Source organism: Pseudomonas parafulva (assembly GCF_000800255.1).
GTDB lineage: Bacteria > Pseudomonadota > Gammaproteobacteria > Pseudomonadales > Pseudomonadaceae > Aquipseudomonas > Aquipseudomonas boreofloridensis.
On sequence record NZ_CP009747.1, the window covers coordinates 4,164,841 to 4,221,737 of the forward strand.

53 protein-coding genes and 2 pseudogenes (2 of these 55 only partly in view) are annotated in these 56,897 nt (G+C 64.5%); 29 read left to right on the forward strand and 26 right to left on the reverse strand.

The features are described from left to right. On the reverse strand, positions 1–548 hold the 5' end (the start) of the coding sequence (gene amaB, locus NJ69_RS18205) for an L-piperidine-6-carboxylate dehydrogenase (protein ID WP_039581893.1). 943 nt of this gene lie to the left of the window's left edge; 548 of the gene's 1,491 nt are visible here — the first part of the coding sequence; the start codon lies at positions 546–548; its stop codon lies beyond the left edge, outside the window. 137 nt (positions 549–685) lie between these two features. On the opposite strand from amaB, the gene NJ69_RS18210 reads away from it, so the two are divergent. Then, a complete protein-coding gene (locus NJ69_RS18210; RefSeq protein ID WP_039581895.1) occupies positions 686–1,570 on the forward strand; it encodes a LysR family transcriptional regulator in 885 nt (294 codons plus the stop codon). A gap of 3 nt (positions 1,571–1,573) precedes the next feature. On the opposite strand, the gene NJ69_RS18215 is transcribed toward NJ69_RS18210, so the two are convergent. The 5 genes from NJ69_RS18215 to trxA form a co-directional block, all read right to left on the reverse strand. Then, the gene (locus tag NJ69_RS18215; protein WP_029614735.1) at positions 1,574–2,224 is read right to left on the reverse strand and encodes a gamma-glutamylcyclotransferase; all 651 of its coding nucleotides are present in this window, start codon (positions 2,222–2,224) and stop codon (positions 1,574–1,576) included. Between the two features lie 354 nt (positions 2,225–2,578). Continuing rightward, complete coding sequence (locus NJ69_RS18220; RefSeq protein WP_039581898.1) at positions 2,579–3,547, reverse strand: CDP-6-deoxy-delta-3,4-glucoseen reductase; 969 nt, start codon at positions 3,545–3,547, stop codon at positions 2,579–2,581. Positions 3,548–3,551: 4 nt separating this feature from the next. Further along, entirely contained in the window at positions 3,552–5,015 is a 1,464-nt protein-coding gene (ubiD, locus tag NJ69_RS18225; protein ID WP_039581901.1) for a 4-hydroxy-3-polyprenylbenzoate decarboxylase, read from the reverse strand. Positions 5,016–5,182: 167 nt separating this feature from the next. Then, positions 5,183–6,442, reverse strand: coding sequence for a transcription termination factor Rho (gene rho, locus NJ69_RS18230; RefSeq protein ID WP_039581904.1), 1,260 nt, complete (start codon positions 6,440–6,442; stop codon positions 5,183–5,185). A gap of 305 nt (positions 6,443–6,747) precedes the next feature. After that, the gene (gene trxA, locus NJ69_RS18235) at positions 6,748–7,077 is read right to left on the reverse strand and encodes a thioredoxin TrxA (protein WP_029614733.1); all 330 of its coding nucleotides are present in this window, start codon (positions 7,075–7,077) and stop codon (positions 6,748–6,750) included. 273 nt (positions 7,078–7,350) lie between these two features. Here trxA and ppx point away from each other — a divergent pair, with 273 nt between their 5' ends. Next, the gene (ppx, locus tag NJ69_RS18240) at positions 7,351–8,853 is read left to right on the forward strand and encodes an exopolyphosphatase (protein WP_039581907.1); all 1,503 of its coding nucleotides are present in this window, start codon (positions 7,351–7,353) and stop codon (positions 8,851–8,853) included. 122 nt (positions 8,854–8,975) lie between these two features. Here the strand turns inward: ppx and ppk1 are convergent. Next, positions 8,976–11,218 (reverse strand): annotated as a pseudogene (gene ppk1, locus NJ69_RS18245) (polyphosphate kinase 1). Between the two features lie 19 nt (positions 11,219–11,237). Continuing rightward, entirely contained in the window at positions 11,238–12,248 is a 1,011-nt protein-coding gene (hemB, locus tag NJ69_RS18250) for a porphobilinogen synthase (protein WP_039581910.1), read from the reverse strand. A gap of 209 nt (positions 12,249–12,457) precedes the next feature. On the opposite strand from hemB, the gene NJ69_RS18255 reads away from it, so the two are divergent. Both NJ69_RS18255 and elbB read left to right on the forward strand, forming a co-directional pair. Continuing rightward, complete coding sequence (locus tag NJ69_RS18255; RefSeq protein ID WP_029614729.1) at positions 12,458–13,078, forward strand: DedA family protein; 621 nt, start codon at positions 12,458–12,460, stop codon at positions 13,076–13,078. Between the two features lie 126 nt (positions 13,079–13,204). Then, a complete protein-coding gene (gene elbB / locus NJ69_RS18260; protein WP_039581913.1) occupies positions 13,205–13,873 on the forward strand; it encodes an isoprenoid biosynthesis glyoxalase ElbB in 669 nt (222 codons plus the stop codon). 30 nt (positions 13,874–13,903) lie between these two features. Here the strand turns inward: elbB and NJ69_RS18265 are convergent, their stop codons facing one another. The 3 genes from NJ69_RS18265 to NJ69_RS18275 all read right to left on the reverse strand — a co-directional run bounded on the left by NJ69_RS18265 (position 13,904) and on the right by NJ69_RS18275 (position 17,374). After that, positions 13,904–14,356, reverse strand: a complete 453-nt coding sequence (locus tag NJ69_RS18265) for a YaiI/YqxD family protein (RefSeq protein ID WP_029614727.1) — start codon at positions 14,354–14,356, stop codon at positions 13,904–13,906. Positions 14,357–14,422: 66 nt separating this feature from the next. Beyond that, on the reverse strand, positions 14,423–16,354 hold the full coding sequence (locus NJ69_RS18270) for an FTR1 family protein (RefSeq protein ID WP_039581916.1): 1,932 nt from the start codon (positions 16,352–16,354) through the stop codon (positions 14,423–14,425). Positions 16,355–16,447: 93 nt separating this feature from the next. Next, positions 16,448–17,374, reverse strand: a complete 927-nt coding sequence (locus tag NJ69_RS18275; RefSeq protein WP_039581918.1) for a LysR substrate-binding domain-containing protein — start codon at positions 17,372–17,374, stop codon at positions 16,448–16,450. 158 nt (positions 17,375–17,532) lie between these two features. Here NJ69_RS18275 and NJ69_RS18280 point away from each other — a divergent pair, with 158 nt between their 5' ends. Then, complete coding sequence (locus tag NJ69_RS18280) at positions 17,533–18,930, forward strand: NorM family multidrug efflux MATE transporter (RefSeq protein ID WP_039581923.1); 1,398 nt, start codon at positions 17,533–17,535, stop codon at positions 18,928–18,930. 30 nt (positions 18,931–18,960) lie between these two features. On the opposite strand, the gene NJ69_RS18285 is transcribed toward NJ69_RS18280, so the two are convergent. Next, positions 18,961–20,634, reverse strand: a complete 1,674-nt coding sequence (locus NJ69_RS18285) for a putative bifunctional diguanylate cyclase/phosphodiesterase (RefSeq protein ID WP_039581927.1) — start codon at positions 20,632–20,634, stop codon at positions 18,961–18,963. Between the two features lie 253 nt (positions 20,635–20,887). Here NJ69_RS18285 and rep point away from each other — a divergent pair, with 253 nt between their 5' ends. After that, complete coding sequence (gene rep, locus NJ69_RS18290) at positions 20,888–22,897, forward strand: DNA helicase Rep (protein WP_039581930.1); 2,010 nt, start codon at positions 20,888–20,890, stop codon at positions 22,895–22,897. Between the two features lie 72 nt (positions 22,898–22,969). Next, the gene (locus NJ69_RS18295) at positions 22,970–23,542 is read left to right on the forward strand and encodes a xanthine phosphoribosyltransferase (protein WP_029614720.1); all 573 of its coding nucleotides are present in this window, start codon (positions 22,970–22,972) and stop codon (positions 23,540–23,542) included. Between the two features lie 6 nt (positions 23,543–23,548). Here NJ69_RS18295 and NJ69_RS18300 read toward each other — a convergent pair whose 3' ends face one another. From NJ69_RS18300 to dadA, 5 genes are all read right to left on the reverse strand, one after another. Next, positions 23,549–25,417, reverse strand: coding sequence for an acetyl-CoA hydrolase/transferase C-terminal domain-containing protein (locus NJ69_RS18300; RefSeq protein WP_039581933.1), 1,869 nt, complete (start codon positions 25,415–25,417; stop codon positions 23,549–23,551). Between the two features lie 155 nt (positions 25,418–25,572). Next, positions 25,573–25,995 (reverse strand): c-type cytochrome, encoded by a 423-nt coding sequence (locus NJ69_RS18305; protein WP_240326934.1) that lies wholly within the window; start codon positions 25,993–25,995, stop codon positions 25,573–25,575. Positions 25,996–26,130: 135 nt separating this feature from the next. Continuing rightward, positions 26,131–26,679, reverse strand: coding sequence for a cupin domain-containing protein (locus NJ69_RS18310; RefSeq protein WP_039581939.1), 549 nt, complete (start codon positions 26,677–26,679; stop codon positions 26,131–26,133). A 106-nt stretch (positions 26,680–26,785) separates the two neighbouring features. Continuing rightward, the gene (gene alr / locus NJ69_RS18315) at positions 26,786–27,859 is read right to left on the reverse strand and encodes an alanine racemase (RefSeq protein WP_039581950.1); all 1,074 of its coding nucleotides are present in this window, start codon (positions 27,857–27,859) and stop codon (positions 26,786–26,788) included. A 96-nt stretch (positions 27,860–27,955) separates the two neighbouring features. Next, complete coding sequence (gene dadA / locus NJ69_RS18320; protein WP_039581951.1) at positions 27,956–29,257, reverse strand: D-amino acid dehydrogenase; 1,302 nt, start codon at positions 29,255–29,257, stop codon at positions 27,956–27,958. A gap of 154 nt (positions 29,258–29,411) precedes the next feature. On the opposite strand from dadA, the gene dadR reads away from it, so the two are divergent. Further along, on the forward strand, positions 29,412–29,900 hold the full coding sequence (dadR, locus tag NJ69_RS18325) for a transcriptional regulator DadR (RefSeq protein WP_039581953.1): 489 nt from the start codon (positions 29,412–29,414) through the stop codon (positions 29,898–29,900). A 3-nt stretch (positions 29,901–29,903) separates the two neighbouring features. Here dadR and NJ69_RS18330 read toward each other — a convergent pair whose 3' ends face one another. Further along, entirely contained in the window at positions 29,904–30,254 is a 351-nt protein-coding gene (locus NJ69_RS18330; protein WP_029614714.1) for a YkgJ family cysteine cluster protein, read from the reverse strand. Positions 30,255–30,355: 101 nt separating this feature from the next. Between NJ69_RS18330 and NJ69_RS18335 the strand changes: the two genes are divergently transcribed. Continuing rightward, entirely contained in the window at positions 30,356–31,648 is a 1,293-nt protein-coding gene (locus tag NJ69_RS18335; RefSeq protein ID WP_039581956.1) for an NAD(P)/FAD-dependent oxidoreductase, read from the forward strand. Here NJ69_RS18335 and NJ69_RS23270 read toward each other — a convergent pair whose 3' ends face one another. Continuing rightward, entirely contained in the window at positions 31,649–31,771 is a 123-nt protein-coding gene (locus tag NJ69_RS23270; protein WP_369811409.1) for a DUF1127 domain-containing protein, read from the reverse strand. A 283-nt stretch (positions 31,772–32,054) separates the two neighbouring features. Here NJ69_RS23270 and NJ69_RS18345 point away from each other — a divergent pair, with 283 nt between their 5' ends. After that, entirely contained in the window at positions 32,055–33,485 is a 1,431-nt protein-coding gene (locus tag NJ69_RS18345; RefSeq protein ID WP_155290549.1) for a PLP-dependent aminotransferase family protein, read from the forward strand. A 60-nt stretch (positions 33,486–33,545) separates the two neighbouring features. After that, positions 33,546–35,105, forward strand: coding sequence for a phospholipase D family protein (locus tag NJ69_RS18350; protein WP_039581964.1), 1,560 nt, complete (start codon positions 33,546–33,548; stop codon positions 35,103–35,105). A 4-nt stretch (positions 35,106–35,109) separates the two neighbouring features. On the opposite strand, the gene NJ69_RS18355 is transcribed toward NJ69_RS18350, so the two are convergent. Together NJ69_RS18355 and NJ69_RS18360 are read right to left on the reverse strand one after the other, a co-directional pair. Then, the gene (locus tag NJ69_RS18355) at positions 35,110–36,249 is read right to left on the reverse strand and encodes an MFS transporter (protein ID WP_039581966.1); all 1,140 of its coding nucleotides are present in this window, start codon (positions 36,247–36,249) and stop codon (positions 35,110–35,112) included. Between the two features lie 85 nt (positions 36,250–36,334). After that, a complete protein-coding gene (locus tag NJ69_RS18360) occupies positions 36,335–37,828 on the reverse strand; it encodes an aldehyde dehydrogenase (protein ID WP_039581969.1) in 1,494 nt (497 codons plus the stop codon). Positions 37,829–38,040: 212 nt separating this feature from the next. Between NJ69_RS18360 and NJ69_RS18365 the strand changes: the two genes are divergently transcribed. The 4 genes from NJ69_RS18365 to NJ69_RS18380 all read left to right on the forward strand — a co-directional run bounded on the left by NJ69_RS18365 (position 38,041) and on the right by NJ69_RS18380 (position 39,454). Continuing rightward, positions 38,041–38,400: a cupin domain-containing protein gene (locus NJ69_RS18365; protein ID WP_029613170.1), complete on the forward strand. Its 360-nt coding sequence runs from the start codon at positions 38,041–38,043 to the stop codon at positions 38,398–38,400. Between the two features lie 89 nt (positions 38,401–38,489). Continuing rightward, positions 38,490–38,741 carry an I78 family peptidase inhibitor gene (locus NJ69_RS18370; RefSeq protein ID WP_052192148.1) on the forward strand — a complete coding sequence of 84 codons (252 nt, stop codon included), beginning with the start codon at positions 38,490–38,492 and terminating at the stop codon, positions 38,739–38,741. A 171-nt stretch (positions 38,742–38,912) separates the two neighbouring features. Further along, the gene (locus NJ69_RS18375) at positions 38,913–39,116 is read left to right on the forward strand and encodes a hypothetical protein (RefSeq protein ID WP_039581971.1); all 204 of its coding nucleotides are present in this window, start codon (positions 38,913–38,915) and stop codon (positions 39,114–39,116) included. A gap of 134 nt (positions 39,117–39,250) precedes the next feature. Beyond that, entirely contained in the window at positions 39,251–39,454 is a 204-nt protein-coding gene (locus NJ69_RS18380) for a hypothetical protein (protein WP_029613173.1), read from the forward strand. Positions 39,455–39,528: 74 nt separating this feature from the next. Here NJ69_RS18380 and rpmG read toward each other — a convergent pair whose 3' ends face one another. Together rpmG and rpmB are read right to left on the reverse strand one after the other, a co-directional pair. Then, positions 39,529–39,684, reverse strand: coding sequence for a 50S ribosomal protein L33 (gene rpmG, locus NJ69_RS18385; RefSeq protein ID WP_003253507.1), 156 nt, complete (start codon positions 39,682–39,684; stop codon positions 39,529–39,531). 10 nt (positions 39,685–39,694) lie between these two features. Further along, on the reverse strand, positions 39,695–39,931 hold the full coding sequence (gene rpmB, locus NJ69_RS22495; RefSeq protein WP_003258972.1) for a 50S ribosomal protein L28: 237 nt from the start codon (positions 39,929–39,931) through the stop codon (positions 39,695–39,697). Positions 39,932–40,299: 368 nt separating this feature from the next. On the opposite strand from rpmB, the gene NJ69_RS18395 reads away from it, so the two are divergent. Continuing rightward, positions 40,300–41,889, forward strand: a complete 1,590-nt coding sequence (locus NJ69_RS18395; RefSeq protein ID WP_039581991.1) for an ABC transporter substrate-binding protein — start codon at positions 40,300–40,302, stop codon at positions 41,887–41,889. 65 nt (positions 41,890–41,954) lie between these two features. Here the strand turns inward: NJ69_RS18395 and radC are convergent, their stop codons facing one another. Next, complete coding sequence (gene radC / locus NJ69_RS18400; RefSeq protein WP_039581994.1) at positions 41,955–42,635, reverse strand: RadC family protein; 681 nt, start codon at positions 42,633–42,635, stop codon at positions 41,955–41,957. A gap of 129 nt (positions 42,636–42,764) precedes the next feature. Here radC and coaBC point away from each other — a divergent pair, with 129 nt between their 5' ends. The 7 genes and pseudogenes from coaBC (at position 42,765) to NJ69_RS18435 (ending at position 48,781) form a co-directional block, all read left to right on the forward strand. Further along, positions 42,765–43,976: a bifunctional phosphopantothenoylcysteine decarboxylase/phosphopantothenate--cysteine ligase CoaBC gene (coaBC, locus tag NJ69_RS18405; protein WP_039581997.1), complete on the forward strand. Its 1,212-nt coding sequence runs from the start codon at positions 42,765–42,767 to the stop codon at positions 43,974–43,976. Positions 43,977–43,981: 5 nt separating this feature from the next. Further along, positions 43,982–44,437 carry a dUTP diphosphatase gene (dut, locus tag NJ69_RS18410; RefSeq protein WP_029613175.1) on the forward strand — a complete coding sequence of 152 codons (456 nt, stop codon included), beginning with the start codon at positions 43,982–43,984 and terminating at the stop codon, positions 44,435–44,437. Between the two features lie 128 nt (positions 44,438–44,565). After that, a pseudogene (locus NJ69_RS18415) lies at positions 44,566–45,939 on the forward strand (phosphomannomutase/phosphoglucomutase); the annotation flags it as partial. Positions 45,940–45,961: 22 nt separating this feature from the next. Continuing rightward, complete coding sequence (gene argB / locus NJ69_RS18420; RefSeq protein ID WP_029613177.1) at positions 45,962–46,867, forward strand: acetylglutamate kinase; 906 nt, start codon at positions 45,962–45,964, stop codon at positions 46,865–46,867. A 159-nt stretch (positions 46,868–47,026) separates the two neighbouring features. Then, a complete protein-coding gene (locus tag NJ69_RS18425) occupies positions 47,027–47,707 on the forward strand; it encodes a CsgG/HfaB family protein (protein WP_029613178.1) in 681 nt (226 codons plus the stop codon). Between the two features lie 49 nt (positions 47,708–47,756). After that, positions 47,757–48,125 (forward strand): DUF4810 domain-containing protein, encoded by a 369-nt coding sequence (locus NJ69_RS18430; protein WP_039582001.1) that lies wholly within the window; start codon positions 47,757–47,759, stop codon positions 48,123–48,125. Between the two features lie 20 nt (positions 48,126–48,145). After that, positions 48,146–48,781 (forward strand): DUF799 domain-containing protein, encoded by a 636-nt coding sequence (locus tag NJ69_RS18435; protein WP_039583310.1) that lies wholly within the window; start codon positions 48,146–48,148, stop codon positions 48,779–48,781. A gap of 72 nt (positions 48,782–48,853) precedes the next feature. On the opposite strand, the gene pyrE is transcribed toward NJ69_RS18435, so the two are convergent. Beyond that, positions 48,854–49,495 (reverse strand): orotate phosphoribosyltransferase, encoded by a 642-nt coding sequence (gene pyrE / locus NJ69_RS18440; protein ID WP_029613181.1) that lies wholly within the window; start codon positions 49,493–49,495, stop codon positions 48,854–48,856. Between the two features lie 80 nt (positions 49,496–49,575). On the opposite strand from pyrE, the gene NJ69_RS18445 reads away from it, so the two are divergent. Then, the gene (locus tag NJ69_RS18445) at positions 49,576–50,355 is read left to right on the forward strand and encodes an exodeoxyribonuclease III (protein WP_039582003.1); all 780 of its coding nucleotides are present in this window, start codon (positions 49,576–49,578) and stop codon (positions 50,353–50,355) included. Between the two features lie 36 nt (positions 50,356–50,391). On the opposite strand, the gene NJ69_RS18450 is transcribed toward NJ69_RS18445, so the two are convergent. After that, positions 50,392–50,793 carry a GFA family protein gene (locus NJ69_RS18450; RefSeq protein ID WP_029613182.1) on the reverse strand — a complete coding sequence of 134 codons (402 nt, stop codon included), beginning with the start codon at positions 50,791–50,793 and terminating at the stop codon, positions 50,392–50,394. 261 nt (positions 50,794–51,054) lie between these two features. Here NJ69_RS18450 and NJ69_RS18455 point away from each other — a divergent pair, with 261 nt between their 5' ends. The 5 genes from NJ69_RS18455 to NJ69_RS18475 form a co-directional block, all read left to right on the forward strand. Further along, positions 51,055–52,362 (forward strand): CitMHS family transporter, encoded by a 1,308-nt coding sequence (locus NJ69_RS18455; protein ID WP_039582006.1) that lies wholly within the window; start codon positions 51,055–51,057, stop codon positions 52,360–52,362. A gap of 67 nt (positions 52,363–52,429) precedes the next feature. Continuing rightward, positions 52,430–53,200 (forward strand): TerC family protein, encoded by a 771-nt coding sequence (locus NJ69_RS18460; RefSeq protein WP_029613183.1) that lies wholly within the window; start codon positions 52,430–52,432, stop codon positions 53,198–53,200. Positions 53,201–53,422: 222 nt separating this feature from the next. Next, on the forward strand, positions 53,423–55,081 hold the full coding sequence (locus NJ69_RS18465; RefSeq protein ID WP_039582008.1) for a Na/Pi cotransporter family protein: 1,659 nt from the start codon (positions 53,423–53,425) through the stop codon (positions 55,079–55,081). 37 nt (positions 55,082–55,118) lie between these two features. After that, positions 55,119–56,525, forward strand: a complete 1,407-nt coding sequence (locus NJ69_RS18470; RefSeq protein ID WP_039582010.1) for a M16 family metallopeptidase — start codon at positions 55,119–55,121, stop codon at positions 56,523–56,525. Between the two features lie 83 nt (positions 56,526–56,608). After that, positions 56,609–56,897, forward strand: the 5' end (the start) of a protein-coding gene (locus tag NJ69_RS18475) for a DUF5924 family protein (protein ID WP_039582013.1). Its footprint extends 734 nt past the window's final position; 289 of the gene's 1,023 nt are visible here — the first part of the coding sequence; it begins with the start codon at positions 56,609–56,611; its stop codon lies off the right edge, out of view.

Here is a 56,897-nt window from a genome sequence, read left to right on the forward strand (position 1 = left end):
AAGGCAGTCAGCGGGGTCTTTTCCGAAGGCTTCCATACCACGGCGTTGCCCGCCACCAGCGCCAGCGTGGTGTTCCACGCCCAGACCGCCACCGGGAAGTTGAACGCGCTGATCACGCCCACCACACCCAGTGGGTGCCAGGATTCACGCATGTGGTGGCCGGGGCGCTCCGAGGCGATGGTCAGGCCGTACAGTTGACGCGACAGGCCGACGGCGAAATCGCAGATGTCGATCATCTCCTGCACTTCGCCCAAGCCTTCCTGGGTGATCTTGCCCGCCTCGATACTCACCAGTTCGCCCAATTCGGCCTTGTGCGCCCGCAGCACCTCGCCGAACAGGCGCACCAACTCGCCACGGCGCGGGGCCGGCACATCGCGCCAGCGCTCGAAGGCTTGCTGCGCACGGTCGATGCAGGCCACGGTCTGGTCCTTGCCCAGCAGTGTCACCGAAGCGATGCGGCTGCCGTCGATCGGCGTGTGGACAGGGTGTTCGCCCTGGGTGTAATCCGCAGCGGCAACGCCGAGACGCTCGAGCAATCCAGCAACCATGGTGCTTCTCCTGGAATCGTTTGGACAGTTGAAAAGTGACTGGCAATCAGTATTAATCCGATTGCTTCGCTGCCACAAATGACCTTTATTCCTCTAATCATTCCCCTCGGGAATGGTTGACTGCCTCGAGAAAACCCATGTCCAAGCGCCTGGTCCCGTCGATGACGGCCCTGCAGTGTTTCGAGGCGGCGGCTCGCCACCTGAACTTCACCCGTGCCGCGCAGGAGTTGCACCTGACCCAGAGCGCGGTGAGCAAACAGGTGGCGCAGCTCGAAGAGCTGCTGCGCCATCACCTGTTCCTGCGCATCCGCCGGCGCCTGCAGCTTACCCCGGCCGGCGCGTTGTACCTGGCCGAGGTGAACAAGATCCTCACTCAGCTGGACATGTCCAGCCGCTACGTCCTGACCTACGGCGAGCAGACCGAAGTGCTCAAGGTCGCCACCCAGCCGAGTTTCGGCGTGCGCTGGCTGATCCCCCGGCTCAAGGGCTTCGGCAAGCGCCACCCGAACATTCACCTGGACATCCGCAACGAGATGGAGCCCTTCGCCTTGCTGCAAGGCTCGGCCGACGTGGTGTTCTTCTATGGACGAGGGACTTGGCCCGGCGCGACCTGCATCGAGTTGTTCGGCGAGGAGGTGGTGCCGGTGTGCGCGCCGGAACTGATCAGTGACGGCGAGCTGAAGGGTCCGGCCGATGTGGCGGCGAGGGTGTTGCTGCAAAGCACGTCGCGGCCCGAGGCCTGGCATGAATGGTTCCTGGAACAGGGCCTGCACACCGACAACAGCTACCAGGGGCCGCGCTTCGATACCTTCTACATGGCGCTCAGTGCCGCTCAGTCGGGCTGCGGCGTCGCGCTGGTGCCGCGCTACCTGGCCAGCCGCGAATTGGCCGAAGGCAGCCTGGTGATCGCCTGGGAGCATGCGATGCAAAGCCCGGGCAAGCACTATCTGGCCTACGCCGAGCATGCGGCAGAAGTGCCCAAGGTCCGGGCACTGGTGGAGTGGATCGGCGTCGGCCAGTGAGCTTCAGGCGTGGCGGGCGTCGTGGCAGCGTTGAAAACGCGCCTCCAGGCCACGGTCGGGCATCTGGTGCGTGCGCAGGGCCTTGAGCGTCTGTTCCACATAGTCGCGCGTGGTGCCGAAGCGGCCCTTGGCATTGGCGAGGATCTGGCTGAGCAGGCTGTCGGGCAGGTTGCCGGCGTAGCACGGCAGGTGGCGCTCGAGTACGAAGCCCAGCGCCTGTACCTTGCTGCCGTCGTCCAGGCGGCAAGTCAGCCAGTGCGGACGATACGCCGGGAACGGCATCTCGCGTTGCCACAAGGCGCGCAAGGAGTCTTCCAGGCAGCGCTCTTCCAGGCGATAGGCGAAGCCGCTGCACGAGCCGCCGCGGTCGAGCCCGAACACCAGGCCTGGGCATTCCGGCGTGCCGCGGTGCTCGTGGGACCAGAGGTACAAACCGCGATGATAGCCATGCACGCGCGCGCGGCGGCGCTCCACCGAATCGCATTCCGGACGCCAGATCAGCGAGCCATAGGCGAACAGCCACACCGGCCCGCCTTCATGACGGGACATGGTCGCCTGCATCGAAAGATGCAGTTGATCGGGAGTCAGTTGCTGGCCGAAATCCAGCGAAGGGGGATAGGACACTTGCCACTTAGAACTTTCAAGTACCGACATAGGCTGCCGCCGTTGTTTCCTGTGCAAATCATGGACCAGGGGCTGTTTGAACGCAGTATGGGCAAGTGCAGATACAGTTCGGACAGAGCCCACGAACTTGCACCGCCAGCGTCCGCTGGCCGTCTGGGGCAGCGTATACGACGCGGGGTGAAGTCCATGCGCTTAACTTAAGGCAATCGCGCAGAGTATCTCAAGCCCCGAGAACACAGTTTTATGCACAATACCGACAGCCGGAGCGACGGTTATGAATAGATTAAAAGTTATTCATGCATTCAGTAATAATGGCGACCTTATAATCGACGCCTGCAACTTTGGTTATTACTGCGGACGTGTCATTGCGACACGTCCGTCGCTTCAATTGCGCGGGGCGTAGGCGAAGACGTCGGCGCGCATGCGGTGTGCATCCATGCCCGCTTCCACCAGGGCATCGAGCGTGGCATAGACCATGTTCGGCGAGCCGCTGGCATACACATGCACGCTGTTGAGGTCGGCGATGTCTTCGCGCACCGCCTCGTGCAACAGCCCGCAACGCCCCTCCCAGCCACACAGGTCGCTGACCACCTTGTGCAGGAACAGATTGGGCAGGCGCTGCCACTGCGCCCAGTGCTCGATGGCGTAGAACTCGTCCGGGCGCCGCACGCCCCAGTAAAGGTGGACCGGGTGCTCGAAGCCGTGGGCACGGCAATGCTCGATCAGGCTGTGCATCTGGCCCATGCCGGTGCCGGCGGCGATCAGCACCAACGGACCGTCGGGCAGCTCGGCCAGATGGGCATCGCCGAACGGCAGCTCGACGCGCGCCATGCCCGTGCGTTGCAACTGCTCGATCAGTTGCACGGCGCTGCGCTCGCGAGCCAGCACGTGCAGTTCCAGATCGCGTCCGGCGTGGGGCGCCGAGGCCAGGGAAAACGCGGCCTTGTCCGCACCGTCGCGCTCGATCAGCAGGTACTGCCCGGCGTGATAGCGCGGCAGCTTGCCAGCCGGCGCGCGCAGGCGCACGCGCCAGACATCGCCGCCGACCTCGACGCATTCGCTGACGCTGCAGGCCAGCGCGCGCACGGGCAGTTCACCGAGGGCCAACACCCCATCCCACAACAGCACGCAGTCTTCCAGCGGCTCGGCGATGCAGGTGAACAGCTCACCCTGATCGCGGACCTCGCCGTCCTGGCGTACCCGCCCTTCCACCAGCAATGCCGCGCACACATGGCAGTTGCCGTTGCGGCAACTGCTCGGGCACTCGTAACCCAAGCGCCGCGCTGCTTCCAGAATCCTTTCGCCCGGCTGCACGGACAGTACCGCGCCGGACGGCTGCAAGGTCACCTGCATCACTCTATATTCCCAACTGGTCCCACAGCTCATCGATGCGGCGGGTGACGGCCTCGTCCTTGACGATGACCCGGCCCCATTCGCGTGTCGTCTCGCCCGGCCACTTGTGGGTGGCATCCAGGCCCATCTTCGACCCCAGGCCCGATACCGGCGACGCGAAGTCGAGGTAGTCGATCGGCGTGTTGTCGATCATCACCGTATCACGCTTGGGATCCATGCGCGTGGTGATGGCCCAGATCACGTCGTTCCAGTCGCGGGCGTTGATGTCGTCGTCGGTGACGATAACGAACTTGGTGTACATGAACTGTCGCAGGAACGACCACACGCCCAGCATGACGCGCTTGGCGTGCCCCGGATACTGCTTCTTCATGGTCACGACGGCCATGCGGTACGAGCAGCCTTCGGGCGGCAGGTAGAAGTCGACGATCTCGGGGAACTGCTTCTGCAGGATCGGTACGAACACCTCGTTCAGCGCCACGCCGAGAATCGCCGGTTCATCCGGCGGACGGCCGGTGTAGGTGCTGTGGTAGATCGGCTTGTGCCGATGAGTGATGCGCTCGACGGTGAACACCGGGAAGCTGTCCACTTCGTTGTAGTAGCCGGTGTGGTCGCCGTATGGGCCTTCGGGGGCCATTTCGCCCGGATGGATCACGCCCTCGAGAATGATCTCGGCGGTGGCCGGCACCTGCAAGTCGTTGCCACGGCACTTGACCAGTTCGGTACGGTTGCCGCGCAGCAGGCCGGCGAAGGCGTATTCCGACAAGGTATCGGGCACCGGTGTCACCGCGCCGAGGATGGTCGCCGGGTCCGCACCCAGCGCCACGGCGACCGGGAACGGCTGGCCCGGATGCTTTTCGCACCATTCGCGGTAGTCCAGCGCACCGCCACGGTGGCTCAGCCAGCGCATGATGACCTTGTTGCGACCGATCACCTGCTGGCGGTAGATACCCAGGTTCTGCCGGTCCTTGTTCGGACCACGGGTGACGGTCAGCCCCCAGGTGATCAGCGGCGCGACGTCACCCGGCCAGCAGTGCTGGATCGGCAGTTGCGACAGGTCGACGTCTTCACCCTCGACCACCACCTCCTGGCACACCGCGTCCTTGATCACCTTCGGCGCCATGGACACGACCTTCTTGAAGATCGGCAGCTTCGACCAGGCATCCTTCAGGCCTTTCGGCGGCTCGGGCTCCTTGAGGAAGGCCAGCAACTTGCCGATCTCACGCAGCTCGCTCACCGACTCGGCGCCCATGCCCATGGCCACACGCTCGGGCGTGCCGAACAGGTTGCCGAGCACCGGCATGTCGAAGCCGGTGGGCTTTTCGAACAGCAGCGCCGGGCCCTTGGCCCGCAGCGTGCGGTCGCAGACTTCGGTCATTTCCAGAATGGGCGAGATCGGAACCTGGATGCGCTTGAGTTCGCCGCGCTGCTCCAGGCCGCGAATGAAGTCGCGTAGATCGCGATACTGCATGCGTGAGCCTCATGTTGGCCGTATCGGTCGGGGTGCAGAGTGTAACGTGTTTGGCTGAAATGAGTGGGGGCCGCTACCTGCTTCGTCGCCGGTGAAACGCCCCGTCAGGAGCAGGTTCACCGGCGATGAAGCAGGTAGCGGCCCCCACTTTTGCCGCGGTGAAACGCTTACTTGCGCTTCATCGACAGGAAGAACTCATCGTTGGTCTTGGTCTGCTTGAGCTTGTCGATGAGGAACTCGATGGCCGCCACTTCGTCCATCGGGTGCAGCAACTTGCGCAGGATCCACATGCGCTGCAGCTCGTCGTCGGCAGTCAGCAGTTCTTCGCGGCGGGTACCGGACTTGTTGATGTTGATGGCCGGGAACACACGCTTCTCGGCGATGCGACGGTCCAGCGGCAGTTCCATGTTGCCGGTACCCTTGAACTCTTCGTAGATGACCTCGTCCATCTTCGAGCCGGTCTCGACCAGCGCGGTGGCGATGATGGTCAGCGAGCCGCCTTCCTCGATGTTACGGGCGGCGCCGAAGAAGCGCTTGGGCTTTTCCAGGGCATGGGCGTCGACACCACCGGTGAGCACCTTGCCGGAGCTCGGAATCACGGTGTTGTAGGCACGGGCCAGACGGGTGATGGAGTCCAGCAGGATGACCACGTCCTTCTTGTGCTCGACCAGGCGCTTGGCCTTCTCGATGACCATTTCGGCGACCTGCACGTGGCGGGTCGGCGGCTCGTCGAAGGTCGAGGCGACCACTTCGCCGCGCACGGTGCGCTGCATCTCGGTCACTTCTTCCGGGCGCTCGTCGATCAGCAGGACGATCAGGTGGCACTCGGGATTGTTGCGGGTGATGTTGGCCGCGATGTTCTGCAACATGATGGTCTTGCCCGCTTTCGGCGGGGCGACGATCAAGCCGCGCTGACCTTTGCCGATGGGCGCGCACAGATCGATGACTCGACCGGTGAGGTCTTCGGTGGAGCCGTTACCCGCTTCCATCTTCAGGCGATGGTTGGGGAACAGCGGCGTCAGGTTTTCGAAGAGGATCTTGTTCTTCGCGTTTTCCGGACGGTCGAAGTTGATGGTATCGACCTTCAGCAGCGCGAAGTAACGCTCCCCTTCCTTCGGCGGACGGATCTTGCCGACGATGGTATCGCCGGTGCGCAGGTTGAAGCGGCGGATCTGGCTAGGCGAGACGTAGATATCGTCAGGGCCGGCCAGGTACGAGGCGTCTGCCGAACGCAGGAAACCGAATCCATCCTGGAGAATCTCCAGCACGCCGTCACCCGAGATTTCTTCGCCGCTCTTGGCGTGTTTTTTCAACAGGGCGAAAATCACGTCCTGCTTGCGCGAACGGGCCATGTTTTCGATGCCCATCTGTTCGGCCATTTCCAGCAGATCGGTAATCGGCTTTTGCTTGAGTTCTGTCAGGTTCATAAGGGGAGTGACGTAATCATGTAAGAAGGGGGGGAATTAAGCTTCTGGCTTAATGAAGCCGCGCCGCTAGATTGGCGACAGGATCGCGTACTGATTCGAATTGGGAGTGCGTCGGCGACGGCATGTAGAGGGCACTGGAGAAACAGTGCGAGGCCGAATGTAACACTTGCTTTTTTGGGCGTCTAGTGGTTTTGACGGTGGAAACCGGACCCAGGGGACGGGAGACGCGGTTCACCCAAGACTGCCACGAAGCAGCCCCGACACGCTCATGCGCACAGCATCAAGCGTCGGCGGGGCGCCTCACATCACAGGTGGGCGTCGATGAACGCGGTCAGTTGCGACTTGGACAGCGCGCCTACCTTGGTCGCTTCGACGTTGCCGTTCTTGAACAGCATCAGCGTCGGGATACCACGCACGCCGTGCTTGGCGGGTGTTTCCTGGTTATCGTCGATATTCAGCTTGGCGACGGTCAGCTTGCCTTTGTAGTCCTCGGAAACCGCGTCCAGCACCGGGGCGATCATCTTGCAGGGGCCGCACCATTCAGCCCAGTAATCCACCAGTACAGGGCCTTCGGCCTTGAGCACTTCGGCCTCGAAAGTGGCGTCGGTGACGTGTTTGATCAGATCGCTGCTCATGGCGTTCTCCAGGTCGAAAGCGAAAAAAGTGGCCCATCATAGCCGTACCCACGGCCTATCGGAAGTCGCGAGCGATTGAGTGTCACTATAGTTGAGCAAGACGCTGTGAATGAAACTGTCATACAAGCGTCATAGGATCCGTTCCAGGCCTTCATCGAGCAGTCATGCAGGCCATCCGCACATTGCCTTGCGTCAACCCTTGCCATGCCGCGCGTTGGCGTCAGCCTGCGATCATGTCAGGATTGCCGGGTTATCGACCGAGAACAACCAGATATGCCGCATACCACCGCGAAGAACCTGTCCCTGATCGCCGCCATCGACCTTGGCTCCAACAGCTTCCACATGGTCGTGGCCAAAGCCCACCATACCGAGATCCGCATTCTCGAACGGTTGGGGGAGAAGGTTCAGTTGGCCGCCGGCATCGGCGAAGACCGCCTGCTCAGCGAAGAAGCCATGCAGCGCGGCCTCGAGTGCCTCAAGCGCTTTGCCCAGTTGATCAACGGCATGCCCGCCGGTGCCGTGCGCATCGTCGGCACCAACGCCCTGCGTGAAGCGCGCAACCGCAACGCGTTCATCCAGCGCGCCGAGGCCATCCTTGGCCATCCGGTGGAAGTCATCTCCGGTCGTGAAGAGGCCCGCCTGATCTACCTGGGTGTGTCGCACACCCTGGCCGACACGCCAGGCAAACGCCTGGTGGCCGACATCGGCGGCGGCAGCACCGAGTTCATCATCGGCCAGCGCTTCGAACCCTTGCTGCGCGAGAGCCTGCAGATGGGCTGCGTGAGCTTCACCCAGCGCTATTTCCGCGACGGCAAGGTCACTCCGGCACGCTATGCCCAGGCCTACACCGCTGCGCGCCTGGAACTGATGAGCATTGAAAACGCCTTGCACCGCCTGACCTGGGACGAGGCCATCGGCTCTTCCGGCACCATTCGGGCCATCGGTGCGGCGATCAAGGCGAACGGCCAGGGCAGCGGCGAAGTCAACGCCGAAGGGCTGGCCTCGCTCAAGCGCAAGCTGTTCAAGCTCGGCGAGGCCGACAAGATCGACTTCGAAGGGGTCAAGCCTGACCGCCGCGCGATCTTCCCGGCGGGCCTGGCGATTCTCGAAGCGATCTTCGACGCCCTGGAACTGCAGCGCATGGACCACTGCGACGGCGCCCTGCGCGAAGGCGTGCTGTTCGACCTGTTGGGGCGCCATCACCACGAGGACGTGCGCGAGCGCACCCTGAACTCGCTGATGGAGCGCTACCACGTCGATCAGGGTCAGGCCGCGCGCGTGGAGCGCAAAGCTGTGCACGCCTTCGACCAAGTGGCCAAGGCCTGGGACCTGGAAGACGGCAACTGGCGCGACTTGCTGGGCTGGGCGGCGAAGGTGCATGAAATCGGTCTGGACATCGCCCATTACCACTACCACAAGCACGGCGCCTACCTGATCGAGCACTCCGATCTGTCAGGCTTCTCCCGCGAAGACCAGCAGATGCTGGCGCTGTTGGTGCGTGGCCACCGCCGCAACATTCCCAAGGACAAGTTCGCTGAATTCGGTGACGACGGCGTGAAGCTGATCCGCCTGTGCGTGCTGCTGCGCTTCGCCATTCTCTTCCACCATATTCGCGGCACCCAGCAGATGCCCAAGGTGGAACTCAAGGCTGACGACGACAGCCTGGAAGTGGTCTTCCCCGAAGGCTGGCTGGAACAGAATCAACTGACCCAGGCCGACTTCGCCAACGAAGCCGAGTGGCTGGCGCGGGTGGGGTTCATTCTCAGCGTTCGCTGAACCTGTGCAAGCGGCCGGGTGCCGCGAACACCGGCCTGGCCGGTGTCAGGCCCCGCGACGCGCTTTGCTGGATATCAGTCGCAGCGGCGAAGCGCCGCTGCCACCGCCCTACCGCTGCGCGGCTAGCGTACGTTCAACACCGGATTGCTCAGGCGCTCCAGCAATGTCGCCTGGGCGCTGCGCGGGTTCTGGTTGCCGGTCGGCGTGCTACGGACATAGCGCCCGTCGGACTGCAGCGTCCAGGCCTGGGTGTTGTCGGTCAGGTAGCTTTCCAACTCCTTCTTCACCCGCAGCAGCAGCTTCTTGCCCTCGACCGGGAAGCAGGTCTCGACGCGCTTGTCGAGGTTGCGCTCCATCCAGTCGGCGCTGGACAGGTAGATCTGCTCGTCACCGCCATTGAGGAAGTAGAACACCCGGGTGTGCTCCAGGAAGCGACCGATGATCGAGCGCACCGTAATGTTGTGCGACACCCCGGCGATGCCTGGCCGCAGGCAGCACATGCCGCGCACCACCAGGTCGATCTTCACACCCGACTGGCTGGCCTTGTACAAGGCCTTGATCACCTTGGCATCGGTCAGCGAGTTGAACTTGGCGATGATGTGCGCCGGCTTGCCGTCGAGGGCGAACTGCGTCTCGCGGGCGATCATGTCGAGCATGCCCTTCTTCAGGGTGAACGGCGCATGCAACAGCTTCTTCATGCGCAACGTCTTGCCCATGCCGATCAGCTGACTGAACAGCTTGCCGACGTCCTCGGTGAGGGCGTCGTCGGAGGTCAGCAGGCTGTAGTCGGTGTACAGACGCGCGTTGCCCGCGTGGTAGTTGCCCGTACCCAAGTGCGCATAGCGAACGATCTCGCCCTGCTCGCGGCGCAGGATCAGCATCATCTTGGCGTGGGTCTTGAACCCGACCACGCCGTAGATCACCACGGCGCCCGCGGCCTGCAAGCGGCTGGCCATCTGCAGGTTGGACTCTTCGTCGAAGCGCGCGCGCAGCTCGATCACCGCCGTGACCTCCTTGCCGTTACGCGCTGCGTCGACCAGCGCATCGACGATCTCGGAGTTGGCGCCGGAGCGATACAGCGTCTGGCGCACGGCGAGCACATGCGGATCCTTGGCGGCCTGGCGCAGCAGGTCGACCACCGGGGTGAAGGACTCGAACGGGTGCATCAGCAGCATGTCCTGCTTGCTGATCACGCTGAACAGGTTGTCGGCGTTCTGCAGGGTCTTGGGAATGGCCGGGGTGAACGGCGCGTACTGCAGCTCCGGGTGGCTGTCCAGGCCGGTGATGCTGAACAGGCGGGTCAGGTTGACCGGTCCATTGACCTGATACAGCTCGCTCTCGCTCAGGCTGAACTGCTTGAGCAGGTAGTCCGACAGGTGTTTCGGGCAGGTGTCGGCGACTTCCAGGCGTACCGCGTCACCGTAGCGACGCGAGAACAGCTCGCCACGCAGCGCGCGGGCCAGGTCGTCGACCTCTTCGGAATCCAGTGCCAGGTCGGCGTTGCGGGTCAGGCGGAACTGGTAGCAGCCCTTGACCTTCATGCCCTGGAACAGGTCGTCGGCGTGGGCGTGGATCATCGACGACAGGAAGACGTAATTGGCGCCCGCGCCACCCACCTCTTCCGGCACACGGATCACCCGCGGCAGCAGACGCGGCGCCGGGATGATGGCCAGGCCCGAGTCGCGACCGAAGGCATCGACGCCTTCGAGCTCGACGATGAAGTTCAGGCTCTTGTTCACCAGCAGCGGGAACGGGTGGGTCGGGTCGAGGCCGATGGGCGTGATGATCGGCGCGATCTCGTCGCGGAAGTAGCGGCGCACCCAGGTCTTGAGCTTGGGCGTCCAGTAGCGGCGACGAATGAAACGAATCTGGTGTTTCTCCAGCTCCGGCAGCAGCACATCGTTGAGGATCGCGTACTGACGGTCGACCTCGATGTGCACCAGTTCGCTGATCCGCGCCAGCGCCTGGTGCGGCTGCAAGCCGTCGGCGCCGGCCTGTTCGCGGGCGAAATTGATCTGCTTCTTCAAGCCCGCCACGCGGATCTCGAAGAATTCGTCGAGGTTGCTGGAGAAGATCAGCAGGAACTTCAGACGCTCCAGCAGCGGGTAGGACTCGTCCAGCGCCTGTTCCAGCACGCGGATGTTGAACTGCAGCTGCGAGAGTTCACGATGAATGTACAGGCTGCTGTCGTCCAGGCTCGGCACCGCAATGGCTGGAGCCGGGCCGGCGCCGGCGCGGCGGCCTCGACAGCCGGTTCCGGCTCCGGCTCAGGCGCCGTCGGCAGGTCCGGCGGGGTCTGCACCAGCTCCTCCGGCAAGGCCTTGGCGTGTTTAATCTCGACAGCGGTGAGCACTTCGTTATTCATCTGAGTTCCTGTGAGGGCGTTACTGCCCTCTCAACAATTGAGCGGCACGCACGGCGAAGTAGGTGAGGATGCCATCGGCGCCGGCCCGTTTGAAAGCGGTGAGGGATTCGAGAATGACCGCTTCGCTGAGCCAGCCATTCTGGATGGCGGCCATGTGCATGGCGTATTCGCCGCTGACCTGATACACGAAGGTCGGCACGCGGAATTCGGTCTTCACCCGGTGAACGATGTCCAGGTACGGCATGCCTGGTTTGACCATGACCATGTCGGCGCCTTCGGCGAGGTCGGTGGCCACTTCGTGCAGGGCCTCGTCGCTGTTGGCCGGGTCCATCTGGTAGGAGGCCTTGTTGGCCTTGCCCAGGTTCAGCGCCGAGCCGACCGCGTCACGGAACGGGCCATAGTAGGCACTGGCGTACTTGGCCGAGTAGGCCATGATGCGCACGTTGACGTGCCCGGCCAGCTCCAGGGCTTCACGGATGGCCTGCAGGCGGCCGTCCATCATGTCCGACGGTGCCACGACCTGGGCGCCCGCATCGGCGTGCGACAGCGCCTGACGTACCAGGGCATCGACGGTGATGTCGTTCTGTACGTAGCCTTCCTCGTCGAGGATGCCGTCCTGGCCGTGGGTGGTGAACGGGTCGAGGGCGACGTCGGTGATCACCCCCAGTTCCGGGAAGCGCGCGCGCAGGGCACGGGTGGCACGCTGGGCGATACCTTCCGGGTTCCACGCCTCGGCACCGTCGAGGGTCTTTTTCTCCACCGGCGTGACCGGGAACAGCGCCAGCGCCGGAATGCCCAGCTCCACCCAGCCTTGCGCCGCTTCGAGCAGCAGGTCGATCGACAGACGCTCGACGCCGGGCATCGACGGCACGTCCTCGCGACGGTTCTCGCCGTCCAGGACGAACACCGGCAGGATCAGGTCATCGACGGTCAGGGTGTTCTCGCGAACCAGCCGACGGGAGAAATCGTCCCGGCGGTTGCGACGCAGGCGGGTGGCAGGAAACAGACGGTTAGCGGGGGTAAAGCTCACGGCAGACTCCTGAAGCCCGCGCAGGCGGGCTAGCGCGACAGTTATAAGCGTCCATTATGACGCCTAGGTTACAGGGAAGGGCAACCCTGCGACCTGTAGCCGCAGGGCACTTGCGTGTAGGAAATGTTCACTTCGAGACACATTTGGACACTTTCCCCCGGACGCGCGAAGGGGTAGGCTGCGCGTTCATTTCGCCAGCATCTCAGAACATGCTTCAACAATTCCTGCATGATTTCGGCTATTTCGCCCTCTTTCTAGGCACCTTCTTTGAAGGCGAGACCATCCTGGTGCTTGCAGGATTTCTCGCGTTCCGTGGGTACATGGACATTTCCCTGGTGGTGCTGGTGGCGTTCTGCGGCAGTTATGCCGGGGATCAGTTGTGGTACTTCATGGGCCGTCGTCACGGGCGCAAGATCCTCGCCCGCAAGCCGCGCTGGCAGGCCATGGGCGACCGCGCCCTGGAGCATATCCGACGTCATCCGGACATCTGGGTGCTGAGCTTCCGTTTCGTCTATGGCCTGCGCACGGTGATGCCGGTGGCCATCGGCCTGTCCGGCTACCCACCCCGGCGTTACCTGCTGCTCAACGGCATCGGCGCGGCCATCTGGGCCCTGGCCCTGGGCGCGGCCGCCTACCATTTCGGCGCCATCCTCGAAGGCATGCTGGGCAACATCAAGCGCTACGAACTGTGGGTGCTGGGCGCCCTGCTGGTGCTCGGTGCGCTGCTCTGGCTACGTCGTTATGTGCGCAATCGCCGCGCCGAGCGCAAGGCCGCCGCGCTGGCCAGCCAGGCGCAGCCGGCAACCGAGCCGCGCAACGAACAGCACTGAAGCCTTTGCCTCTGACGTCATAGCGATCGCCCGCAACCTCCCGCCCCGAATGAACACCGGGCGGCGCGTGCGATCCAATGCGTCACACGACAGGATTTCGAGCGTCTCGACACGGGAGTAACGAACATGACAAAAAAAGTCGCGGTGATTCTATCGGGCTGCGGCGTCTACGACGGCGCCGAGATCCATGAAAGCGTGATCACCCTGCTGCGCCTCGACCAGCGCGGCGCCCAAGTGCAATGCTTTGCCCCGGACGTGGCACAGCTGCACGTCATCAATCACCTGACCGGCGAAGCCATGCCCGAGTCGCGCAACGTACTGGTGGAGTCGGCGCGTATCGCCCGCGGCGAGGTCAAGGACGTGCGCGAAGCCAAGGCCGAGGACTTCGACGCGCTGATCGTGCCTGGCGGCTTCGGCGCCGCGAAGAACCTGTCCAATTTCGCCGTCGAAGGCGCCAACTGCACGGTGCATCCCGATGTGCTGGCGCTGGCTGAAGCCTTCGCCGCCGCCTGCAAGCCGGTCGGTCTGATCTGCATCTCGCCGGCGCTGGCCGCGAAAATCTATGGTCCAGGCGTGGTCTGCACCATCGGCAACGACGCCGACACCAGCGCTGCGGTAGTGCAGATGGGCGGCACCCATGAAGACTGCGATGTGCACGACATCGTCGAAGACACCCAGCGCAAGCTGGTGAGCACCCCGGCCTACATGCTGGCTACCTCGATCAGCGAAGCGGCGAGCGGTATCTACAAGCTGGTCGACCGTGTGCTCGAACTGACCCACGAAGACGATCAGTAATGCCCAGGGGGCGTCAGACGCCCCCTCTGTTCAGCCTTTGGACAGCCGCGTCAGGATGCGATCCAGGGCGTTGGCGAAGGCTTGCTTCTCGCGCTCGCCATAAGGCGCCTGTCCGCCCCCTACCTGCCCCTGCTCGCGCAATTCGGTGAACAAATTGCGCACGGCCAGACGCTCGCCCATGTTGCGCTCGTCGAACTCACGGCCCCGTGGATCGAGCACCGCGACGCCCTTCTTGATCAGCCGATCAGCCAGAGGCACGTCGCTGCAGATCGCCAGCTCACCGGGCACGGCATGCTCGACCAGATAATCGTCGGCGGCATCCATGCCGCTGGGTACCACGATCAGGCGCACGATGGCGAACGCCGGCTTGGCCACCGCCTGGCCGGCCACCATCACCACTTCCAGCTTGCGCTTGAGGGCGAATTTGACGATCAGGTCCTTGGCCGCCTTGGGGCAGGCGTCGGCGTCGATCCATATGCGCATGGGGAAGTTCCGTGGTTCAAAAGGACACTAGTGTCGGACCCAACTGGACACAGGGCAAGCGCCACCTCAATTCGCCGCCGCCCGACGCTTCTCGGCCATCCACGAGCGTCCGTACAGCAGCACGACCGCCAGCAAGGCCACGGCCTGCGCAGCCAACGAATAGGCATCGGCATGAATGCCCAGCCAGTCGAATTCGAAGAACGGCACTGGCCGCGTGCCCAGCACGCCGGCTTCCTGCAACGCCTTCACGCCATGTCCGGCGAACACCACCGACAGCGCGCAGAGCAACGCAGCGTTGATGCTGAAGAACAGCGACAGCGGCAAGCGCGCCGAACCGCGCAGGATCACCCAGGCCAACCCCACCAGCAGCACCATCGCCGTGGCGCCACCGGCGAGCACCGCCTGATGCCCTGCAGGACCGGCCTGCAACCACAAGGTCTCGTAGAACAGGATCACCTCGAACAGCTCGCGGTACACCGAGAAGAACGCCAGCAGGGCGAAGCCGAAGCGCCCACCACCGCTGAGCAGGCTGCGCTTGATGTAGTCCTGCCAGGCGTCGGCGTGGCGCCGGTCATGCATCCACACCCCCAGCCACAGCACCATGACGGCGGCGAACAGCGCCGTACAGCCCTCGAGCAGCTCGCGCTGGGCGCCGCCGACGTCGATTACGTAAGCCGCCAGCGCCCAGGTGGCAAAGCCGGCGAGCAACGCCAGGCCCCAGCCGATGTTCACGCTGCGTACCGCCGATTGCTGGCCGGTGTTGCGCAGGAAGGCCAGGATCGCCGCCAGCACCAGGATCGCTTCCAGGCCTTCGCGCAGCAGGATCAGCAGCCCCGAGACGTAGCTCAGCGACCAACTCAGGCCATCGCTGCCCAGCAGCTTGGCGGCCTGCGCCAGTTTCACCTTGGCTTCGTCCAGGCGCTGCACCGCCTGCTCCACCGGCAAGCCGTCCTGCAGCGCCTGACGGTAAGCCATCAGCGACTTCTCGGTGTCCTTGCGCACCTGCGCGTCGATATTGTCGAGCGAGCTTTCCACCAGCTCGAAGCCTTCCAGGTAGGCCGCCACCGACAGGTCGTAGGCCTGGTCGTGATCGCCCTCGCGATAGGCCGCCAGGCTCTTGTCCAGGGTGCTGGAGGTGTAGTCGAGCAACTGCGCCGGCCCGCGCTTGACCTGCGGCGGCTGGGCACGCTGGGCGCGGAATGCCGCCACGGCCTCGGCGCCTTGGTTGGCGGCGACTTCGGCCGGGGTCTGACGCGCCAGATCGGCGATGTTCCAGGTGACGTCGCCTTTGCCAGCCTGAGGGTCGGCGCTGAAGCTGGCGATGTAGGCGGCCACGTCCCAACGCTGACGCTCGTCGAGCTGATCGGCGAACGATGGCATTTCAGTGCCTTCGATGCCCAGCCCCAGGGTGTTGTACAGGTCGAACAGGCTCAGCTGGTCGAGCCGCTCGACATTGCGCAAGTTGGCCGGCGCAGGCTCCAGGCCGACGCCCGCAGGACCGTCGCCGGCGCCCGTGTCGCCATGGCAGATCGCGCAGTTCTGCGCATACAGCGATGCGCCGCGCGCCGGGTCCGGGGTGATCACCGGGGCCTGGCTGACCTCGTAGGCCACCGCCAGGCGCGCGCCCAACTGTCGCGCCTGATGGGCCACCGCTGCGCCCGCTTGACGCTGGTCGATGGCCTGGCGCAGCGCCTGCACACCCTGCACCAGCGCATCGCGCTCGGGATGGGCCGGCAAGCCTGCGAGCAGCTCCGCCAGCACGGCGCCGAACTCCTGCTGCTCGCGGTACTCCGGGTCGTCCAGCACCTGGCCATCGCGCACCGTCGACGGGTAGTCGGCGCCGATGTAGTCCAGCAGATGCAGGGCCTTGGTGGCTTCTGCGGGGGACTCGGCCACAGCCAGGCAACTGCACAGCGCCAGCACCGGCAACAACAGCCAGGCAAGCAGAGAAGAGCGGGAATTCATGGCGAATCTCGGCGGGAATACGAAAGCGAACATTGTTCACTTCCACTTCGCGCCACTCAAGCTGCGCGCAGGGATTTCATGAAAAATCTTGCGACAAATCAGTAGGACATCGCGTCATCAACGCCATCAGCGCGCATCAAGGATTTCCACGTCCGGCAGGTCCATCGACGCGGCTTCCTCCTGAAGGAACGCACTCAAGCGCCGCAGACGTTCGCCACCGGGCCGCGTGCGTGGCCATACCAGGTAGTAGTCCAGCCCGCTGGGCACAGCGGTGGGCCAGGGCAGGCTCAGGCGGCCGGCGGCAACGTCCTCGGCCACCATCAGCAGGTCGCCCATCGACACGCCGTAGCCACGCGCGGCGGCGATCATGCCCAGCTCCAGCGTGTCGAACACCTGTCCACCTTTGATCGGCACCGTTTCGCTCAGGCCCATGCGCGCCAACCAACTGCGCCAGTCGCGGCGGTCGGGGGTGGGGTGCAGCAGCTCGGTCCCGGCCAGCCGCTGCGCATCCCAAGGGGCCTCGGCCTGCAATTGCGGTGCACCGACCGGAATCAACAGCTCGGCGAACAGTCGACGCACTTCCCAGTCGGCGGAGAAGTTGCCGTCGCTGAGCAGCACGGCGCAATCGAAGGGCTCTTGGTTGAAGTCCACATGGTCCACGTCCATCCAGGCGCTGGTCAGTTGCACCTCGTTGCCCGGCTGCAAATGACGAAAACGACTCAGGCGCGCCAGCAGCCAGCGCATGGTCAAGGTCGAGGGCGCCTTCATGCGCAGCATGTCGTCCTCGCCACGCAGGGTGTTGCAGGCGCGCTCCAGGGCTGCGAAGCCGTCGCGTACGCCGGGCAGCAGCAGGCGCGCGGCTTCGGTGAGCTGCAAGCTGCGACCATGGCGGATGAACAGGCGGCAGCCGAAGTGCGCTTCCAGGGTGCGGATATGCCGGCTGACCGCGCTCTGGGTGATGGACAGCTCTTCGCCCGCGCGGGTGAACGAGCACAACCGCGCCGCGGCTTCGAATGCGCGCAACGCATAAAGAGCAGGCAACTGACGAGACATGCGGCTCCCGTAAAAAGGACATGGCGTGAACGAAGTGGATCTTAGCTGCATGAGTTCAACTCATGCCAGGCATCGCATTTATCCTTTTGTGCAAACATGACCGACGCCGCAGAATCGTCCACTTTCATCGCCGCGCCCACACCGAAGGACTCCGCCCCATGCACGTCGCGCCCACCACCGAACTCAAGGCCTTGCTGCGCCTGGCAGGCCCTCTGGTCGCCTCGCAACTGGCGCACATGCTGATGGTGCTCACCGACACCCTGATGATGGCCCGCATCAGCCCGCAGGCCCTGGCCGGCGGCGGGCTGGGTGCGGCCAGTTATTCGTTCGTGTCGATCTTCTGCCTGGGCGTGATCGCCGCCGTCGGCACCCTGGTAGCCTTCCGCAAGGGCGCAGGCGACATCGCCGGTGCCACGCGCCTGGCGCAGAACGGGCTGTGGCTGGCCTGGGGCCTGGCCTTGGCTGCCGGCCTGGCGCTGTGGAACCTCAAGCCGCTGTTGCTGCTGTTCGGCCAGCGCCCGGACAACGTCGAGATGGCCATGCAGTTCCTCACGCTGCTACCCCTGGCGCTGCCCGGCTACCTCACCTTCATGGCCCTGCGCGGCTTCACCAGCGCCTTGGGCCATTCCACCCCGGTGATGGTCATCAGCCTGGTGGGCACGGTGCTCAACTACCTGATCAACCATGCACTGATCGAGGGGCTGTACGGCTTGCCGAAACTCGGCCTGATGGGCATCGGCCTGGTCACCGCCGTGGTGTCGCTGGGCATGGCGGTCGCCCTGGCGCTGTATATCCGCTGGCACCGCGCCTACGACGCCTATCCCCTGCGCCAGGGCCTGTCGCGGCCGTCGCTGGAGGCGCTGCGCGAACTGTGGCGACTGGGCCTGCCGATCGGCGGCACGTACATCGTCGAAGTGGGCCTGTTCGCCTTCGCCGCCCTGTGCATGGGCGTGCTGGGCAACACGGAGCTGGCCGCGCACCAGATTGCCCTGCCGATCATTTCGGCAGCGTTCATGGTGCCGACCGGCTTGTCGTATGCGGTGACCATGCGGGTCGGGCTGTACTACGGCGCCGGCAACCTGCTGGCGGCCCGCAGCGCCGGGCGGGTGGGCATCGGCATGGGCGCGGTGATCATGTTCGCCTTCGCCGTGCTGTTCTGGTTGTTCCCGGACACCCTGGTCGGCTGGCTGGTGGACCGCCATGATCCGGCCTTCGCCGACATTTTCGCGCTGGCCGTGCAACTGGTGATGGTGGCGGCGTGGTTCGAACTGTTCGACGGCACCCAGACCATCGCCATGGGCTCGATCCGTGGCTTGAAGGATGCCAAGACTACCTTCGTCATCGGCTTGCTGTGCTACTGGCTGGTCGGTGCCCCCGCCGCCTGGCTGTTCGCGTTCACCCTCGGTGGCGGCGCCGTGGGCATCTGGTGGGGACTGGCGCTGGGTCTTGCGTGCGCCGCGGTGGCACTGACCCTGGCGTTCGAGTGGCGGATGCGGCGGTTGCTGGACAGGGCCGGTGGTGGCCAGCCGCAAGCCTCGCGGATCTCGCGGCGCTGATCCATGGGCGCGGGTTCACGCGCGCCCCGTTCACGGCGGCGCCTGACCCGCACGCTCCCCGCCGCACGCCTCCAGCAGGTACTCCATCAGTTCGTCCACCGGTAGAGGCCGACTCACCAGGAAGCCCTGCACCTGGTCGCAACCAAACTCGCGCAGCAAGGCCATCTGCTCCTCGCTTTCCACGCCTTCGGCTACCACCTCCAGGTTGAGGTTGTGCGCCAGGTTGATCATCGCGTGCACGAGTTTGCGGTTCTCTTCGCGCTGCTCCATGCCGGCGACGAAGCTGCGGTCGATCTTGAGCAGCGCGATGGGCAGGCTGTTCAGGTGCACGAACGACGAGAAGCCCGTGCCGAAATCGTCCAGCGAGAAGCGCACGCCCAGCCGCCCGAGGGCATCCATGGTCTGGCGCACCACCTCGTTGCGGCGCATCACCGCCGTTTCGGTCAGTTCGAACTCCAGCCAGCGCGCATCGACGCCATGCTCGACGATCAGTCGACTCAGGGTGGCCAGCAGTTGGCTGTCCTGGAACTGGCGGAAGCTCAGGTTCACCGCCATGTGCAAGGGATCGAGACCGCGCAGTTGCAAGGTCTGCATGTCGCGCAGGGCGCGGCAGATCACCCAGTAGCCCAGCGGCACGATCAGCCCGCTCTGCTCGGCCAGCGGTACGAACTCGCTCGGTGCCAACAGGCCACGCTGCGGATGGCGCCAGCGCACCAGCGCTTCCAGGCCGACGATACGTCCCGCGCCCAGGTCCAGGCGCGGCTGGTAGTGCAGCTCCAGCTCATCGCGGCGCAGCGCCCGCCGCAGCTCGCTTTCCAGGTCGGCCAGGCTGCGGGCATGACGATTGATCCGCTCGTTGAACACATGGTACGTGCAGCCCTGGACGCCCTTGGCCTGGCGCATGGCAATGTGCGCATGCCACATCAGCGGGTCGGCGCCCGCCTGGGCGCGGGCGTGGGCCAGGCCCAGGCTGCATCCCAGCAACAGGCTTTCACCATCGACCCAGTAGGGCTCGGCCAGGGCTTCGACGATGGCCTCGGCGATGCGCTCGGCGCGGCCGGTGTCGTGGCGGGTGTCGATCAGCAGGGCGAACTCGTCGCTACCCAGGCGCGCCAACTGATCGTCGCCCCCCAGCAACTGCTTGAGCCGGTGCACCACCTGCAATATCACCCGGTCGCCGCCCTGATGGCCGAGCGCGTCGTTGACGTGGCGGAAGGTGTCCAGGTCCAGGTGACCGAGGGCCAGGCCGCGACCGCCATGCTGGGTCAAGCGTGCGGCCAGCAGCGCCTGGAAGCCCTGGCGGTTGGCGATGCCGGTGAGCGGATCCTGCTCGGCCAAGCGCTGCAACGAGGCCACCAGCGCGCCGCGCTCGCGTACATGGCGCAGTGAGCGACGCAGCGTATCGCTGCTCAACTGGTCACGCACCAGCCAATCGCTGACGCCTTCCGGCGCCTTATCCGGCTCGGCGTCGAGCAGCAGGATGACCGGCAACGCGCAGCGGCCCACCGCTGGCTGCAACTCGGGCGTGGCCAGCACCACCGCCTGGCGATCATGGGCGAAGAGGCTGTCCACCGCCTCCCAGCTCGGCGCGGTCAGCAACACGGCGCTGTCGGCCAACGGTCGCGCACAGTCGCGCAACAGGGCGGCCCAAAGCGGCTCCTCGGCCAACAGCAGCAGACGCAAGGGTTCGGTGGGCGTGGACAAGCGGGCTCCTTAGGCCGTGGACCGATGATGTCGAGTAGCCATATGCTAACCGACAATTAGCAATGATTCTCACTTTTAAACGTGGCGGTCCCTGCCCGGCATTACGACGGATTTCGGGGTGCATCCTGCGCCAAACGCGCCGCCTGGGCAATTGTGTCGAAACCCGACAGTGCCCGGTCGGACGGTCGCGCCACAACCCCCCCATGCCTGCTAGAATGCGCGGCTATTTTTCTGGTCACCCCCGGTTTCTAGCATGTCCCGACTCAATCCCCGGCAACAGGAAGCCCGAGACTACGTCGGCGGCCCTCTCTTGGTGCTCGCCGGTGCAGGCTCCGGCAAGACCAGCGTGATCACGCGCAAGATCGCCCACCTCATCCAGAACTGCGGCATCCGTGCCCAGTACATCGTCGCCATGACCTTCACCAACAAGGCCGCGCGCGAGATGAAGGAGCGGGTCGCCACCCTGCTGCGCCCGGGCGAGGGCCGGGGCCTGACGGTGTGCACCTTCCACAACCTGGGCCTGAACATCATCCGCCGGGAACACCAGCGCCTGGGCTACAAGCCAGGTTTCTCGATCTTCGACGAGTCCGACATCAAGGCGCTGCTGTCGGACATCATGCAGAAGGAATATTCCGGCGACGACGGCCTGGACGAGATCAAGAACATGATCGGGTCGTGGAAGAACGACCTGATCCTGCCCGCCGAAGCCCTGGAAAAGGCGCGCAACCCGCGCGAGCAGACCGCTGCCATCGTCTACACCCACTACCAGCGCACGCTCAAGGCGTACAACGCGGTGGACTTCGACGACCTGATCCTGCTGCCGGTCAAGTTGTTCCAGGAGCACCCGGACGTGCTCGATCGCTGGCAGAACCGAGTGCGCTACCTGCTGGTCGACGAATACCAGGACACCAACGCCAGCCAGTACCTGCTGGTGAAAATGCTCATCGGCCTGCGCAACCAGTTCACCGTGGTCGGCGACGATGACCAGTCGATCTACGCCTGGCGCGGCGCGCGCCCGGAAAACCTGATGCTGCTCAAGGAGGACTACCCGTCCCTGAAGGTGGTGATGCTCGAGCAGAACTACCGCTCCACCAGCCGCATCCTGCGCTGCGCCAACGTGCTGATCGCCAACAACCCCCACGACTTCGAGAAGCAGTTGTGGAGCGAGATGGGCGTGGGCGACGAAATCCGCGTAATTCGCTGCAAGAACGAGGAAGCCGAGGCCGAACGCGTGGCCATGGAAATCCTGACCCTGCACCTGCGCACCGACCGTCCCTACAGCGATTTCGCCATCCTCTACCGCGGCAACTACCAGGCCAAGCTGATCGAGCTGAAGCTGCAGCACCACCAGGTGCCCTATCGCCTCTCCGGCGGCAACAGCTTCTTCGCACGCCAGGAGGTCAAGGACCTCATGGCCTACCTGCGCCTGCTGGTCAATCCGGACGACGACAACGCCTACCTGCGGGTGATCAACGTGCCACGCCGCGAGATCGGCTCGACCACCCTGGAGAAGCTCGGCAACTACGCCACCGAGCGCGGTGTGTCGATGTACGCCGCCAGCGAGGAGATGGGCCTGGGCGAGCACCTGGACGCGCGCTACACCGAGCGCCTGCAGCGCTTCAAGCACTGGCTCGACGGCGTGCGCCACAAGGTCGCTCTGGACGACCCGATCGCCGCGCTGCACGAGATGGTCAAGGACATCGACTACGAGAACTGGATTCGCCAGAACACCGCCAGCGACAAGGCCGCGGATTTTCGCATCGGCAACGTCTGGTTCCTCATCGACGCCCTGAAGAACACCCTGGAGAAAGACGAAGAGGGTGACATGACCATCGAGGACGCCATCGGCAAGCTGGTGCTGCGCGACATGCTCGAACGCCAGCAGGAAGAGGAAGAAAACGCCGAGGGCGTGCAGATGATGACCCTGCATGCCTCCAAGGGCCTGGAATTCCCCTACGTGTTCATCATGGGCATGGAAGAAGAAATCCTGCCGCACCGCTCCAGCATCGAAGCCGACACCATCGAGGAAGAACGCCGTCTGGCCTACGTGGGCATCACCCGCGCGCGCCAGACCCTGGCGTTCACCTTCGCCGCCAAGCGCAAGCAGTACGGCGAGATCATCGATTGCACCCCCAGCCGCTTCCTCGACGAGTTGCCACCGGACGACCTGGCCTGGGAAGGCCTGGACGACGCCCCGGTGGAGGTCAAGGCCGCGCGAGGCAACAACGCACTGGCCGACATTCGGGCCATGCTCAAACGCTGAATCACCCCTACTCTTTCAACCTGTGCCGCGACCCTTGGATGCGGCGACTTTTGCTACATCGAGGAATACACAGTGCAAGCACTGCATCAGAAGATTCGCGAAGAAGGCATCGTGCTTTCCGATCAGGTTCTCAAAGTCGACGCGTTTCTCAATCACCAGATCGATCCTGCCCTGATGCAGCTGATCGGTGACGAGTTCGCCCGCCTGTTCGCCGATGCCGGCGTGACCAAGATCGTCACCATCGAAGCCTCCGGTATTGCGCCGGCCGTGATGACCGGCCTGAAACTGGGCGTGCCGGTGATCTTCGCCCGCAAGCACCAGTCGCTGACCCTGACCGAGAACCTGCTCACCGCGTCGGTGTACTCGTTCACCAAGCAGACCGAGAACACCGTGGCCATTTCGCCGCGCCACCTGAACAGCAGCGACCGCGTGCTGGTGATCGACGACTTCCTGGCCAACGGCAAGGCCTCGCAGGCGCTGATCTCGATCATCAAGCAGGCCGGTGCCACCGTGGCAGGCCTGGGCATCGTCATCGAGAAGTCGTTCCAGGGCGGCCGCGCCGAGCTGGACAGCCAGGGCTACCGTGTCGAGTCGCTGGCGCGGGTGCAGTCGCTGGCAGGCGGTGTGGTCACCTTCATCGAGTGACCCCCGCTACAGGCGGCGGGTCGCGTGCAGGCCCGCCAGCAGCAAGCGCTGGTACAGCTCCTCCTTCAGGCCTCCGGGCTGCGCCAGGTTCATTCGCGCCAGGTGCGCCGGATACGCCTCGGGCTCGGGCGCATCCAGCGCTGCCTTGCCCAGCGCCAGCGCTTCGCTCAGCTTGAACTTGCTCTTGAGCCAGTTCAGCGCACGCAGCACGTCCTGTTCTTGAGCCGTGAAGTCGCTGCCCAGTGGATACTCGGCGAACATCGACGCATGCCGCGCCCTGATCGCCTCCAGGCGTTCGGGCGTGTTGTCGGTGAAGCGGGCGTCCAAGGCGAAATCCTGCGCCAGCTTGCCGGCCTTCTTGGCCTGGGCCATCAGCGTTTGCTGGAAACGTGAGTCGCTGATCGCCAACAGCCGTGCGATCACCTCGCTGTCGGTCTGCCCGCGCAGGTCGGCGATGCCGTATTCGGTGATGACGATGTCGCGCAGATGGCGCGGGATGGTGCAATGCCCGTACTGCCAGTACAGGTTCGAGCTCACTTCGCCACCGGCTTCACGCCAACTGCGCAGCAGCAGGATCGAGCGCGCGCCTTGCAATGCGTGGCCCTGGGCGACGAAGTTGTATTGCCCACCGACGCCGCTGAGCACCCTGCCGTCTTCCAACTGGTCGGCCACCCCAGCACCCAGCAAGGTCATGCCGAACACCGTGTTGACGAACCGCGCGTCGCGCCGCTGTCGGCGCTTGAGCGCTTCGTCGCCGTACAACTCGTTGATGAAGCTGATGGCCGTCATGGAAAAACGCGCACGCTGCTCCAGCGACATGTGCCGCAGGCGCTGATAGAAATCGGCCGGGCCGAGGAAGAAGCCGCCGTGCACCAGCACGCCGTGCTCGTCTGCCGGACGTCGTACCACGCCCGCCTCGGCCAGCGTCAGCAGGCCGTTGACGAACATCTCGCTGCAGCCATACAGGCCCTGGGCGAAGTCGTCCTGCCCGCCTTCACGGTCGATCAGGCTCCGCCAGGGGCTGAGGTCGAAGTCGTCCAGCAGCGCCCGGTAGGCGGCGTTGTCGGCCTGGCGCGCCAGAAGAGCCGCCGCCACCGCATCGCCCATGGCACCAATGCCGATCTGCAACGTACCGCCATCGCGCACCAGCGTGCTGGCGTACACGCCAATGCAGTGGTCCTGGACGGTGACCGGCATGTTCGGCGTGCTGAACAGGCGCCGCTGCTCGACTTCGTCGATCAGCAGGTCGAAGGCCTGGATGTGCAACTCGGCATCGCCCGGCATGTAGGGCAGTTCGGCATGCACCTGGCCGAGCATGAGCACGGTCTCGCCAGCGGCGCGGCGTGCGGCGACCATCGGCAGCAGGTCCAGGGTGATGTCGGGGTTGCAGGCCAGGCTGAGGTGCTCCGGGCGCTCCGGCGTGGCGGCGACCAATTGGGCGATCAGGTTCAGGCCCTTGGCATTGATGTCGCGGGCGGCGTGGCTGTAGTTGCTGCTGACGTAGTCCTGCTGGGCAGACGCGCTGTGCAGCAGGGAGCCGGGCTGCATGAAGAACTGCTCGACGCGGATGTTGGCCGGCAGTGTGTCGTCGCGCAGGTCCTTGAGGTAGTCGAGCTCTTCGTAATCGGCGAACACCCGTTCGAGGAAGGGTTCGAGAAAGCGCTGCTGCAGGCCCTCGCCAAGCGGCGGACGGCCCAGGCTGAGGGCGGTATAGATCGTCAGGCGGCGCTCGGGCAGCGCGCGGATGCGGGCGTAGAGCGCATTGACGAAGGCATTGGGCTTACCCAGCCCCAGCGGCAAGCCCATGTGGATATGGGCCGGGAGACGGGCCAGGGCCTGGTCGACGGCGTGGTCGATCGAGCAACGGTGGGGCATTGGAAGCTCCTGCGGCGTGTGAGGCGTACAGGATGTGACCATTGCCGGGAGCGTGTGGCTCCCGACCTGTCGTGCAAATGCTACGACGACCCGCGTTCGTTGCGACCGGTTCGCGGCACGAGGCCGCGTCTACACCACCGTCTTCTGGCGTGGGATCAGAGCCCGGACATCTTCTTGATAGCGCCCTTGAGCTCGTCGTCCGAGCAGTCGCCGCAGGTGCCCTTGGGCGGCATGGCGTTCAGGCCGGTGATGGCCTTGGCCAGAATGCCGTCCAGACCACCCTGGTGATCGGCGCGCTCTTTCCAGGCCGCCGTGTCGCCGATCTTCGGCGCGTTCAGCAGGCCAGTGGCATGGCAGGCGTTGCAGTGCTTGGCGACGATGTCGTCGGCGCTTCTGGCGCCAGCGCCGGCGGCCGCAGCGGTGACGGCCATGCCTTGGCATTCCTGGCCCTGAATGCACACCTTGCCGACCGGCTCCAGGCGCTTGGCGATGTCGTCGTTGGTCGCTGCGGTCGCACTCAGCGCCCACACAGCGAACAGGGCTGCTGGTACGGCCAGCATCTTCTTGATTGGGTTCACGCGTACACCCTCATGGTGGCTGATCAGGCTCGCGGCCACGGTTGGCGAGCGCGGCCGAGTATAGCGACAAGCCCTGAGGGCGTGAACGACCCTACTGCGTAAAGGGGTATTGGCGACGCAATAGCCTGAGCTGGATCAAAAATTCGAGGGGGTGGCGGCGCTGATGAGCCGGGCGGGCTCATCGAACGGATTGCGGAAACGGTGCGGGCGGGTGCTTTCGAAGTAGTAGCTGTCGCCGGCTTCGAGCAGGAAGGTTTCGGTGCCCACCACCAGCTCCAGGCGACCTTCGAGCAGGATGCCGGTCTCCTCGCCGTCGTGGGTGAGCATTTCTTCACCCGTGTCGGCGCCGGGCGGGTACACCTCGTTGAGAAAGGCGATGGCGCGGTTGGGGTGCGACTTGCCGACCAGCTTCATGGTCACCGCGCCGTCGGAAATGTCGATCAGCTCGTGGGCCTTGTAGACGATCTGCGTCGGACTTTCCGGCGCCAGTTCGACGGAGAAGAACTCCACCATCGACATGGGAATGCCGCTGAGCACCTTGCGCAGCGAGCTGATCGAGGGGCTCACGCTGTTTTTCTCGATCATCGAGATGGTGCTGTTGGTCACCCCCGCCCGTTTGGCGAGTTCGCGCTGGGACAGGCCCTTGAGCTTGCGGATGGCTTGCAGTCGTTCGCCAACGTCCAAAGCGTGGGTCTCCAGAAACGGTCGTGGTGAGGCAAAGTGTGAACGATATCATGGCAATGCCGTTCAGTATTTACAACACGACCGCCTCTCACCGCCGCGAACGACCTTACTGGCCCTCGTACTCCAGCGGCACCCGGCGCAGGTTGCAGAAAATCTGATAGGGGATGGTGCCCGCCTGCTGCGCTACATCGCTGGCCAATACCTGCTTGCCCCACAACTCCACCGGGCTGCCGACGGTCGCCTCGGGCACCTCGGTGAGGTCGACGCAGAGCATGTCCATCGACACCCGGCCGATCAGTTGCGTGCGCTTGCCCGCGACCACCACCGGCGTGCCGCTGGGGGCATGTCGCGGATAGCCATCGGCATAGCCCATGGCGACCACGCCGACGCGGGTCGGGCGCGTGCTGGTGAACCGCGCGCCATAGCCCACCGGCTCACCGATGGGCAGCTCACGCACACTGATGATGCGCGATTGCAGGGTCATCACCGGCTGCAGGCGCGCCGCCTGGGCCTGCTCGACCTCGAAGGGCGAGGCGCCGTACAGCATGATGCCCGGTCGTACCCAGTCGCTCGGCGTGTTCGGCCACGCCAGCACGCCCGGGGAATTGCGCAGGCTGCACTCGGCGGTGAGGCCCTGGCGCGCGGCCTCGAAGGCGGCAACCTGCTGTTCGGTGGTCGCCGCGTCCAGTTCGTCGGCCCGGGAGAAATGGCTCATCAGCACGATGCGCGCGACCTTGCCGCTGGCCAGCAGACGCTGATAGGCCTCGTGGTAGTCCTTCGGGTGCAGGCCGACACGGTGCATGCCGCTGTCGAGCTTGAGCCAGATGTTCAATGGCTTGTGCACCGGATGCTGTTCGATGGCCTCGAGCTGCCATAGCGAATGGACCACGCACCACAGGTCATGCTCGGCGATCAGCGACAGCTCGCTGGCCTCGAAAAACCCTTCGAGCAGCAGCACCGGCGCCTTGATGCCCGCGGCGCGCAGCTCCAGCGCCTCCTCGATGCAGGCCACGGCAAAGCCGTCGGCATCGGCCTCAAGGGCCAGCGCACAGCGCACAGCACCATGGCCGTAAGCATCGGCCTTGACCACGGCCAGGGCCTTGGCACCGGCCAGTTCACGGGCCAGACGGTAGTTGTGACGCAGCGCTTGGAGGTCGATCAGGGCACGGGCGGGGCGCATGGGGCAGCCTTCTGGTGGATCTGGTTATGGGCAGATGGGACATTCATCACGGTTGAGCCCGCGCCTACCGGGGGCGGGCTCAACCGGTCATCGTCGTTACTGATGGGCCGACAGCGGACGGCCCTGCCGAGCGACCTCACCGGCTTGGCCATAGCGCGAGATGTCCAGACCTTCGGCACTGATCTGCGGCTTCTTGCGCGCAATCAGGTCGGCCAACAGGCGGCCGGAGCCACAGGCCATGGTCCAGCCCAAGGTGCCGTGACCGGTGTTCAGGTACAGGTTGCTCAGCGCGGTGGCGCCGACGATCGGCGTGCCATCCGGGGTAGCCGGGCGCAGGCCGGTCCAGAAACTGGCCTGGCTCAGGTCGCCGCCGCGAGGATAAAGGTCGTTGACGATCATCTCCAGCGTTTCGCGCCGACGCGGGTTCAGAGAGAGGTCGAAGCCGGCGATTTCAGCCATGCCGCCGACCCGAATACGGTTGTCGAAGCGGGTGATGGCGACCTTGTAGGTTTCGTCGAGGATGGTCGAAGTCGGCGCCATCGCCGCGTCGGTGATCGGCACGGTCAGCGAGTAGCCCTTGAGCGGGTACACCGGGGCCTTGATGCCCAACGGCTTGAGCAATTGCGGCGAATAGCTGCCCAGCGCCAGGACGTAGCGGTCAGCCGTTTCCAGCTTGCCGTCGATCCACACGCCGTTGAGTCGGTCACCGGCCTGATCCAGGCGCTGGATGTTTTCCCCGAAGCGGAACTCGACACCCAGTTTCACGGCCATTTCCGCGAGTTGGGTGGTGAACAGCTGGCAGTCGCCGGTCTGGTCGTTGGGCAGGCGCAGGGCACCGGCCAACAGGTGCTTGGCCCCTGCCAGGGCGGGTTCGACCCGGGCGATGGCATCGCGGTCGAGCAATTCGTAGGGCACGCCGGACTGTTCGAGCACGGCGATGTCCTTGGCCGCGGCATCCACCTGGGCCTGGGTGCGGAACAACTGGGTGGTGCCCAGGGTGCGGCTTTCGTAGGCGATGCCGGTTTCGGCGCGCAGTTCGTCGAGGCAGTCGCGGCTGTATTCGGACAACCGCACCATGCGCTCCTTGTTCACCGCATAACGGCTGGCGGTGCAGTTGCGCAGCATCTGCGCCATCCACAGGTACTGATCGACATCGCCGGTGAGCTTGATGGCCAGCGGGGCGTGCCGCTCGAGCAGCCATTTGATGGCCTTGAGCGGAACGCCCGGTGCAGCCCAGGGCGAGGCGTAGCCGGGCGAGATCTGGCCTGCGTTGGCGAAGCTGGTTTCCATGGCCACCGCCGGTTGGCGATCGACCACCGTGACCTCGAAACCTTGCCGGGCCAGGTAGTAGGCACTGGCGGTCCCGATCACACCGCTACCAAGTACCAGAACTCGCATCGTCTATCCCTCATGCGCGGCGCACCGCTGTGTTGTTCGAAATGGCATGGATGCGCGCAGTATAAGAATCTCAGGCCAGTGCATTTCACTATATAAGCGCCTATATTTGGCGAGAATTCTCGGCACGAACGCCTTAGACGGAGGGGCATCCCCTATGAGAACCCAGCACCAGAGCAAGCGGGAACTGGACAAGATCGACCGCAACATCTTGCGCATCCTGCAAAGCGACGGGCGCATCTCGTTCACTGAACTGGGCGAGAAAGTCGGGCTGTCCACCACGCCCTGCACCGAGCGCGTGCGCCGTCTGGAACGCGAGGGGATCATCATGGGCTACAACGCCCGGCTCAACCCGCAGCACTTGAAGGGCAGCCTGCTGGTGTTCGTCGAGATCAGCCTGGACTACAAGTCGGGCGACACCTTCGAGGAGTTCCGCCGCGCCGTGCTCAAGCTGCCCCATGTGCTGGAATGCCACCTGGTTTCCGGCGACTTCGATTACCTGGTCAAGGCACGCATCTCGGAGATGGCGTCGTACCGCAAGCTGCTCGGCGACATCCTGCTCAAGCTGCCCCATGTGCGGGAATCGAAAAGCTACATCGTGATGGAGGAGGTGAAGGAGAGCCTCTGCCTGCCGATTCCGGACTGAACCTCAGACCAGCACCTGGCGGGTACTGGCGATGTAACCATGAATCAGTTGCTCGGCCTGCGGCTCGATCGGCGTCTGCGGCCCGCGACCGCGTGGACAGGCCAGGCGCGGGGTGGTGCCGAACAAGCGGCAGATCAGCGGGCGCTCTGTATAGACGGTGCAACCTTGAGGACCGAGGTGCACGCAATCCAGGCGCTGCAAGGCAGCCTCCTGCTCGGCCGCGGTCTTGCGCGGCAGACGCGCCATCTCCGCGCTGGAGGTGGTGACCGGGCCGCAGCAGTCGTGGCAGCCGGGCTCGCATTCGAACGAAGGGATGAGTTCGCGCAGGAACTGGATCTTGTGGGTGCAGGACATGGTCGGCGTGTCATTGAGAGGCCGGGCATTATAGGGCCATTGCCGCCCCCGCGCGCCCCGCTTATCCTCGCAGCTTTTCGCCCAGCCCCAGGAACCCGGCCATGATCCACAGCGCCCAGCACGCTGCCTCCTACTATGCCGCCAGCCGCCTGCCGCAACCGGACTACCCGTGCCTGGAAGGCGAGCACAGCGCCGACGTGTGCATCGTCGGCGGCGGCTACTCAGGGCTCAATACCGCCATCGAACTGGCCGAGCGCGGCTTCTCCGTGGTCCTGCTCGAGGCCCGGCGCATCGGCTGGGGCGCCAGCGGGCGCAACGGCGGGCAGTTGATTCGCGGCGTGGGCCACGACGTCGAGCAGTTCCTGCCGGTCATCGGCGCAGACGGCGTACGCAGCCTCAAGCTGATGGGCCTGGAAGCCGTGCAGATTGCCCGCGAACGTATCGAGCAGCATGCCATCGCCTGCGACCTGACCTGGGGCTACAGCGACCTCGCCTACAAGCCGGCCGAGCTCGACGGGTTCGCCGCCGACGCCGATGAGTTGCGCAGCCTGGGCTACCGCCACGAGGTGCGCGTGGTGCCCGCATCGCAGATCCGCAGCGTGGTCAATTCGGCCTGCTTCGTCGGCGGCCTGGTGGACATGGGCTCAGGCCACGTGCACCCGCTGAACCTGGCCATCGGCGAGGCGGCCGTCGCGGCGCGCCTGGGCGTGAAGCTGCATGAAGGCTCCGAGGTGACCCGCATCGACTACGGCCCGCAGGTGCAGGTACACACGGCGCGCGGCCGGGTGCGCGCCAGCACCCTGGTGCTGTGCACCAACGCCTATCACAACGACCTGAACCGCGAATTGGGCGGCAAGGTGCTGCCCGCCGGCAGCTACATCATCGCCACCGAGCCGCTGGGCGAGGCCCGCGCTCGCGATTTGCTGCCACAGAACATGGCGGTGTGCGACCAACGCGTGGCGCTGGACTACTTCCGTCTGTCCGCCGACCACCGCTTGCTGTTCGGCGGCGCCTGCCACTATTCCGGGCGTGACCCCAAGGACATCGCCGCCTACATGGGCCCGAAGATGCTCAAGGTGTTCCCGCAACTGGCCGGGGTGCGCATCGACTACCAATGGGGCGGCATGATCGGCATCGGCGCCAATCGCCTGCCGCAGATCGGTCGCCTGCCCGAGCAGCCCAATGTGTACTACGCCCAGGCCTACTCGGGTCACGGCCTCAACGCCACGCACCTGGCCGGACGGTTGCTCGGCGAAGCCATCGGCGGTCAGCACAGCGGCCGCTTCGACCTGTTCGCCCAGGTGCCCCATGCCACCTTCCCGGGCGGCAAGTTGCTGCGCTCGCCGCTGCTGGCCTTGGGCATGCTCTGGTACCGGCTCAAGGAACTGCTCTGATCAACCGCGCCAGAACGGCTTACAGCCTTCTTCCCAGGCCTGCTCGCGGCTCAGACCGATGTCCAGCAACTGCTGGTCGCTGAGCTCGCGCAACAGCTTGCGCGACTGCCAGCGGTGCAGCATCAATCTCCATGAGCCAAGGTCTACCGGAGCGCATGACAGCCTTGAGGGCTGTCCTGCTGCACATTCGTCGGCCTGCAGCCTCAATCGCACATCGCTCATTCCGGTCATCGCCGCTTCTCCTTGTGATCGAAACCTGGTGCTAGCATGCGCTGGCGGGTTAGCGACGATACAGATCCAAACAAATCTTATTATTCCAATACAGAACTGGCGCAGCCGCAGCTGAATGGCGTATTTTCAGCCGATCTGTATGGTCGCGCCGATTAACCTGCGCAGGAGTATGCCTGTGAACCTGTACATGAACTTGGCCGAGCTGCTCGGCGCGCGTATCGAACAGGGCCTGTACCGCCCCGGCGAGCGCTTGCCCTCGGTGCGGGCGTTGAGCCTGGAGCACGGGGTCAGCCTGAGCACGGTGCAGCAGGCCTATCGGCAGTTGGAAGAGGCGGGCCTGGTATCGCCACGGCCCAAATCGGGTTATTTCGTGGCCGAGCACCTGAGCATGCCGGCGCTCCCGGCGATCAGCCGCCCGGCGCAGCGGCCGGTGGATATCTCGCAATGGGAGCAGGTGCTGGAACTGGTTCGCGCCAACCCTCGGCCCGACGTGATCCAGCTCGGGCGCGGCATGCCGGACATCGAAAGCCCCACCCTCAAACCGCTGCTGCGCAGCCTCGCCCAGCTCAGCCGGCGCCTGGACATGCCGGGGCTGTACTACGACAACATCCACGGCAACCTGGGCCTGCGCGAACAGATCGCGCGCCTGGCGCTGGACTCCGGTTGCACCCTGGCAGCGGGCGATCTGGTGGTCACCACGGGCTGCCATGAGGCACTGTCGACCAGCATCCGCGCGGTGTGCGAGCCCGGCGACATCGTCGCGGTGGATTCGCCAAGCTTCCACGGCGCCATGCAGACCCTCAAAGGGTTCGGCATGAAGGCGCTGGAGATCCCCACCGACCCGGTCACCGGCATCAGCCTGGAGGCCCTGGAACTGGCACTGGAACAATGGCCGATCAAGCTCATCCAGATCACGCCCAACTGCAACAACCCGCTGGGCTACATCATGCCCGAGGCGCGCAAGAAGGCGCTGCTCACCCTGGCCCAGCGCTATGACGTGGCGATCATCGAGGACGATGTGTACGGCGACCTGGCCTATACCTACCCGCGTCCGCGCACGCTCAAGTCGTTCGACGAGGACGGGCGCGTGCTGCTGTGCAGTTCGTTCTCCAAGACCCTCGCCCCCGGCCTGCGGGTCGGCTGGGTGGCGCCGGGGCGCTACCTGGAGCGGGTGCTGCACATGAAGTACATCAGCACCGGCAGCACGGCCTGCCAGCCGCAACTGGCAATCGCCGACTTCATCGCCCAGGGCCATTACCAGCCGCATTTGCGGCGGGTGCGTGCGCAGTATCAGCGTGCCCGCGACCAGATGAGCGACTGGGTCACGCGCTATTTCCCACCCGGCACCCGCGCCAGCCGGCCCCAAGGGGGATTCATGCTATGGGTCGAGCTGCCGGAGCGTTTCGATACCTTGCGTCTGAACCGCGCCTTGCTCGATCAAGGCGTACAGATCGCGGTGGGCAGCATCTTCTCGGCCTCGGGCAAGTACCGGCATTGCCTGCGCATGAATTTTGCCGCACGGGCCACCCCGCAGATCGAGACGGCCGTGCGCAAGGTCGGTGAAACCGCGTGCCGGCTACTGGCGCAGGACGACAACGGCGGGTAACTTTGCACGACCTTGCATGGTCCAAGGTTTCCACGTGACCCGTCGCACAGGACGATCCCCTTGAGTCTCCAGCGAGCCTTGCCCCTGCTGCTGGCGCTGCTGCTCGGCCTGCAGGGCTGCGCCAGCGTCGATACCCCGCGCGATGTCAGCCAGGCGCTGCCTGCCGCCGACTCCGCCTTCGGCCGCTCGGTGCAGCGCCAGGCCGCGCCCTACGAGGGGCGCTCCGGCTTCCGCCTGCTGCCCAACAGCAGCGAGGCGTTTCGGGCCCGCGCCGAGCTGATCCGCCATGCCCAGACTAGCATCGACCTGCAGTACTACATCGTCCACGACGGGCTCAGTACCCGCGCCCTGGTCCACGAACTACTGCGTGCCGCCGACCGCGGCGTGCGCGTGCGCATCCTGCTCGACGACACCACCAGCGATGGCCTGGACAGCCTGATCGCCACCCTGGACGCCCACCCGCGCATCCAGATCCGCCTGTTCAATCCGCTGCACCTTGGCCGCAGTACGGGCCTGACCCGCACCCTCGGACGGCTGTTCAACCTGTCGCTGCAACACCGGCGCATGCACAACAAGCTGTTCCTGGTCGACAACAGCATGGCCATCGTCGGCGGCCGCAACCTGGGCGATGAGTACTTCGATGCCGAGCCCAACCTCAACTTCACCGACATCGACCTGCTCGGCGTCGGTCCGGTGGCCGAACAGCTCGGGCACAGCTTCGACCAGTACTGGAACAGCGCCTTGAGCCGGCCGATCGGTGATTTTCTCTGGCGCACCCCGGACGCCGACGACCTGCACAGCAGCCGCCAACGGCTGGTGGTCTGGCTGGCACAGGCGCGGGAGAAGCACCCGGCACTGTACGACCGCCTGATGGCCTACCAGACCGAACCGCGCCTGGACACCTGGCGCAACGAGCTGATCTGGGCCCACAGCCAAGCGCTATGGGATGCGCCGAGCAAGGTGCTGTCCAGCGGCGACCCCGATCCGCACCTGCTGATGAGCCAGCAGTTGGCGCCGGACCTGGAGCGCGTGCACCGTGAACTGATCCTGGTGTCGGCCTACTTCGTGCCCGGCGAGCCGGGCCTGCTGTATCTCACCGGCCGTGCCGACGCCGGCGCCTCGGTGAAGCTGCTGACCAACTCGCTGGAGGCCACCGACGTGCCGGCCGTGCATGGCGGCTATGCGCCCTACCGGCGCGCGCTGCTGGAGCATGGGGTGGAGCTGTTCGAGCTGCGCCGCCAACCCGGCGATCCGAGTGCCGTACGCGGCGCGCTGAGCTTCAAGGGGCAGTCGGATTCGAGCCTGCACAGCAAGGCCATGGTCTTCGACCGGCAGAAGACCTTCATCGGCTCGTTCAACTTCGACCCGCGCTCGGTGCTGTGGAATACCGAAGTGGGGTTGTTGGTCGACAGCCCGGAGCTGGCCGAGTACACCCGCGAGCTGGCCGAACAGGGCATGGCCCCGGCGCTGAGCTACCAGCCCAAACTGGCTGACGGAAAGATGGTCTGGGTGACCGAGGACAACGGCCAGGTGCACACCCTGACCGAAGAGCCGGGCGACCTGTGGCGACGCTTCAACGCGTGGGTAGCCCAGGCGGTGGGACTGGAGCGAATGCTCTAGTCCCTTACAGCGCGGCCGGCTCGAACGCCCCCGCTCGCCGGGTCAACAACACCAGCCCTGCCGCACCGGCCGCCATCAGCCACAACAGCGCATGGCCGCTGACCCACTGGCTGCCCGCCCCGGCCAGCAGCGGCCCGAGCAGGCAACCGATGCCCCACAACTGCGCCACGTGGGCATTGGCCCGCACCAGCGCGTCGTCACGGTAGCGCTCGCCGATGAGGATCAGCGACAGGGTGAACAGCCCTCCGGCGCTGGCGCCGAACAGCACCCAAAGCGGCCAGATCGCGGGGGTATGCAGCAGCAGCGGAATCGCCAGGCTAGACCCCATCAGGCTCACGGCGCAGCCGCTGAACAGAGCCTGCCGGGACATGCGGTCGGCCAACGCGCCAATCGGCAGTTGCAGCACCGCGTCGCCGACCACCACGGTGCTGACCATGAACAGCGCCACTTCGGCGGTGAAGCCCTGCTGCAGCACGTAGACCGGCAGCAGCGTGAGAATCATCGCCTCGAAGGCGGCGAACAGGGCGATGGCCCAGGCGATCACTGGCAGGCGCCGACAGAAACCCAACAGATCGCGAAGGGTCACGCTGCACGCTTCGGTAGACGGCGCGCCCGTGCGGCCAAACAGCAGCAATGGCGACAGTAGCAGCAGGCCGGTGGCCGCCCAGAAGCCGAAGTCGTCATCCGAGCCGAGCACGCCCAACACCAGCGGCCCGGCCAGTTGGCTCAGGGCATAGCTGCTGCCGTAGAGCGCGACCAGACGACCGCGCCACTGCTCGACCACCAACTGGTTGATCCAGCTCTCGCCGAGGATGAACACCACCGTCAGCGAGGTGCCGATCAGCAAGCGCAGCGCCAGCCACAACGGATAGCTGGGCAGCAGCGCCAGCAGGCCGATCGACAGCGCCCCGCCCCACAGGCACAGACGCATCGCCGCCGGAACACCGAGCCAGCCAGCCAGACGACTGGCCAGGCTGGCGCCGAGCAGCACGCCGATGGCCGGCATCGCCGCCATCACACCAATAGCGAAACTGCCGTAGCCCCAGCCTTCCAGGCGCAGGGACACCAGCGGCATGCTCACGCCGAGGGCGAGGCCGACACTGAGCACCGAGGCCAGCACGGCAAAGTAGGTGGCCCAACGCATCGGCCTTCTCCTGAACGAAATGCACAAGGCCCACTCGCGTGCCAATCACCGAAGCGATTGACCCGCGAGTGGGCCATTGGGGAGGTTACAGCTTGATCCAGGTCGCTTTCAGTTCGGTGTACTTTTCCAGCGCATGCAGCGACTTGTCGCGGCCGTTGCCAGACTGCTTGAAGCCACCGAACGGCGCGGTCATGTCGCCGCCGTCGTACTGATTCACCCAGACGCTGCCAGCGCGCACGGCGCGAGCGGTCTTGTGCGCCTTGGACAGGTCGGCGGTCCAGATGCCAGCGGCCAGGCCGTAAGGCGTGTCGTTGGCGATGGCCACGGCCTCTTCGGCGCTGTCGAAGGCGATCACCGACAGTACCGGGCCGAAGATCTCTTCCTGGGCGATCTTCATGGCATTGGTCACGCCGTCGAAGATGGTCGGCTCGACATAGGTACCGCCGGTTTCCTCAAGGATGCGCTTGCCGCCGGCCAGCAGCGTGGCGCCGTCCTGATGACCGGCGTCGATGTACGACAGCACGGTGTTCATCTGCTGGGTATCGACCAGCGCGCCTACCGTGGTGGCCGGGTCCAGCGGGTTGCCGGGCTTCCAGGCCTTGAGCGCCTCGACCACCATCGGCAGGAAGGTGTCCTTGATCGAGCGCTCGACCAGCAGGCGCGAACCGGCGGTGCAGACCTCGCCCTGGTTGAAGGCGATGGCGCTGGCGGCAGCCTGGGCGGCGGCGTGCAGATCAGGCGCGTCGGCGAAGACGATGTTCGGGCTCTTGCCACCGGCTTCGAGCCAGATGCGCTTCATGTTCGACTCGCCGGCATACACCATCAGTTGCTTGGCGATGCGCGTGGAGCCGGTGAACACCAGGGTGTCCACGTCCATGTGCAGGGCCAGGGCCTTGCCGACCGTGTGGCCATAGCCTGGCAGCACGTTCAGTACGCCGGCCGGGATACCGGCCTCGATGGCCAACTGGGCGATGCGGATGGCAGTCAGCGGCGATTTCTCGGAAGGCTTGAGCACCACCGAGTTGCCGGTGGCCAGCGCCGGGCCGAGTTTCCAGCAGGCCATCATCAGGGGGAAGTTCCACGGCACGATGGCACCGACCACACCCACCGGCTCGCGGGTGACCAGACCGAGCTGATCATGGGGCGTTGGGGCCACTTCGTCGTAGACCTTGTCGATGGCCTCGGCGGTCCAGTGGATGGCGTTGGCTGCGCCGGGGATGTCGATGCTGGAGGAGTCGCTGATCGGCTTGCCCATGTCCAGGGTTTCCAGCAGCGCCAGTTCCTCGACATGCTGGCGCAGCAGGCCGGCGAAGCGGATGAGCGTGGCCTTGCGCTTGGCCGGCGGCAGTTGCGACCAGACACCCGAAGCGAAGGTGGCGCGGGCATTTTCTACCGCGCGGTTGGCATCGGCCAGGTCGCAACTGGCAACCTTGGCCAGGAAGCGCCCGTCGACCGGGCTCAGGCACTCGAAAGTATCGCCGGAGGCGGCGTCGGTATAGTGGCCGTCGATGAAGGCGCGGCCTTCGATCTTCAGTTGCTGGGCACGTTGTTCCCAATCCGCACGCGTCAAGGTGGTCATACGAAACTCCTCCTCTTGTTGAAGTGCAGCCCCGTACCGAGGACTCACGGGCACTGTCGGATATGCTGGCCGGGCGCCGAGCGCACACGGGCATCCGACACCCTAAACCAGGCCTGACAAACTATCAATATATTTGACACTAAAGGCTAAAATGCCTACTGATGTGCATTTTATTAAACAATCAACGTGTTGAACCACAAAGGGTATCCAGCATGAGCATCGACCGCATCATCGATTTCGCCCAAGCCCTGACCGAGGCCGAGCGCTACCGCCCAGCGGCGGAAAAGATCCTCAAGGGTGATCCCGACCAGGCCGTGTACAACCACTATTCCAGTCCTTGTGGGCAGTTCGCGGCAGGGGTCTGGGAAGGTGAGCTGGGGCAGTGGACGGTGAACTACACCGAGCACGAATACTGCGAGATCGTCCAGGGCGTATCGGTGCTGCGCGATGAAGACGGCAACACCAAGACCCTGCGCGCGGGTGATCGCTTCGTCATTCCGGCCGGTTTCAAGGGCACCTGGGAGGTGCTGGAGCCGTGCCGCAAGATTTATGTGATGTTCGAGCAACGCTGATCGCTTGGGCAGGATTATCTACCGCCGCCATACAACCGCCGAGGGTGAACATGGGAGTGTCCAATCCGGACCATTCAGGAGAGCCACCCATGTCCATCGAAAAGACCACCGGCCAAGCCATCGAAACCTGCGGCACCGCCATGACTGACACCCAAGTCAACGAAGCCATGCAGAGCTTGATCGGCAAGACCTATACCGACGCGATTCGTGACGAGCTGAAACAGACCACTGGCCGTCCGGTCACCGGGCCAGCCGACATCGTCACCCGTGAGCTGAATCCTCAGCGCATCAACCTGCGTACCGACGCGCAGGGTGTGATCAGCGGTGTCGACTTCGGTTGATCCCACTGGCCGAACGTTTAGGACCGCTTCCATCGGAAGCGGTTTTTTTTCGCCTGACAGGTAGTTCGCGGCTACTTTGCGCGTTGCAATCCTTAATTATCGCTCGGCCAAGATGCCGCCACCTGAACATAGCGGTGTCCAATGTCGGACAGCAGATCAGGAGTACGCAGCATGACCACCGACATTCTCGGCCCGGTTCGCCATATCATCGGCTCGCGATACGTGGAAACCGTGCAGGCCTATGCGCTCGAACTGACCGGCTTGAAGGCTGTGAGGATCGTAAAAAGCGATGCAGACCTGCGCGATTACCGCCCAGATCAACTGCGCATCTACATGGATGACAGTGGCTTCATCACGAACCTGGCCAATGCCTGAAGTCTGGCGCTGTCGAAAACCGCTTCCCTACCGAAGCGGTTTTTTCTGCACCTAGATATTTACAGCGTCTCGGCCCACAGGATGATCGACCATCGTTCGGCCTCGACTGGAGGCTTATCGAAAAGGACACGATCATGGACAGCCAACAAGCGACACACGCTCTGCAGCACCTGCTGGGCACACCTTTCGTACCCAGCGCAGTGAGCTACATGAAGGAACTGGCCGGCGTGAGCAATGCTGAGCAGGTCGGTGAAGTCATCACGCTGCAAGCGCGCCATGACGTCGTGCTGTACAGCGTCGAAGACGGCAACATCACCTTCGTTGCAGCCCACGTCTAAGCCTGCCAAGCATCACCTGGCATAAAAAAACCCGCCTTCTTGCGAAGGCGGGTTTTTTTCAGGTCGCCGATCAATTACTTGATCTTGGCTTCCTTGTACACCACGTGCTTGCGAACGACCGGATCGTATTTCTTGATCTCGATCTTGTCCGGGGTGGTGCGCTTGTTCTTGTCGGTGGTGTAGAAGTGGCCAGTGCCAGCACTCGAAACCAGACGGATCAATTCACGCATGACGTTCTCCTTAGAACTTTTCGCCGCGAGCGCGCAGCTCGGCCAGCACTACGTCGATACCACGCTTGTCAATGACGCGCATGCCTTTGGCGGAAACGCGCAGACGCACGAAACGCTTCTCGGACTCGACCCAGAAACGGTGATGCTGCAGGTTCGGCAGGAAACGACGACGGGTTTTGTTGTTTGCGTGGGAAATGTTATTCCCGGTTACCGGACCCTTACCGGTAACTTGACAGACTCTCGACATGCCTCAGCCCTCTAAAACCACATGCCCAACCCGGCATGGGTTGGCCGCTTAATCTCTCAGTCTATGGCGCCAAGGCGCCGTGTTTCTGGGGGTCTTATCGAACCGGCTCGAATGAGCGACAGACCGAGCCCCTAGAAAAGAGCGCTGCTTTATACCAGAAAGGGTCGACCACAACAACAGAAGATGCACATTCCAGGCGGGTCGATTGCGCCGGGCCAGCATAGCGACAAGGCTTGCGCACTGTCGACCGCTCGTCGCCGCGCGGCGCAAAAATCCGGTAGCCATTTGCCAAGCGGCACTCTAGGGTTAGAGCTTTCCGCTTCCAGACTGCACTGGCAGATGGGCCACTGACCAGCCGAGGATACCGCATGCGCGTCGCCGCCCTTTCCGTTCTGTTCACTTCCCTGTTCGTCGCGGGCCTGGCCCAGGCAGCGCCGCTGTCGGTGTGCACCGAGGCCAGCCCCGAAGGTTTCGATGTGGTCCAGTACAACTCGCTGACCACCACCAATGCCTCGGCCGATGTGCTGATGAATCGCCTGGTCGAGTTCGACGCTGGCCAGGGCAAGGTGGTGCCGAGCCTGGCGCAAGCCTGGACCGTGTCCGACGATGGCCTGACCTACGACTTCACCCTGCGCGATGGCGTGAAATTCCACAGTACCGACTACTTCAAGCCTACCCGCACGCTGAACGCCGACGACGTGCTGTTCAGCTTCCAGCGCATGCTGTATCCGGCCCACGCCTGGCACAAGACCGCGCCGGGCGGCTATCCGCATGCCCAGTCGCTGCAACTGGGCAGCCTGATCAAGTCGATCGAGGCGCCTGACCCGCAGCATGTACGCTTCGTCCTGAGCCACCCCGACGCCACGTTCCTGGCCACGCTGAGCATGGGCTTCGCTTCGATCTACTCCGCCGAATATGCCGACAAGCTACTCAAGGCCGGCACCCCGGAGAAGCTCAACAGCCAGCCGATCGGCACCGGCCCGTTCGTTTTTCAGCGCTTCCAGAAGGACGCGGTGGTGCGCTATCGCGCCAATCCCGACTATTTCGACGGCAAGCCTGCGGTCGATCCGCTGATCTTCGCCATCGCTACCGACCCCAACGTGCGCCTGCAGAAGCTCAAGCGCAACGAGTGCCAGGTGGCGCTCTCGCCCAAGCCACTGGACATCACCGAAGCCACCCAGGACGGCAGCCTCAAGGTCGCCTCCACCCCGGCCTTCATGACCGCTTTCGTCGCCCTGAACAGCGAGCACCCGCCGCTGGACAAGCCTGAGGTGCGCCAGGCCATCAACCTGGCCTTCGACAAGTCGGCCTACGTCAAAGCCGTGTTCGACGACACCGCCACCGCCGCCAACGGCCCCTACCCGCCCAACACCTGGAGCTACGCCAAGGACTTGCCCGGCTACAGCCTGAACCTGAAAAAGGCCAAGGCGCTGCTGACCAAAGCGGGCCTGGGCGAGGGCTTCAGCACCACGATCTGGACCCGACCTTCGGGCAGCCTGCTCAACCCCAACCCCAGCCTCGGCGCGCAGATGCTCCAGGCCGACCTGGCCAAGGTCGGCATCAAGGCCGAAATCCGCACCATCGAATGGGGCGAGCTGATCCGCCGCGCCAAGGCCGGCGAGCATGACTTGCTGTTCATGGGCTGGGCGGGCGACAACGGTGACCCGGACAACTTCCTCACGCCACAGTTTTCCTGCGCGGCGGTGAAGTCCGGGACCAACTTCGCACGCTTGTGCGACAGCCGCCTGGATCAGTTGATCAACGCTGGGCGTACCACCAACGACCAGAGCGTGCGCAGCCGCCTGTACCAGCAGGCGCAGACCTTGATCCAGCAGCAGGCGCTGTGGCTGCCCCTGGCTCACCCCACTGCCGCGACCTTGCTCAGCAAGCGCGTGGAGGGGTATCAGGTGAGTCCGTTCGGGCGCGTGGACTTCAGCAAGGTGTCGGTGGAGCGTTGACCGGCAGCCGATCAACGCCGACTTCATCGCGGATTCACCCGCGATGAAGCGACCCAAGCCGTCCACTACCCCCCTATCCAGCCCTGCTCCACCATGGATAACGGCTCGCCGTCACCGACGATCACATGGTCGAGCACGCGGACGTCGATCAACGCCAGCGCTTGCTTCAAGGTGCGGGTCAGGCGCACGTCATCCTCGCTCGGCTCGCAGTTTCCGGACGGATGGTTGTGACAGATGATCAACGCCGCCGCGTTGTGCAGCAGCGAGCGGCGCACCACTTCTCGCGGGTAGATGCTCGCCCGGTCGATGGTGCCGCGAAACAGGATCTCGAACGCGACCGGCCGGTGCTTGGTGTCCAGGAACAGGCAAGCGAATACCTCGCTGTTCTCATGGCGCAGCATGGCCTTGAGGTAACGGCGCACGGCGGCGGGGTTCTCCAGCGCTGAGGTGCGTTCGATGGTCTGGTCCAGATAGCGTCTGCCCACTTCCAGCAGCGCCTGCAATTGCGTGTACTTCACCGGCCCCATGCCCGGCTCGCGCAACAACATTGCGCGATCGGCCTCCAGAAACGGGCGCAGCCCGCCGAAGCGCGCGAGCAGGCTTCGCGCGAGGTCGACGACATTGCGCCCGGCCACGCCCGAACCGAGCAGCACGGCCAGCAGTTCGGCGTCGGACAGCACTGCTGCGCCGCGTGCCAGCAACTTTTCCCTCGGCCGCTCATCCTGCGGCCATTCCCTGATGTTCATACCCCTCCTTGCGTGCTACTGCGGCGGCTTCGAGCCCTGTGTTAATCTAGTTCGCCTCGTTGAATGCGACGTTCTGCCGCAGGCATGTTCAAACATCGTCGCCCGCTTTTACTGGAAAAAGGCAAGCCTATGCAGCGGCTGTATCGCAAGCGCATCGTTCTCGGCGTGGGTGGCGGCATTGCCGCCTACAAGAGCGCCGAGCTGATTCGCCGACTTCTGGAACACGGCGCGCAGGTGCGCGTCGTCATGACCCGCGGCGGGGCCGAGTTCATCACCCCGCTGACCCTGCAGGCGCTCTCCGGTCATCCGGTGCACATGGATCTGCTCGACCCTGCCGCCGAAGCGGCCATGGGGCATATCGAACTGGCCAAGTGGGCCGACCTGGTGCTCATCGCCCCGGCCACCGCCGACCTCATGGCGCGCCTGGCCCAAGGCATGGCCGACGACCTGCTGACCACCCTGGTGCTGGCCACCGACGCCACCGTCGCCGTGGCACCGGCCATGAACCAGGCCATGTGGCGCGACCCGGCCACCCAGGACAACCTGGCGCTGCTCGAGCGCCGGGGCATCCAGGTGTTCGGTCCAGCCTCCGGCAGCCAGGCCTGCGGCGACGTGGGCCTGGGCCGTATGCTCGAAGCCACCGACCTGGCCTGGTGCGCCGCCGAAACCTTCAAGCGCCAGTCGCTGACCGGCAAGCACGTGTTGATCACCGCCGGCCCCACCCAGGAAAACATCGATCCGGTGCGCTACATCACCAATCATAGTTCCGGAAAGATGGGCTTCGCCCTGGCCGAGGCGGCGGTCGAAGCGGGGGCTCGGGTGACCCTCGTCACCGGCCCCGTGCACCTGGCGACCCCCGACCGGGTCACCCGTATCGACGTGGTGAGCGCGCGGGACATGCTCGCCGCCTGCGAAGCGGCCATGCCCTGCGACCTGTTCATCGCCTCGGCGGCGGTCGCGGACTACCGCCCGGAAGTGGTTGCCCCGCAGAAGCTCAAGAAAGACCCTACGAGCGGCGACGGCATGCTGCTGCAGATGGTGCGTAATCCGGATATCCTTGCCACCCTCGCCGGCCGCGCCGACCGTCCGTTCAGCGTCGGCTTCGCCGCCGAGACCGAACACCTGCTCGATTACGCCACGCGCAAGCTCAAGGACAAGAATCTCGACCTGATCGTCGCCAACGATGTGGCCAACCCCAGCATCGGCTTCAACAGCGAAGAGAACGCCTTGACCGTGATCGACCGCCAGCAGCACCAGACCCTCTTCGCGCAGACCAGCAAGGGCAAGATCGCCCGCCAACTGGTCGCCTTCATCGCCGAACGGCTCAATCAGGTTCAATGAGTTACATGCACGCTCTTCAAGCCAAGATCCTCGACCCACGCCTGGGTACCGAATTCCCCCTGCCGCAGTACGCCACGCCCGGTTCCGCCGGTCTGGACCTGCGCGCCCTGCTCACCGAGGACACCGTCCTCGAACCGGGTCAGACCCTGTTGATCCCCACCGGCCTGTCGATCTACATCGGCGATCCGGGCCTGGCAGCGATGATCCTGCCGCGCTCCGGCCTGGGCCACAAACACGGCGTGGTACTGGGCAACCTGGTGGGCCTGATCGACTCGGACTACCAAGGCGAGCTGATGGTCTCGTGCTGGAACCGGGGCAACACCGCCTTCACCATCAGCGTCGGCGAGCGCATTGCCCAACTGATCCTGGTGCCCGTGGTGCAGGCGCATTTCGACATCGTCGAGGCCTTCGACGAAACCCAGCGTGGCAGCGGCGGCTTCGGTCACTCCGGTACCCGCTGAAGCGACCGCCGGGGCCATGGATGGCGAACTCTCGGGTCCAACGACCGTCCAAGCGTTCTGTTTGCGCCTACCCAGAAGCCTCAGACCCTTGGAGTCCCCCTGAGATGAACGATATGGCCCAGCTGGTTCCCGCACTGCCGGACAGCATTTTCCGCGCCTATGACATCCGCGGCATCGTCGGCAAGACGCTGCACGCCGAGACCGCCTACTGGATCGGCCGCGCCATCGGCGCCCAGACCCTCGCCCAGGGCGAGCCGAAGATTTCCGTAGGCCGCGACGGCCGCTTGTCCGGCCCGATGCTGGTCGAGCAACTGATCCAGGGCCTGGCCGATGCCGGCTGCCAGGTCAGCGACGTGGGACTGGTGCCCACCCCCGCGCTGTACTTCGCCGCCAACGTGCTGGCCGGCACCTCCGGCGTGATGCTCACCGGCAGCCACAATCCCTCGGACTACAACGGCTTCAAGATCGTCATCGCCGGCGACACCTTGGCCAATGAACAGATCCAGGCCCTGCTGACCCGCCTGAAAACCAACGACCTGACCCGCGCAGAGGGCAGCGTCGAGCGCGTCGAGATCCTCGAGCGCTATTTCCAGCAGATCGTCGAGGACGTGAAGCTGGCCAAGCCGCTCAAGGTGGTGGTCGACTGCGGCAACGGCGCAGCGGGCGTGATCGCCCCGCGCCTGATCGAGGCCCTGGGTTGCGACGTGATCCCGCTGTTCTGTGAGGTCGACGGCCACTTCCCCAACCATCACCCGGACCCGGGCAAGCCGGAAAACCTCGAAGACCTGATCGCCAAGGTGCGCGAAACCGGTGCCGACCTGGGCCTGGCCTTCGACGGTGACGGTGACCGCGTCGGCGTGGTGACCAACACCGGCAGCATCGTCTACCCCGACCGCCTGCTGATGCTGTTCGCCCAGGACGTGCTGTCGCGCAACCCCGGCGCCGAGATCATCTTCGACGTCAAATGCACCCGCCGCCTCACCCCGCTGATCGAGCAGCACGGCGGTCGCGCCCTGATGTGGAAGACCGGTCATTCGTTGATCAAGAAGAAGATGAAACTGACCGGCTCGCTGCTGGCCGGCGAGATGAGCGGGCACATCTTCATCAAGGAACGCTGGTACGGTTTCGACGACGGTATCTACAGCGCCGCACGCCTGCTGGAAATCCTCAGCAAGGCCGAGCAGTCTGCCGAAGACCTGTTCGCCGCGTTCCCGAACGATATTTCCACGCCGGAAATCAACATCGATGTGACCGACGAGGGTAAATTCAGCATCATTGATGCACTGCAACGCGACGCCGACTGGGGCGCGGCCGAACTCACCACCATCGACGGTGTGCGGGTCGACTATCCCCACGGCTGGGGCCTGGTTCGCGCCTCCAACACCACGCCGGTGCTGGTGCTGCGCTTCGAGGCCGACAGCGAGACAGAACTGAACCGAATCAAGACTGTATTCCGTGAGCAGTTGCACAAGGTCGAGCCTGGCCTGCACCTGCCGTTCTGACGTTCACATACTGGAGCCCTGCATGACCCTCGATCGCGACGCCGCTTCCCATGTAGCCGAGGTTTTGTCCGAAGCGCTGCCCTACATCCGCCGCTTCGTCGGCAAGACCCTGGTGATCAAGTACGGCGGCAACGCGATGGAGAGCGAAGAGCTCAAGACCGGCTTCGCCCGGGACATCGTGCTGATGAAGGCGGTAGGCATCAACCCGGTGGTGGTGCATGGCGGCGGCCCGCAGATCGGCGATCTGCTCAAGCGCCTGTCGATCGAGAGCCACTTCATCGACGGCATGCGCGTCACCGACTCGGCGACCATGGATGTGGTGGAGATGGTGCTGGGCGGTCAGGTGAACAAGGACATCGTCAACCTGATCAACCGTCACGGCGGCAGCGCCATCGGCCTGACGGGCAAGGACGCCGAGCTGATCCGCGCGAAGAAGCTCACCGTCAGCCGCCAGACCCCGGAAATGACCACGCCCGAGATCATCGACATCGGTCATGTCGGCGAAGTGGTCGGGGTCAACACCGAGTTGCTGAACATGCTGGTACGCGGCGACTTCATCCCGGTGATCGCGCCGATCGGCGTGGGCGCCAACGGTGAGTCGTACAACATCAACGCCGACCTGGTGGCGGGCAAGGTGGCCGAGGCGCTGAAAGCCGAGAAGCTGATGCTGCTGACCAACATTGCCGGCCTGATGGACAAGCAGGGCCAGGTGCTCACCGGCCTGACCACCGAGCAAGTCAACGAACTGATCGCCGACGGCACCATCTACGGCGGCATGCTGCCGAAGATCAAGTGCGCACTCGAGGCGGTGCAGGGCGGCGTCAACAGCTCGCACATCATCGACGGTCGCGTACCGAACGCGGTGCTGCTGGAGATCTTCACCGACAGCGGCGTCGGCACCCTCATCACCAACCGCAAACGCGCCTGACAGCGTCGCAGCAAGACTTCGCGGGACCGTCCGTGCCTTCGGCAATGGACGGTCCCGCGATGCACTTCACGTTTCTCAACTTTCCCTCCAGATGGCCGAAACAACGTGGCAGAATGCACGCCCGTTGCAAAAAGTTACCGTTCATCTGGAGAAACTCGCGTGAAATACGCATCACAAGGACTCGTGCTGGCCGCCGCCATCGCCCTCGGGTCCATCGCCGGCTGCGCTACCGAAACCTCTACTGCCGTGGCCGTTCAACAGGTCGAGAGCGTCAACCGCCCCTACAGCGGCGTGCGCACCCCGATCGCCGTCGGCAAGTTCGACAACCGTTCGAGCTACATGCGCGGCATCTTCTCCGACGGCATCGACCGCCTCGGCGGCCAGGCCAAGACCATCCTCATCACCCACCTGCAGCAAACCCACCGGTTCAACGTACTGGACCGCGACAACATGGGTGAGATCCAGCAGGAAGCGCAGATCAAGGGCCAGAGCCAGCGTCTGAAGGGCGCCGATTTCGTGGTCACCGGCGATGTCACCGAGTTCGGCCGCAAGGAAGTGGGCGATCACCAGCTGTTCGGCATTCTCGGCCGCGGTAAGACCCAGATCGCCTACGCCAAGGTGGCGCTGAACATCGTCAACATCAGCACCTCCGAAGTGGTGTATTCCAGCCAGGGCGCCGGCGAATACGCGCTGTCGAACCGCGAAGTCATCGGCTTTGGCGGCACCGCCAGCTACGACTCCACCCTCAACGGCAAGGTCCTGGACCTGGCCATGCGCGAGGCGGTGAACAAGCTGGTCAGCGCCGTGGACAGTGGCCAGTGGAAGCCACAGGCCCAGTAATCGACGCCCGACGTTTCGACACCCGTAACACGACAAGGAAAGCACGTACATGAGCATCACCCGCTCGGCCTGGCGCACTGGCGCCGGCCTTCTGCTGGCCAGCGCCCTGCTGGCCGGCTGCAATACGCCAAAACCGCTGTATCAATGGGAAAGCTACCAGCCCCAGGTGCGCGAGTACTTCAACGACCAGTCCAAGGAAGAACAGGTCATCGCCCTGGAGCGCGATCTGGAGAAGATCAAGGCCAAGAACGGCGCGGTGCCGCCGGGCTATCACGCGCAACTGGGCCTGCTCTACTCGAGCCTGGGCAAGGATGACCAGATGATCCAGGAATTCCGTACCGAGAAAGCGCTGTTCCCTGAGTCGGCGACCTACATGGACTTCCTGATGAAGAACGCCACGCAAGGAGCCAAGCCGTGATCAAGCGCCTTACCCAATGCCTGGTCGGCGCCTGCGTGCTGGCCCTGTTCGCCGGCTGCGCCGAGCGCAAGACCACCGACTACGCCGCCTTCAAGCAGAGCCGGCCGAAGTCGATCCTGATCGTGCCGCCACTGAACAACTCGCCGGACGTCAAAGCCAGCTACAGCATGCTGGCGCAGGTCACCTATCCGCTGGCCGAAGCGGGCTACTACGTGATGCCGGTGGCGCTGGTGGCCGAGACGTTCCGCCAGAACGGTATGACCACCCCAGCGGACATCCATGAGTTGCCGGCCGCCAAGCTGCGCGAGATCTTCGGCGCCGATGCCGGGCTGTACGTGACCGTCAGCGACTACGGCACCCGCTACATGGTGCTGAGCAGCGCAACCATCGTCACCGCCAGCGCCAAGCTGGTCGACTTGAAAACCGGCGCCACCCTGTGGACCGGCGCGGCCTCGGCCTCCAGCGAAGAAGGCCGGCAGAACCAGGGCGGACTGGTCGGCATGCTGATCACCGCAGCGGTGAACCAGATCATCTCCAGCGTGCAGGACGACGCGGGCTATCCGATCGCCGGTATCACCAGCGCCCGGCTGCTGTCGCCGAACCCCAACGGCGGCATCCTGTACGGGCCGCGCTCGCCGAAGTACGGCACCGACTGAGCGACGAGCACTGCGTCGAAGCCATGAAAAAGGCGACCTACAAAGGTCGCCTTTTTCATGGACGATCTGCGCTCAGATCCCGTATTGCGCTCGATAGGCCTCGACCGCCGGCAGGTGCTGCTTGAGCTGCGGATCATCGGCCAGGAATTCCAGTACCTGGGTCAGGGAAACGATGCTGACCACTGGCATGCCGAAGTCACGCTCCACTTCCTGGATGGCCGAGAGTTCACCGTTACCACGCTCCTCGCGGTTCAGCGCGATGAGCACACCGGCGGCGCGTGCCTGCTGGGCCTGGATGATCTGCATGACTTCGCGGATCGCGGTGCCTGCGGTGATCACGTCGTCGATGATCAGCACCTCGCCCGCCAGGGGAGCGCCGACCAGGCTGCCACCCTCGCCGTGGTCCTTGGCTTCCTTGCGGTTGAAGCACCAGGGCACGTCGATCTGATGATGCTCGGCCAGCGCCACCGCCGTGGCGGCGGCCAGCGGAATGCCTTTGTAGGCCGGACCGAACAGCACGTCGAAGGGGATCTTGCTGTCGACGATGGCCGCCGCATAGCAACGTCCCAGCTGGGCCAGGGCCGAGCCGCTGTTGAACAGACCGGCGTTGAAGAAGTACGGGCTGGTACGCCCCGATTTCAGGGTGAATTCACCGAAGCGCAGCACGCCGCGATCGATGGCAAAACGGATGAAGTCGCGCTGATACGGCTGCATGAAAAGTCCCGGACACCACGGATTTAGCTAAATGAGTTGAGCTCGGGTATCATACACGCACGAGATTTTTGGGGCCATTTATGCGGATCATCAGTGTGAACGTGAATGGCATTCAGGCTGCGGCCGAGCGTGGTTTGCTCAGCTGGTTGCAAGCCCAGAATGCCGACGTCATCTGCCTTCAGGATACCCGCGCCTCGGCCTTTGAACTCGACGACCCAGCTTTCCAGCTCGATGGCTATTTCCTTTATGCCTGCGACGCGGAGGTGCCCGCCCACGGTGGCGTGGCGCTCTACTCGCGGATGCAGCCCAAGGCAGTCATCACCGGCCTGGGCTTCGAGACAGCCGACCGCTACGGACGTTACCTGCAGGCCGATTTCGACAAGGTCAGCATCGCCAGCCTGCTGATGCCTTCGGGCATGAACGGCGACGAAGACTTGAATCAGAAATTCAAGTTGATGGACGACTTCGCCAAGTACCTGGACAAGCAGCGCCGCAAGCGCCGCGAGTACATCTATTGCGGCTCGCTGTACGTGGCGCAGCAGAAGCTCGACATCAAGAACTGGCGCGACAGCCAGCAGTCGCCCGGCTTCCTGCCGCCCGAGCGCGCCTGGATGGACGCCATCATCGGCGAAATGGGCTACGTCGATGCCCTGCGCGAAGTCAGCCGCGAAGGTGATCAGTACAGCTGGTGGCCGGATAACGAACAGGCCGAGATGCTCAACCTGGGCTATCGCTTCGACTACCAGATCCTCACCCAGGGCCTGCGCCGCTGCGTACGTAACGCGCGCCTGCCACGCCAGCCGCGCTTCTCCCAGCATGCGCCGCTGATCGTCGACTACGACTGGACGCTGACCATCTGAACCCTGACGGGGCCTCTTACCAGGCCCCGTTTTGTTTTACAGCTGCTCCTGCGCCTCGCTGGGCAGATGCTCGTCCAGGTGCAGCCACGACAGGCGGCTTTCGGTCCAGATATGCCGGTTGGCCCTGACCTGCTCCGGTCGATCCAGCGTCGCCACCGTTACATCCAGGCTTGATGGGCTGTGCGTCGTTTCCAGCGCCACATGTGCGCCACATCGGTCACAGAACATCCGCGTGCAACTGGCCGGCGCCAGATAATGCTTCGGCTGGCCCGCCAGCCAGGTGAATGCGGTACGAGGGACGGTGACCCAGGTCACCACCAGAGCGCCGCTGACCCGCCGACAGATCGAGCAATGGCAATGGGCGACATCCTCAAGGGTCCCCACCAATCGATAGCGCAGGGCGCCGCAATGGCACCCACCTTCATGGACTTCGTTCATCACCGCGACCTCTCGTCAGCTGATTCAACGCGAAAGCTGGCTGAAAGCTTTCGCCCCTAGGATAGCGCCACCACCGGCACAAAGACCGGTCAGCCAGGGTGCGCATCCACAGCACACCCGGCTCAATCAACAACAACAATGGTGATTCCGATGCTGTCCTGTGCCCGCCTCCCCGCAGTACCCCTCCCCGTATTCCACGCACAGCGCCCAACGCGCTGATCCGCCCGACACCTTTCGCCGCGCCACGCCTGGAGTACCGTCATGCTGACCTTCCTCGGCTTTGCCATGGTCATCACCTTCATGTACCTGATCATGACCAAGCGCCTGTCGGCCTTGATCGCGCTGATCCTGGTACCGATCCTGTTCGCCCTGTTCGGCGGCTTTTCCGCCAAGATCGGCCCCATGATGCTCGAGGGCATCAGCAAGCTCGCGCCCACCGGCGTGATGCTGATGTTCGCCATCCTCTACTTCGCTCTGATGATCGACTCCGGCCTGTTCGACCCGGCCGTGCGCAAGATCCTCAAGCTGGTCAAGGGCGACCCGCTGAAAGTCTCGGTCGGCACCGCCGTGCTGGCCCTGGTGGTCTCGCTCGACGGTGACGGCGCCACCACCTACATGATCTGCTGCGCCGCCATGCTGCCGCTGTACAGCCGCCTGGGCATGAGCCCGCGCATCATGGCCGGGCTGATCATTCTTGCGGGCGGGGTGATGAACATGACCCCTTGGGGCGGACCGACCGCCCGTGCCGCCAGCGCCCTGCACGTAGACCCTTCGGACATCTTCGTGCCGATGATCCCGGCCATGGCCTTCGGCGTACTGGCGATCCTCGCCATCGCCTACCTGTACGGCAAGCGCGAACGTGCGCGCCTGGGCGAGCTGCACCTGCCGACCGACGACATCGACCACAGCGAAATCAGCGTGTCGCAATTCCCCGAGGCGCGTCGGCCGAAGCTGATCTGGTTCAACGGCGCCCTTACCGTCGCGCTGATGGCCGCCCTGATCGCCGGCCTGCTGCCGCTGCCGGTGCTGTTCATGATCGCCTTCAGCATCGCCATGATCGTCAACTACCCGTGCCTGCAACAGCAGAAAGACCGCATCGCGGCCCACGCCGGCAGCGTGCTGGCGGTGACCGGATTGATCTTCGCTGCGGGCATCTTCACCGGCATCCTGTCCGGCACCGGCATGGTCGAGGCCATGTCCAAGAGTCTGCTGGCGGTGATCCCGGAGGCGCTCGGGCCCTACCTGGCGACGATCACCGCGATCGTCAGCATGCCGTTCACATTCTTCATGTCCAATGACGCCTTCTACTACGGTGTCCTGCCGGTGCTCGCCGAGGCCGCCAGCCATTACGGCATCAGCCCGGTGGAAATGGCCCGCGCCTCGATCGTCGGTCAGCCGGTGCACCTGCTCAGCCCGCTGGTGCCGTCCACGTATCTACTGGTGGCCCTGGCCGGCATCGAATTCGGCGATCACCAGCGCTTTACCCTCAAGTGGGCAGTGTTGGTGTGCCTGTGCATAATGCTCGCCGCCCTGCTCATGGGAGTTTTCCCGCTGTTCAGTAGTCTTTAATACAACTGCAGCACCCTACCGCGGCGGCCCTTTGGGGTCGTCGCCTTCACCGCTCGAAGGAATACACATGGAATGGCTGACCAGCCCGGAAATCTGGGTTGCCTTTTTCACCCTCACCGCACTCGAGATCGTGCTCGGGATCGACAACATCATCATGATCTCGATCCTGGTCAGCCGCATGCCCAAGCACATGCAGCCGCGCACGCGTATCTTCGGCCTGGCGCTGGCGATGGTCACGCGGATCATGCTGCTGCTGTCGATCACCTGGGTCATGCGCCTGACCGACGACCTGTTCGTGGTGCTCGGCGAAGGCATCTCCGGACGTGATTTGATTCTGTTCTTCGGCGGCCTGTTCCTGCTGTGGAAAAGCTCGCAGGAGATCTACCACGGCCTGGAAGGTGAAGACGAAAGCGGCGAGGCGCCCAAGGGCGGCGGCGGCAAGTTCTTCTACACCATCATCCAGATCGCGATCATCGACATCGTGTTCTCCCTGGACTCGGTGATCACGGCGGTGGGCATGGTGTCCCACGTCCCGGTGATGATCGCGGCGATCGTCGTCGCCGTGCTGGTGATGATGCTCTGCGCCGGTACCATCAGCGACTTCATCGACAAGCACCCCTCGCTGAAGATGCTCGCGCTGTCGTTCCTGATCGTGGTCGGCACCGTGCTCATCGCCGAATCGTTCGATGTGCATGTGCCCAAGGGCTACGTGTATTTCGCCATGGCCTTCTCGCTGGCGGTGGAGGCGATCAACATCCGCATGCGCACGGCACTGGCGCGCAAGGATGGCAAGGAGCAAGACCCGGTCAAGCTGCGCAAGGACGTGCCCGGCCAGTGACCGCCCGGCTGTGCGTCGTTACCGTTGGGGCCGCTTTGCGGCCCCAATGCTATCCATGACACAAATGTTTCAAATAAATGCCTGCCATGCGAAGCTGGCGTCTCCTGCGCAAACCCACTAAAGCTTCAGTGAGCACTGACAGAACCGCCCAGCCCCGGGCCAGGCTCACCGCTTCACCCATTGGCCCCGCACTGGGGCGTCGGTAACAAGGGGGCCCCGACCATGCTGACCCTGCTCAACCTGCTGTCTGCCGTGACGCTGCTCGTCTGGGGTACGCATATCGTGCGCACCGGCATCCTGCGCGTGTACGGCTCGCACCTGCGCCGGGTACTCGGCCAGAACATGGATCGTCGCCCGCTGGCGTTCATCGCCGGCATCGTGGTCACCGCCGTGGTACAGAGCAGTAACGCCACTGCCATGCTGGTCACCTCTTTCGTCGGCCAGGGCCTGATGGCCATGACCCCGGCACTGGCGATCATGCTCGGCGCCGACGTCGGCACCGCACTCATGGCCCGGGTGCTGACCTTCGATCTGTCCTGGCTGTCACCGCTGCTGATTTTCATCGGGGTGATCTTCTTCCTCTCGCGCAAGCAGACCCGGATCGGCCAACTGGGCCGAGTGGCCATCGGTCTGGGCCTGATCATCCTGGCCCTGCAATTGATCGTGCAGGCGGCAGCGCCCATCACCCAGGCCCAGGGCGTGAAGGTGCTGTTCGCCTCGCTCACCGGCGATATTCTGCTCGACGCGCTGGTCGGCGCGCTGTTCGCGATGATCTCCTACTCGAGCCTGGCCGCCGTGCTGCTCACCGCGACCCTGGCCGGCGCCGAGGTGATCAGCCTGCCGGTGGCCATCGGCCTGGTGGTCGGGGCCAACATCGGCAGCGGGCTGCTGGCGTTTCTCAGCACCAGCATGCAGAACGCCGCCGGTCGTCGGGTCGCGCTGGGCAGCCTGCTGTACAAGCTGATCGGCCTGCTGCTGATCATTCCGGTTCTGCACCCGCTGGTGGACTGGATGGACTCGCTGAGCTTCAGCCCGCAAGAGCTGGTGATCGGTTTCCACCTGCTCTACAACACCGCCCGCTGCGTGATCATGCTGCCGACGGTCAAACCCATGGGCCGCTTGTGCAACACCCTGCTGCCCGAACGCGAATTGGCCAACGGCCAGGTCAAACCGCGTCACCTCGACCCTACGGCCTTGCAGACCCCCAGCCTGGCACTGGCCAATGCTGCCCGCGAGACCCTGCGCCTGGGCGATATCGTCGAAAGCCTGCTCGATGCCATGCTCGGTGCTCTGCGCGGCACTCAGACCGCGCTCGCGCAACAGACCCGCGCCCTGGGCGAAGATGCCGAAGCGCTGTACAGCGCAATCAAGCTGTACCTGGCGCAGATACCGCGCGAAGACCTGGGCGAACATGACAGCCAGCGCTGGGCAGAGATCATCGAGCTGTCGATCAACCTCAAGCTGGCCAGCGACCTGATCGAGCGCATGCTGCGCAAAGTCCAGCAGCAGAAGACCTCCCAGCGCCGGGAGTTCTCCGAGGTCGGGCTGGAAGAGCTGGCTGGCCTGCAACAGCAATTGCTGGCCAACCTGCGCCTGGGGCTGTCGGTGTTCCTCAGCGCCGACCCGCAAAGCGCGCGCCTGCTGCTGCGCGAAAAGCGCAGGTTCCGCGCTCAGGAGCGGCGCCTGGCCCACGCCCATGTCAGCCGTTTGCAACGCAAGGTGGTGCAGAGCATCGAGACCAGCTCACTGCACCTGGAACTGATCGCCGACATGAAACGGTTGAACTCTTTGTTCTGCAGCAGTGCCTATGTGGTACTGGGCGGCGCGGACACCGGCGGGCTTTTGCTCGACGATCAGCCGGAAGACGCCAGCCCGACTTGACCCCCGCACACCTGGAGACCGGCCCGGAAGCCTGCCCATGCGTTGCCTGATGTTCGCCTGCTGCATCCTGTTCAGCCTGCCCTCGCTCGCCCTCGACCGCTCGCGGGTCGAGGGCTATCTGTTGCCCAACGGCCTGCAGGTGATCCTCAAGTCCGGCTACGAGCGCGACCACGTCGCGATCCGTCTGGTGGTCGGCGTCGGCCTGGACGACTTCCCCTGCGACCAGCGCGAGCTGCCGCACCTGCTCGAGCACCTGTTGTTCAGCGGCCTGGACGACAGTGGCGAAGGCGGCCTGGAACAACGTCTGCAAGCACTGGGCGGCGAATGGAATGCCTTCACCAGTGCGGCCGATACCACCTTCGTGGTCGAGGCCCCGGCGCGCAACCAACGCAAGGTGCTCGACCTGCTGCTGGCGGCGGTGCGCGACACCCGCATCGACGCCAAGGCCCTGGCCACGGCGAAGCGGATCGTCGAGCGCGAGGACGGCGGCCACTACGGTCACCTGCAACGCTGGCTGGACCGCCAGGACATCGGCCACCCGGCCAGCGATCAACTGGCGGTCGAGCTCGGGCTGAAATGCGCCGAGCGCTCCGACATCGCCAGCATGAGCCTCAAGCAGGTCCAGGCCATGCGCGAACATTGGTATGCCGCCAACAACATGAGCCTGATCGTGGTCGGTGGCCTCGATCGTTTGCTACCCGCCTACCTGGAGCGCACCTACGGCGAATTGCCTGCCACCGAACCCGGCGAGCGGCGCGACCTGGACAGCATCACCCAGCAGGCCGAACAGCGCCGCGACCTCACCCGCGGCTGGCTCGGCGACAGTGCCAAGCTGCACTGGCTGTTCATCGAGCCGGTGCTCGACAGCGACCACGAGCAGACCCTCGACCTGCTCTCGCGCTACCTCGACTGGACGCTCTACGATCAACTGCGCCTGCGCCACGGCCTGTCCTACGGTCCCTCGGTGCGCCGGGAAAGCTTCGGCGACAGTGGCTTGCTCAGCTTCAACGCCGACCTGGAACGCGGCGACATCGACCAAGCCGTCACCGTGCTGCAAGCCACGTTCGATGACCTGCGCAAGCATGGCCTGGACCCCGACACCTTCGCCCGCCTCAAGGAAGCCGCCATCGCCCGGGAAAGCTGGACCAGCCAGGGCAACAGCGCGTTGGCCGACTATTACTGGGGCGCGCTGAACGACTACGAGGACGGCCGCTTCGGCGATCCGATCGGCAAACTGCGCAAGGTCAGCCTGGCGCAGGCCAACGACGCCCTGCGCCAGTTGCTGGCCACGCCCGGTTATGTGCGCATCGAGAAACCGCTGCTGGGCTACGACGAGTTGTACGGGCTGGTGGCGCTGGTGCTCGGGCTGATCCTGGCCATCGGGCTGCTGCGACGCCGCCGCCAGCCGGCGGATCGTCCCAGCGGTGCTACGCGTGAACGTTGAATTGGCGTTATTCTGAGCCGGCCGTGTCGCGGGTGAATCCGTGACACCGCCAGAACCGTCACCTCACCTTGCTGCCAGCCTCCATGCCCCCCATACCCCAGATCGTCCAGCGCATCATCGAACTGCTCAAACGCTACCCAGGGGTCATCGCCTTGGGCGGTTTCCTGTCGGGCATCGGCAGTTTCATCCTGGTCGACCGCCAGGCCGGGCTGGCCAGCTGGATCGCCATCCTGCTGTTGGTCAGTTGGATATGGCTGATGCTCGAGAACACCCTCACCGGCCTGTTCGCCCGCACCTTCAAGCGCGAAATCCCGCAGCCGCTGCTGCGCTATGCGACGCAGATGATCCATCAGGAGAGCCTGTTCTTCGTCC

Excerpts from the sequence above, each read along its gene's own strand:
- NJ69_RS18215 (WP_029614735.1), bottom strand. The coding sequence starts at position 2,224 with ATGTCGGTACTTGAAAGTTCTAAGTGGCAAGTGTCCTATCCCCCTTCG.
- rpmG (WP_003253507.1), bottom strand. The coding sequence starts at position 39,684 with ATGCGTGAATTGATCCGTCTGGTTTCGAGTGCTGGCACTGGCCACTTC.
- radC (WP_039581994.1), bottom strand. The coding sequence starts at position 42,635 with ATGAACATCAGGGAATGGCCGCAGGATGAGCGGCCGAGGGAAAAGTTG.
- NJ69_RS23270 (WP_369811409.1), bottom strand. The coding sequence starts at position 31,771 with ATGCTGCACCGCTGGCAGTCGCGCAAGCTGTTGCGCGAGCTCAGCGAC.
- elbB (WP_039581913.1), top strand. The coding sequence starts at position 13,205 with ATGACAAAAAAAGTCGCGGTGATTCTATCGGGCTGCGGCGTCTACGAC.
- NJ69_RS18275 (WP_039581918.1), bottom strand. The coding sequence starts at position 17,374 with ATGTCTCGTCAGTTGCCTGCTCTTTATGCGTTGCGCGCATTCGAAGCC.
- coaBC (WP_039581997.1), top strand. The coding sequence starts at position 42,765 with ATGCAGCGGCTGTATCGCAAGCGCATCGTTCTCGGCGTGGGTGGCGGC.
- NJ69_RS18280 (WP_039581923.1), top strand. The coding sequence starts at position 17,533 with ATGCACGTCGCGCCCACCACCGAACTCAAGGCCTTGCTGCGCCTGGCA.
- NJ69_RS18370 (WP_052192148.1), top strand. The coding sequence starts at position 38,490 with ATGTCCATCGAAAAGACCACCGGCCAAGCCATCGAAACCTGCGGCACC.
- trxA (WP_029614733.1), bottom strand. The coding sequence starts at position 7,077 with ATGAGCAGCGATCTGATCAAACACGTCACCGACGCCACTTTCGAGGCC.
- dut (WP_029613175.1), top strand. The coding sequence starts at position 43,982 with ATGCACGCTCTTCAAGCCAAGATCCTCGACCCACGCCTGGGTACCGAA.
- NJ69_RS18470 (WP_039582010.1), top strand. The coding sequence starts at position 55,119 with ATGCGTTGCCTGATGTTCGCCTGCTGCATCCTGTTCAGCCTGCCCTCG.
- rho (WP_039581904.1), bottom strand. The coding sequence starts at position 6,442 with ATGAACCTGACAGAACTCAAGCAAAAGCCGATTACCGATCTGCTGGAA.
- NJ69_RS18450 (WP_029613182.1), bottom strand. The coding sequence starts at position 50,793 with ATGAACGAAGTCCATGAAGGTGGGTGCCATTGCGGCGCCCTGCGCTAT.
- NJ69_RS18270 (WP_039581916.1), bottom strand. The coding sequence starts at position 16,354 with ATGTTCGCTTTCGTATTCCCGCCGAGATTCGCCATGAATTCCCGCTCT.
- NJ69_RS18460 (WP_029613183.1), top strand. The coding sequence starts at position 52,430 with ATGGAATGGCTGACCAGCCCGGAAATCTGGGTTGCCTTTTTCACCCTC.
- NJ69_RS18210 (WP_039581895.1), top strand. The coding sequence starts at position 686 with ATGTCCAAGCGCCTGGTCCCGTCGATGACGGCCCTGCAGTGTTTCGAG.
- NJ69_RS18380 (WP_029613173.1), top strand. The coding sequence starts at position 39,251 with ATGGACAGCCAACAAGCGACACACGCTCTGCAGCACCTGCTGGGCACA.
- alr (WP_039581950.1), bottom strand. The coding sequence starts at position 27,859 with ATGCGCCCCGCCCGTGCCCTGATCGACCTCCAAGCGCTGCGTCACAAC.
- NJ69_RS18300 (WP_039581933.1), bottom strand. The coding sequence starts at position 25,417 with ATGCCCCACCGTTGCTCGATCGACCACGCCGTCGACCAGGCCCTGGCC.
- ppx (WP_039581907.1), top strand. The coding sequence starts at position 7,351 with ATGCCGCATACCACCGCGAAGAACCTGTCCCTGATCGCCGCCATCGAC.
- NJ69_RS18445 (WP_039582003.1), top strand. The coding sequence starts at position 49,576 with ATGCGGATCATCAGTGTGAACGTGAATGGCATTCAGGCTGCGGCCGAG.
- NJ69_RS18265 (WP_029614727.1), bottom strand. The coding sequence starts at position 14,356 with ATGCGCATATGGATCGACGCCGACGCCTGCCCCAAGGCGGCCAAGGAC.
- NJ69_RS18375 (WP_039581971.1), top strand. The coding sequence starts at position 38,913 with ATGACCACCGACATTCTCGGCCCGGTTCGCCATATCATCGGCTCGCGA.
- NJ69_RS18360 (WP_039581969.1), bottom strand. The coding sequence starts at position 37,828 with ATGACCACCTTGACGCGTGCGGATTGGGAACAACGTGCCCAGCAACTG.
- ubiD (WP_039581901.1), bottom strand. The coding sequence starts at position 5,015 with ATGCAGTATCGCGATCTACGCGACTTCATTCGCGGCCTGGAGCAGCGC.
- NJ69_RS18255 (WP_029614729.1), top strand. The coding sequence starts at position 12,458 with ATGCTTCAACAATTCCTGCATGATTTCGGCTATTTCGCCCTCTTTCTA.
- NJ69_RS18335 (WP_039581956.1), top strand. The coding sequence starts at position 30,356 with ATGATCCACAGCGCCCAGCACGCTGCCTCCTACTATGCCGCCAGCCGC.
- argB (WP_029613177.1), top strand. The coding sequence starts at position 45,962 with ATGACCCTCGATCGCGACGCCGCTTCCCATGTAGCCGAGGTTTTGTCC.
- NJ69_RS18465 (WP_039582008.1), top strand. The coding sequence starts at position 53,423 with ATGCTGACCCTGCTCAACCTGCTGTCTGCCGTGACGCTGCTCGTCTGG.
- NJ69_RS18220 (WP_039581898.1), bottom strand. The coding sequence starts at position 3,547 with ATGCAGGTGACCTTGCAGCCGTCCGGCGCGGTACTGTCCGTGCAGCCG.
- NJ69_RS18355 (WP_039581966.1), bottom strand. The coding sequence starts at position 36,249 with ATGCGTTGGGCCACCTACTTTGCCGTGCTGGCCTCGGTGCTCAGTGTC.
- pyrE (WP_029613181.1), bottom strand. The coding sequence starts at position 49,495 with ATGCAGCCGTATCAGCGCGACTTCATCCGTTTTGCCATCGATCGCGGC.
- NJ69_RS18395 (WP_039581991.1), top strand. The coding sequence starts at position 40,300 with ATGCGCGTCGCCGCCCTTTCCGTTCTGTTCACTTCCCTGTTCGTCGCG.
- NJ69_RS18330 (WP_029614714.1), bottom strand. The coding sequence starts at position 30,254 with ATGTCCTGCACCCACAAGATCCAGTTCCTGCGCGAACTCATCCCTTCG.
- rep (WP_039581930.1), top strand. The coding sequence starts at position 20,888 with ATGTCCCGACTCAATCCCCGGCAACAGGAAGCCCGAGACTACGTCGGC.
- NJ69_RS18430 (WP_039582001.1), top strand. The coding sequence starts at position 47,757 with ATGAGCATCACCCGCTCGGCCTGGCGCACTGGCGCCGGCCTTCTGCTG.
- NJ69_RS18365 (WP_029613170.1), top strand. The coding sequence starts at position 38,041 with ATGAGCATCGACCGCATCATCGATTTCGCCCAAGCCCTGACCGAGGCC.
- rpmB (WP_003258972.1), bottom strand. The coding sequence starts at position 39,931 with ATGTCGAGAGTCTGTCAAGTTACCGGTAAGGGTCCGGTAACCGGGAAT.
- NJ69_RS18455 (WP_039582006.1), top strand. The coding sequence starts at position 51,055 with ATGCTGACCTTCCTCGGCTTTGCCATGGTCATCACCTTCATGTACCTG.
- dadR (WP_039581953.1), top strand. The coding sequence starts at position 29,412 with ATGAGAACCCAGCACCAGAGCAAGCGGGAACTGGACAAGATCGACCGC.
- dadA (WP_039581951.1), bottom strand. The coding sequence starts at position 29,257 with ATGCGAGTTCTGGTACTTGGTAGCGGTGTGATCGGGACCGCCAGTGCC.